Consider the following 57,671-nt stretch of genomic DNA (forward strand, 5'->3'; position numbering starts at 1 on the left):
ATGAACGTTCATCCGGGTGCTCCGGTTAGGGTTGGTGCTTCGCAACCCCAGCCTCACATCCCGGCCCCGGATGAACAACCTTCATAGCTTCGACACCTAGAGCAAGTCCGTCTTTTGCGGACTTGGCGTCGCTCAGAAGTTAACGAGCAAATTAACCGACTTAGATGGCACCAGACGATTCCATCTAAGTCGGATTTGCTCTAAGCATCGCGTGTCTTCATCCCGGCTGAGGGCCTCCGCCCCGGCGCCTTCCGGTATCCACAAATCCGATCGTCGCTGGCGGCAGTGTCGGCAGCGTGCTGCGCAGCGGCATGAATCCGGACCTCCCGGGCGCAGGGACATAGTCCCGCGGGAAACCCGGGCGGCCTCAAATATCGCGGCCGTTGACCTCGAGCTCGAGCTGCTCCGCCACCTTTTCGACATCGGGTAGATGCGGCGCAATCGCAAGCGCCTGCTGGAAGGCCGCGAGGGCACTCTTCTTGTCGCCGGCTTTACGGAACAGGACACCGAGACCCGTCCAGGCGGTGAAATGGCGGGGTTCCTGGGCAACGGCGCGACGCAGATCGAGAATCGCCCGGTCATCATCGCCGAGCGACGTGAAGACGATCGCCCGCTTGTTCCAGGCTTCCGCCCAATCCGGCTGGAGAACGACGACGCGGTCCAGGAGCTCGATCGCCAGTTCATCCTTGTCGGCACTGGCGGCCGCGATAGCCCGGCTCATCAGGAGATCCGCGGTGTCGCTGCCCGACTGCAACCAACGCCGCTCGATCAGGCGGGTAATACCCTTGGTTTCCTCTTCATCCTGCGATACCGCCAGGCGCGCGAACAGCTCATCGAGCATCGCCCGGCGCGAATCTGCTGGCGGAGGGGCCTCCGCCGCGGTCTCGGCGCGCTGCGGCGCCGCGGTGGCATTCCCACGCTGACCTGCTCCTGATTGGGCGAAGCCGCCCGCCGGCGCCAGGGCCGCGAGGAGGAGGAACGTGCCGAAAACCGTCGGGAGAGAAAGAGATGCGGTACGCATGCGCCTAATGTAGGCCCAAAGGCCGAGGCGGTCAAAGCCACGCCTGGAGCAAGTCCGTCTGTTGCGGACTTGGCGTCGTTCAAAAATTGACGAGAAAATTCATCAGTTTAAATGGTATCAGACGATTCCATCCAAGCCGGATTTGCCCTAGCCCCGACCCCGCACGAACGTGTGATCGCGCCTGCTGTCAACGCAAAAAGCCCGACCATAGGGGTCGGGCAACCGAAGCGTCGGAACAGCAACAAAAGCGAAGCGCGATTAGCCCTGACGAGCCTTGTAGCGCTTCTGGGTCTTGTTGATGACGTAGATGCGGCCCTTGCGGCGCACGAGCTGGTTGTCGCGATGACGGCCGCGGACCGATTTGAGCGAGTTGCGGATTTTCATGTCCGAGGTCTCCGACAAGCCAGTCCTGGAAGCGGGCTTCCCGAACATGGCCGATGAAAGTGATGGTGGGCGCGACAGGGATCGAACCTGTGACCCCTACGATGTCAACGTAGTGCTCTCCCGCTGAGCTACGCGCCCTACGCCAGCAGAAATCAGCCGATCGGCCAACTCAAACAGACGAATGACTGGTTCGCCACCTGTTCGCCCCTTTTATGCGGCGCCTTTGGAACGCGCAAGAGCGGAGAAACACGGACGAAGCCGGAAACGGATGGGCTTGGAGGCCCGGCCCGCTTGCCGGAGGATGTGTACGGGTCACATCCGAGGCCGCCGATATAGCTCGACATGATCGGAAGCGCAAGCCACCCAAACACGCCTGATGAAGCTTTTATGGCGAGCCTGTGAAACGCCCGTCAGGCGGCCAGAAGTTTTTCGACCTCATTGACGAGTTCACGAAGATGGAAGGGCTTGGAAAGCACCTTCGCTTCCTTGGGCGCCTGCGAATCCGCATTGAGGGCGACCGCCGCGAAACCGGTGATGAACATCACCTTGATATCCGGATCGAGTTCCGTCGCGCGACGCGCCAGCTCGATTCCATCCATCTCCGGCATGACGATGTCGGTGAGCAGGAGTTCGAACGGCTCCTCCCTCAGCCGATGATAGGCCGAGAGCCCGTTATCGAAGGAAGCCACGTCGTATCCGGCATTCTGGAGAGCCTTCACCAGAAAGCGCCGCATATCGTTATCGTCTTCCGCGAGAAGAATTTTGTTCATGGCGTTCAATACGCATTACCCCGAACCACGTTCCTTCCAATAAAGCCGCGCTGACGTAAACAGGCGGTGAAGGACATGGCCCTCAATGGACATGCGTGGCTAAAAAAGCCAAATTGACTGGGTTGCAATGCTATTCTGCCCTAACAATTGATTGCTGAAATGTCCTATCCCGTTGAACCGGAATTCGAATCGCCTTTCCAGGTCATGGATCCGGCACGGCAGACCGTGTCCGCGGTCTTCAATGCCCCCCATTCCGGCCGAATCTACCCCAAAGCCTTTCTCGCAACCGCCCGCCTCGACCCGTTCAGCCTGCGCCGGTCCGAAGACACCCATGTGGATGCCCTCTTCGGCTCCGTGGTCGGCCTGGGCGCCCCGCTGCTGAGGGCCAATTTCCCGCGCGCCTATCTCGACGTCAACCGCGAACCCTATGAACTCGATCCGCGCATGTTCGAGGGCCGGCTGCCGCCCTTCGCCAACACGCGATCTCTGCGTGTCGCCGGCGGCCTCGGCACGGTGCCGCGGATCGTCGGTGACGGCCAGGAGATCTATCGGGAGAAGCTTGCCGTCAGCGAGGCCTTGCGGCGGATCGAGTGGCTCTACAAGCCCTATCACCGCACGCTGCGGCAGCTGATATCGCGCACCATGCGGCAATTCGGCAGCGTCCTCCTCGTGGATTGCCACTCCATGCCCTCGGTCGGCGCTTCGCGCGAGGAGCCACTGCGGGCTGATTTCGTGCTTGGGGACCGCTATGGCACGAGCTGCGCAAGCTGCGTCACGCAACGTGTCGAACACGAATTGCGCGAATGCGGCTACCGGGTCGTCCGCAACAAGCCCTATGCGGGGGGGTTCATCACCGAGCACTACGGCGAGCCGAATGCCGGGCGCCATGCACTCCAGATCGAGACGAACCGGGCGCTCTACATGAACGAGCGGACATTGGAGCGCTCGGCGGATTTCGAGAAGGTGGCCGCAGACCTCGCGCTCGTCTTCACCAAGGTGCTGGCATCGTTGCCGGACGATCTGGCGCCACGCGCCATCGCCGCAGAGTAGCGGACCGCTTGGACTGCACGGTCCCGGGGGCCCCTTCCCTGCGGACAAGAAAAAAGGCCGCCCACTTTCGCGCGCGGCCCAAGTCTAGGGAGGAAACGCCCAAGGAGGGCAGCGGGACAGCAACCTCAGTTGCCGTACCGCACTGCAACAATATGCCACCGCACCGCACAAAAAACAAGTCCCTTGTCGAAACTTTCGCTGGCATCCTAAAAAAAAGAATTCACCGGCTTGGGCTTAGTTGGTTAAAGGCTTGGGACAATTCAACATCTGAGGAGCGCCCCGGGCACGTGACGGGACGCCGGCCCCATTCGATTCAGCCGACAGAGGCTCCGGAATGACAGTCGTCGACATCGCCCGTTTTACCGATGATCTCGCCACCCGCTCGGGCCAGGTGATCATGCCGTTCTTCCGCTCAGCACTTCGCGCGGAGGATAAATCCGGCGGGCACGACTTTGATCCCGTGACGGAGGCCGACCGGGCCGCTGAAGCCCTCATGCGGCAGCTGATCCGGGCGACCTTTCCCGCCCACGGCATTGCCGGAGAGGAATTCGGCGATGAGCAGACGGATGCCGATTACGTCTGGGTCCTTGACCCGATCGACGGGACGAAGGCTTTCATTGCCGGCCTGCCGCTGTGGGGCACGCTGATCGGGCTCAAACACAAGGGTCAGCCGGTCTATGGTCTCATGCACCAGCCCTTTACCGGGGAACGTTTCGTCGGCGACGGGCAAGGTGCCCGCTATCGCGGACCGGCGGGAGACCATGCGCTGAAAACGCGCGCCTGCGCGAGCCTCGCCGAGGCGACGATCTCCACGACGTCGCCCCACATGTTCAAGGGCGAGGCGCTGGCCGCCTACCGCCGCGTGGAAGAGGCCTGCCGCCTCCATCGCTACGGCTATGACTGCTATGCCTACTGCATGGTCGCCGCAGGCCATATCGATCTCGTCATCGAAGCCGGCCTGAAGCCCTGCGACATCCTCCCCCTCATCCCCATCATCACCGGCGCCGGCGGCATCGTCACCGACTGGCAGGGCAACCCCGTCACCGATGGCGGCAGCGTCGTCGTCGCCGGCGACGCAAGGGTTCACGCCGCCGCGCTGTCGCTGCTGTCGGCGTGAGGGCTCGGCGGCTCGGCTTCCTCCGTGCCCGGAATGAAGGCATCGAAAGCCGCCCACACGGTCTCGCGAATATCATCCCGCTCCATGAGAAGCTCGTGGCGGGCCCCGGGCAGCACGATCGCGTGACCCGACTTGAGATACAGGCTGAAGCGTTCGATCGCGGAGGTCGAAACCACCGGATCGGCACCGCCGGCGATCACCAGCACCTGGGCCGTGATCGCTTCAGCCTTTCGGCGCGTATTGAGCCGCGCCATGAAACGGAAGGCTGCGCGAACCCAGCCGATGGTGGGATCGCCGAGGCCGAGGCCCGGTGCGGCCGCGACGATGGCCGCATTACGGGTGTAGCGAACCGGATCGGACGTCAGGCGGTTGTCGAGAAAGGGCTTCGTACCAAGAGGCGTGGCGCCGCCGCCCGGGATGAACCGACGGGAAAGACCAAGAAGCCCGAGCGCTTCCGCAAGGCCACGCACAAGCCCCGGGTGTTTGATACGGGCAATCGCCAGCATGGGGGCGAGTGCCACCGTCCGCTCGAAGCGATTCTCGCCTGAACTCAGGGCATCGAACAGAATCGCGGCGCCCATCGAATGCGCAAGCGCGAAATAGGGCGCGGGACAGTGGACGGCCAGGACCTCGTTGATCACGGCATCAAGATCGCGCCGGTATCTTTTGAACGAGGACACATGGCCCTTGCGATGATTCGCAAGTTGATGGTCCGATCCGCCTTGCCCGCGCCAGTCGAAGGCCACGACGACAAATCCACGCCGGGTCAGATCACTGACGGTCTCGAAATACTTCTCGATGAACTCCGCCCGCCCCTGGAGAATGAGGACCGTGCCGCGCGGCCGCTTGCGCCCCCGCGGCGTCCAGCGGGCGACCCGCAGGTTGATACCGTCGCTCGTCGGCACCGTCGAAACGGCTGCGCCCGACGGGACGGCGTTGTCTGGCGTTGCGAAAAGCTCCAAAATAATCCTCGACCGCGACAACCGTTGAACCACACCGAAGAAGCCGTATCCCATTGATATATCGATTATACGCGCGGGCGTCCGGCTCCGCCACGGACGAGTGCGTCGCGGGTCTTGAAATGCCAGAATGTCCTTCCCAAATCCTTGTCATGCAGGCCGAGATCGGCTGCATAACGAGCGGCACCCGGCCATGACGGCGGGTGCTCCGCATGTCGCTTCTTAGGAGGATATGCTATGCGTCAGTTTGATTTTGCACCCCTCTACCGTTCCACCGTCGGCTTTGACCGGCTTTTCTCGCTGCTGGACCAAGCCTCTGGCGTCGACAGCGCCTCCACCTATCCGCCCTATAACATCGAGCGGACCGGTGAGAACGACTATCGCGTCTCTGTCGCGGTCGCGGGCTTCACCGATGACGATCTGAGCATCGAGGTGAAGGAAAACACGCTTTCAATCCGCGGAGAGAAGAAGGTCGCGGACGGTGAACAGAAGCCTGATGTCCTTTATCAGGGTATCGCTGCGCGCTCCTTCGAGCGCCGCTTCCAGCTTGCCGACCATGTGCTCGTCAAGGGCGCGGTCCTCGAGCACGGACTTCTTCACGTAGACCTGGTCCGTGAGATCCCGGAAGCGAAGAAGCCGCGTTTCATTCCGATCTCTTCGCAGACGGCAAAGGCCGTCGAGCCGAAAGTGATCGAGCAGGCGAAGGTGGCCGCGTAAAGGTCGTCACGGTGGAACGGAGATCTCCGTTCCACCTGCACAGCCGTGAACCGGAACTTGCATGAACAGAACTTGCGAAAGGCGCCTCAGCGAGGCGCCTTTTTTATCGGCTGAAGCCGAAGCCTGCGACAGAACGGAACCCCTATGGCGTTTCGTCAAGGCGGGGGATATTCGTCCCGAAAGCTGGCGTCTCTACGGGCTTATGCTCAGAACGACGGGGGCGGCACCTCGGGCAGATCCGGAGGCACGATGTCCACGACGGCCGGCCTTTCGGGTTGCACGGACTTTAGCGGCGGGGATCTAGCGGGATCCCCTGGCTGAGCCTGCGCGACCTCAGGAGGACTCGGCGTTCCCGAGCCCTCATCGCTGCCGAGGCTCTGCGGACGCGCCGGCGGGTGTGGAATGTTGGGCTGGGCCCGCGTTTCACCCGCCTTCGGCGCGATGGACCGCGGCATGGGAGGCGCCGGTATCACCCTCGGCTCAACGGGACGCGCCGGCTCACGGGCCGCATAGCGTTCGTCCACGCCACGGCTGCCATAGCGGCGTCCGGGCGCGGCGTCGCTTTCATCATCCCAGTCGGGCGCCCCCCAGCGCGAACCCGGCGATGGCGCATCACGCCAGTCCGGAACGACCTCCGCCACCACACGGCGGCTGAGAATGGTGCCGTCGAAGGCATCCACCGCCAGGCGCAGCAGCGTGCCCCGCCGATCCATGACCGTCGCCACATAGACATCGCCGCGGCGACGCAGCGGCCCCTCCACGGAATAGCCCCGTCGCGCCAGAAGCGATTCGACGGCGCCGCGGGGCATCGCGTCATCGGCATAGCTGCGCGGCGGAGGCGCCCAGGGGCGCCTGGCCCGAGGCGCCTCTGTTACCCAAGGCGCTTCCGGCACCGGCTCGGGCGGAAGCGGCACATATCCGGGCGGCCTGTCGTAAAAGTACTGCGCAGCGGCCGGAAGAGCTCCGGCTGTCAACGACAGACCAGCCGCGACGACCATTGAGGCGATAATGCCCGCACGCCGCCTTGCGGGTAAGACCGCAATCGGCATGAAGGGTAGGCTCGGCTGGACTATAGTTTGGCCGGGCATGTTTGGCCTCGCTCGATACTGACAATCGGCCTGGATTCTAGGGTCGATTGAGGCGCCTATACGGCATCTTCATAGTTTATTCACGATGATCGACGTGGCCTGCCGCCGCGAGGAAGAGGTCGACTTCATCGACGGTGGTCGCGAAGGAGGTCACCAGCCGCACAAGGCGTTCTTCGCCGCGGGGGGCATCGCCCGGGGGCACGCCTGTGCCCGCCCAGCGATAATAGACAGCCCCCTTGGCCTGCAGCGCATCATGCATCGCCCGCGGAAGGACCGCGAAGACCTCGTTGCCTTCCACGGGCACGGCGATTCGCACCCCCAGCGCGACGAGCCCGGCGGCCAGCCGATCCGCCATTGCATTGGCGTGCCGGGCGAGATCGAGCCAATGGTCATCGGCGAGATAGGCATCGAGCTGCGCCGCCAGAAAACGCCCCTTCGACAGGAGATGGCCGGAGCGCTTGCGGCGCTCGGCGAGGTGGCGCGCCCTGGCACGGTCGAAGACCACGATGGCCTCGACACCGAGACAACCGTTCTTCGTGGCGCCGAAGGACATGATGTCGACACCAGCCTTCCAGGTGATCGTCGCGGGTGTTGCGTCAAGCCGCAGCAAGGCATTGGCGAAACGTGCGCCGTCCATATGCACGCCGAGACCATGCGCATGGGCGATGCCGGCGATCTCGGCGATCTCGGCGGCCGTATAGGCCGTGCCCATTTCCGTCGCCTGGGTCAGGGACAGGGCCTGGGGCAGGACGGCATGGGGCGGCGGCGCGTGACCGCCGGTCAGGGCGGCCTCGACAGACATCGGCGTCATCTTGCCGCAGAACCCCGGCAGCCCGACGAGCTTCGCGCCGCCGGAAAAAAACTCCGGCGCGCCACACTCATCCGTGGCGACATGCGCCTCGGCGTGGCACAGCACGGCCCCCCACGGGTCGACCATCGCCGCCAGACAGAGCGCATTGGCGGCCGTGCCGGTGGTCACGAGGAAGACATCGACGTCGCGTTCGAAGATCGCGGACAGCCGTGCGGTGACCCGGCCGGTCAAGCCATCCGTGCCATAACCACTTGCTGTTCCTCGATTGGCCTCGACCAGCGCTTCGAGAACACGGGGGCTCGCCCCCGCGACATTGTCACTGCCAAAATTCACGATCTGTCTCTCCCCGAGCGCCCGGCTCGCACAGCATAGGCAAAGCGGCGCGGGAGGTAAAAGCCCCCCAAGAGGGCTCCAGAACGTGCTCGTTTGGAATGATCGCGAACGAATGATCATTCCGCAACACACTGGCCAGCGGTCACAAAATTTCGTTCCAAACGCCAATCAAAGAACTTTATGTGCAGACGCGCGCAATTGGGCGCTTGTGCGGCAAAAAAAAATCTGGCATGTTCCGACAAGTTAGGACAGCGATACTGTCCCATTGCGCCTCATTGCACGGGCGAGATACCACGGTTGACGGTTTGACGATGGCACGGTCGGTAAAAACGAAACGAGACCAGAAAGCGGCTACGCGCATCGCGCGGGGCTAGCGGGCTCTCGACATTTCGTCGCCGCCCGCCGAGGTGCGGACGCGGCGCGCAGCGCGACCGGACCTCCTGAAAAGTCGATGGCTTGCGTCCCTTTGGGCCTGAGTGGCCTATACTGGGGTTCAAGCTGTCTGCGCGTGAACGCAGCGTCGAGGGAGGGAGCCTTCCATGGTGAACGAATACAGACTTCGTGGGGGCGATACACCCAAGTGGCCACAGTCCCCGGCGCGGTCGGCCGCCGATCACGGCATGCCGGCGGCGCAGGGTCTTTATGATCCGCGTAACGAGCACGATGCCTGCGGCGTCGGCTTCGCAGTGGACATGAAGAACCGCAAGAGCCATGCGATCGTGCAGCACGGCTTGTCGATCCTGAGGAATCTCGACCATCGCGGCGCCGTCGGCGCAGATCCCAAGGCCGGCGACGGCTGCGGCATGCTGGTGCAGATCCCCCATCTGTTCTTCCAGGACGAATGCGCGCGCCTCGGCATCACGCTGCCGGAGCCTGGCGAATACGCTGTCGGCCATCTTTTCATGCCGCGCGACACGGAAGGCTTCCGCCTTGTCACGGAAATCGTCGAGCGTCTGATCATCGAAGAGGGGCTTTCCTTCCTCGGCTGGCGCACCGTGCCCGTTGACAATTCCGGCCTCGGCGAAACCGTCAAGCCGACCGAGCCGCTGCATCGCCAGATCATCGTCGGCCACGGGCCCGACATTGCCGATCAGGACGAGTTCGAACGGCGCCTGTTCATCGCCCGCAAGGTGATCTCCAACGCCATCTACGACATGAAGGACGCGAGCACGGCCGGCTACTACGTGGTCAGCCTGTCGTCGCGCACTCTTGTCTACAAGGGCATGCTGCTCGCCACCCAGCTCGGCGACTACTACGCGGACCTCAACGACCCGCGCTTCCAGTCGGCGATCGCGCTGGTGCATCAGCGCTTCGCGACGAACACCTTCCCCACCTGGTCGCTGGCCCATCCCTACCGCATGGTCGCGCATAACGGCGAGATCAACACGGTGCGCGGCAACGTCAACTGGATGGCGGCACGACAGGCTTCGGTCGACTCGGAGCTCTTCGGCAACGACATCGCCAAGCTCTGGCCCATTTCCTACGAGGGTCAGTCCGACACCGCCTGTTTCGACAACGCGCTCGAGTTCCTGGTGCAGGGCGGCTATTCGCTCGTCCACGCGATGATGATGCTCGTCCCCGAGGCTTGGGCCGGCAATCCGCTCATGAGCGAGGAGCGGCGGCATTTCTATGAGTATCACGCGGCCCTGATGGAGCCCTGGGATGGCCCCGCCGCCATCTGCTTCACCGATGGCCGTCAGCTCGGCGCGACCCTCGACCGGAACGGCCTGAGGCCGGCCCGCTATTTCGTGACCGACGACGACCTCGTGGTCGGCGCCTCCGAGATGGGGGTTCTCCCCATTCCCGAGGAGAAGATCGTCGAGAAGTGGCGTCTGCAGCCGGGCCGGATGCTGCTCATCGACCTGGAAAAGGGGCGCATCATCTCCGACGAGGAGATCAAGCAGGAACTCAGCACCCGCAACCCCTACGGCGAGTGGCTGGAGCGCACGCAGATCGTGCTGGAGGAACTCCCGCCCGTGCAGGCGCGCGAGTCCCGCACCGATGTCAGTCTCATCGATCGCCAGCAGGCCTTCGGCTATACGCAGGAGGACATCAAGCTGCTGCTGCCGCCCATGGCCGTCACCGGCCAGGAGGCGGTGGGCTCGATGGGCACCGACACGCCGATCTCGGCTTTGTCGGCCAGGTCCAAGCTGCTCTACACCTATTTCAAGCAGAACTTCGCCCAGGTGACGAACCCGCCGATCGATCCGATCCGCGAGGAGCTCGTCATGTCGCTCGTGTCCTTCATCGGACCGCGGCCGAACATCCTCGATCTCGAAGGGACATCGCGCCGCAAGCGGCTCGAAGTGCGCCAGCCGATCCTCACGAACGAAGACCTCGAGAAGATCCGCTGCATCGGCCACTACGAAGACCGCTTCGACACCAAGACGCTCGACATCACCTTCCCGGCCCTGCAAGGCGCGGCCGGCCTCGAAGGTGCGCTCGGGCGGCTGTGCGAGCGCGCGGAGGCGGCCGTCCACGGCGGCTACAACATCATCATCCTGTCCGACCGCATGGTCGGGCCGGACAAGATCGCCATCCCTGCCCTTCTCGCCACCGCGGCGGTGCACCACCACCTCATCCGCAAGGGCCTCAGGACCTCCGTCGGCCTCGTCCTGGAAACCGGCGAGCCGCGCGAAGTGCACCACTTCGCCTGCCTTGCCGGCTATGGCGCGGAGGCGATCAATCCCTATCTCGCCTTCGAGACGCTGCTGTCGATGCACGAGGCCCTCGACTTCCCCGAGGAGGTGGACGCCTATGAGATCGTCAAGCGCTACATCAAGTCGATCGACAAGGGCCTCCTCAAGGTCATGTCGAAGATGGGCATTTCGACCTATCAGTCCTATTGCGGCGCCCAGATTTTCGACGCGGTTGGGCTGAAGAGCGATTTCGTCGCGCAGTATTTCTTCGGTACCGCGACCAGCATCGAAGGCGTCGGCCTCACCGAGATCGCGGAGGAAACGGTGCTGCGGCACCGCGACGCCTTCGGCGACGCGCCGATCTATCGCACAGCTCTCGACGTGGGTGGCGAATATGCCTATCGCCTGCGTGGTGAAAGCCATGTCTGGACGCCGGACACGGTGGCGACGCTGCAGCATGCGGTGCGGCACAACGCCCGCGAACGCTACCAGGAATTCGCCAGGCTGATCGACGAACAGGGCAATCGCGCAACGAGCATTCGCGGCCTCTTCCGGATCAAGACGGCACGCGAGCTCGGCAACGAGCCTGTCCCGCTCGACGAGGTCGAGCCCGCATCCGAGATCGTCAAGCGCTTCACGACCGGGGCCATGTCCTTCGGCTCGATCTCGCGTGAGGCGCACGAGACGCTCGCCATCGCCATGAACTCCTTCGGCGGCAAGTCGAATACCGGCGAAGGCGGCGAAGAGGCGGAGCGCTTCCTGCCGATGCCGGACGGCCGCTCGCGGCGGTCGGCCATCAAGCAGGTGGCCTCGGGCCGGTTCGGCGTGACGGCGCATTATCTCGTCAATGCCGACGTGATGCAGATCAAGGTGGCGCAGGGTGCCAAGCCCGGCGAGGGCGGCCAGTTGCCCGGCCACAAGGTCGATGCGATCATCGCCAAGGTGCGCCATTCGACCCCGGGCGTCGGCCTGATCTCGCCGCCGCCGCACCATGACATCTATTCAATCGAGGATCTGGCGCAGCTGATCTTCGACCTGAAGAACGTCAATCCGGCGGCCGATGTCTCGGTCAAGCTCGTGTCGGAGGTCGGCGTCGGCACGGTTGCCGCCGGCGTCGCCAAGGCGCGCGCCGACCACATCACCATCTCCGGCTACGACGGCGGGACGGGGGCGAGCCCCCTCACCTCGCTGAAGCACGCCGGTTCGCCCTGGGAAATCGGCCTCGCCGAGACCCAGCAGACGCTGGTGCTCTCCAACCTGCGTGGCCGGGTGGTGCTGCAGGTCGACGGCGGCCTGCGCACCGGTCGCGACGTCATCATCGGCGCCCTGCTCGGCGCCGACGAGTTCGGCTTCTCGACAGCCCCGCTGATCGCGGCCGGCTGCATCATGATGCGCAAGTGCCACCTCAACACCTGCCCGGTCGGCGTGGCGACGCAGGACCCCGTGCTGCGCAAGCGCTTCAAGGGCCTGCCGGAGCACGTGATCAACTACTTCTTCTTCGTCGCCGAGGACGTGCGCGAGCGCATGGCCGAAATCGGCGTGCGCCGGATCGAGGATCTCGTCGGCCGTACCGACATCCTCGACAAGATGGAAGCCCTGAGCCACTGGAAGGCGAAGGGGCTCGATTTCGACAGGCTGTTCCACCAGCCCGCCGTCGGCGCCGACATCGCAACCCGGCACGCCGAGCGCCAGAAGCACCCGATCGACGACATCCTCGATCGCAAGCTCATCGCGGAAGCCGCGCCGGCGCTCACCGCCGGGCAAGCGGTGACGCTGACGCATAGCATCAGGAACGTGGACCGGACGACCGGCGCCATGCTCTCCGGTGAGATCGCCAAGCACCACGGCCACGAGGGGCTTCCCGACGACACGATTACGGTGAACCTGAAGGGCACGGCTGGCCAGAGCTTCGGCGCCTTCCTGGCACCGGGCGTGACGCTGAAGCTTGAGGGCGAGGCCAACGACTATGTCGGCAAGGGTCTGTCGGGTGGCAAGCTGATCATCCATCCGCCGGCGGAATCAAAGGTCGTCGCCGAGCGTTCGATCATCGTCGGCAACACGGTGCTTTACGGAGCAACCGCCGGCGAATGCTACTTCCGGGGCGTGGCCGGCGAGCGCTTCGCCGTCCGCAACTCGGGTGCCGTCGCCGTCGTCGAAGGCACCGGCGACCATGGCTGCGAATACATGACCGGCGGCGTTGTCGTGGTCATCGGCCAGACCGGCCGCAACTTCGCGGCCGGCATGTCCGGCGGCATCGCCTATGTGCTCGACGAAGACGGTTCCTTCGCCAAGCGCTGCAACCTCTCGATGGTCGATCTCGAACCGGTCGAAGAGGAAGAAGACCTGCTTGAGCGCCTCCACCATCACGGCGGCGATCTCGAAACCAAGGGCCGGATCGATATTCTGGGCGACCTGTCGCGCCATGACGAGGAGCGGCTGATGCAGCTCATCGTCAACCATCGCGACTACACCGGCTCGACCCGGGCGCAGACGATCCTCGACAACTGGGCCGACTACCGCACCCGCTTCGTCAAGGTGATGCCGGTCGAATACCGGCGCGCCATCCGCGAGATGGAGCGGGCGCGCACGCTGCAGGCTGCGGAGTAGTCGTTTTCTTCTCCACAACGTCATCCCCGGGCTTGTCCCGGGGATCCCGACACGAGAATTGCGCCTTCCGATCGAGATGGCCGGGTCAAGCCCGGCCATGACGGGGCAGAAGCTGGACAGGACGATGGGTAAGGTCACAGGTTTCCTTGAATACGACCGGCAGGAGCCGAAGTATCAGCTCGCTGGCGATCGCATTCGCCACTTCAGAGAATTCACGCTGCCGCTCGACGACAAGGATGTCACGCGGCAGGCGGCACGCTGCATGGATTGCGGCATCCCGTTCTGCCATGGGCCGACGGGCTGCCCGGTCCATAACCAGATCCCCGACTGGAACGACCTGGTCTTCGCCGGAGATTGGGAAGAAGCTGCGCGCAACCTGCATTCCACCAACAACTTCCCGGAATTCACCGGCCGCATCTGCCCCGCCCCCTGCGAGGAAGCCTGCACGCTGAACCTGGAGAACGTGCCGGTCACCATCAAGACCATCGAGCAGACCATCGCGGACAAGGCCTGGGATAACGGCTGGATCAAGCCGGAGGTCGCGGGCACCGTGACCGGCCGCCGCGTCGCCATTATCGGCTCGGGGCCGGCCGGCCTTGCCGCCGCCCAGCAACTCGCCCGTGTCGGCCACGCGGTCCATGTCTTTGAGCGCGAGCCCAAGGCCGGCGGCCTGCTGCGCTACGGCATCCCTGACTTCAAGATGGAGAAGCACCATATCGACCGCCGCGTGGTGCAGATGGAAGCCGAGGGCGTCGTCTTCCATTACGGCGTCAATATCGGCGTGAACAAGGATTTCGCCGAGCTCGAACAGGAGTTCGATGCCGTGTTGATGTCCGGTGGCGCGGAAGCGCCGCGCGATCCGAAATTGCCCGGCCAGGAGCTCGAGGGCGTCCACTATGCCATGCCCTATCTCGTGCAGCAGAACCGCCGCAACGGACAGGAAACCGTCCATGACGAGCCAATCCTTGCGGCCGGCAAGCATGTCGTCGTGATCGGCGGCGGCGACACCGCCTCCGACTGCGTGGGCACAGCCTTCCGCCAGGGCGCGCTCTCGGTGACCCAGCTCGACATCCGCCCGAAGCCCCCGATGATCGAGGACAAGCTGGCGATCTGGCCCTACTGGCCGACCAAGCTTCGCACCTCGTCGAGCCAGGCCGAAGGCGCCGAGCGTGAGTTCCAGGCGGCAACGCTTGGTCTCGCTGGCAAGAAGGGCAGGCTCACGGGCGTCAACTGCGTGCGCGTGGACGAACGCCGGCAGCCCATTGCCGGTGCGGAATTCGTGCTGAAGGCCGACCTTGTCTTCCTCGCCATCGGCTTCGCCGGACCCGTCACAGCCGGTCTCGTCGACCAGTCCGGCGTGTCCGTCGACAAGCGCGGCAACGTGCAGGCCGACACGGAGGCCTATCGCACGTCCCGGGACAAGGTATTCGCCGCCGGCGACATGCGGCGCGGCCAATCGCTCGTCGTCTGGGCCATTCGCGAAGGTCGCCAGGCTGCGCGTGCGATCGACGAATTCCTCATGGGCACGAGCATCCTGCCGCGCTGAAGAGACGATCGCGCCGTCATTCCGGGTTCGGGCCTGTCGGCCCGAACCCGGACTGACGCCGTGGCGCCCCTTGTGAAATCAGCTCGCCAAGGGGTCAATCAGGCCTGAAAGGCTCAGGCGCCTACCGCCCGTCGGACCAGTGGAAATCGTCGGAGCGGCCGGTGCGAGGCTCCGGCACGCGGCCCACCCCATAGACCCGTTCGACGAGCTGCCCGCCATAACCCGACAGGACCGGCCGGGCGCGCACGAGCTGGCCCCCCGCCGACATCTCGCGACGGTTCAGCGGCAGGATGGGGCCGGCGATGGGACGGGGTGGCTGCAGGGCAAGGCCGCCCGGCTGATCCGGCAATGCCGGAAAGGCCGAGGCCAGCGCATCGTCGCTTTTGACAGGCGGCGCGGTGGGTGCGACCTCGGCCGGGGTGTCGCCCCGCGGCGGCAAGGCAAGAACCGTCGCGCTGTTGCGCTCCGTGAGGAGCCGGCGGATCTCGAGCTCCACGAAATGCGCCGCTTTGCGCGCCCCGGCATCGGTGAAATTGATGCCGTTCGCATTCCTCAGCCGCACCTGCCTGCCCTGAATATCGGGCCCCGAGGCGGTGAAGCGGTTGTCGTCATTCGAGAACGCTTCCCAAATATCAACGTAGTGACTGCCGGCCTTGGCCGCCTGTTCGCGGATCAGCGCGTTGAGACTCAGCATGTCCGCGGAATATCGCGCCGCCTGCATCGGCGGCATCCCGACCCAGATCAAGGGAACCTGCTTTGCGGCGAAGGCGGCTTCCACGGCATCGATCCGCGCCCCATAGAGCTCGCGCCAGCGATCCGTCCCGAATTCGACGGACGTATCACCATCGCGCATGGCCTGGCGATCATTCGCACCAATCGCGATCACGCCGATTGTCAGGGGCGCAGCATCGGCGAGACGGTCGCGCGCGGCCTTTGGCCAGTCGAAGTGATCGTCACGCACCAGGCCGGAGTTGGGGCGAACGTTGCGCGACACCTCGATCGTCGGCATCTCCGCAAAAGCATCCTTCAACCCGTCCGCGAGGGATTCGGCGAAGAAATCACCCATGACGAGGATGAACGTGTCGGCCGCGGGCTTGGCCTCCTGCGGCTGGTCGCGCACGACGACCGGGGCAGGCGCAGGCGCCCGGCGCGGACGGGCCGCACGGGTCGGCGTCCGTTGTGGCTGCCGGCGCGGCACGACCTGCTGCGGCGGCAGGCGCTGCTGCTTGAAGAGGCCATCCAGAAAGCGGGTCAGCGGGTCCGTTTGCGCCACGACCGGTGTCGCCATCGACACCAAGGCGGATCCCGCCGCAACGACCCCGACGACGGCGACCAGGGCGAAAAAAGCAAGTAAGCTCACGCGACGTCGCAGTTTGAGGTGCATTGCGCAGTTCTTCCCTGAGTGAAGGTACTCGCGGGATCCTTCCGATTCGGCCGTGGCCACGCGTCCTGGCAGGCAAATGGCAAAACCGCATGCTGCGACCGCCCACAAGCGCCAGGGATACGGGCCTGATTGTTACAGTTTACGCCTGATACGCACGCCTGGCACGATCACATTTCGCGATCGACGCCGCATCTTCATTCAGGTCGCACGCCCGTTGCCGCTGCGGCGCAGACGCTCAAGCAACGTGACGCTCGGATAGCCGTCAGCCGGCAGCCCCACGCGCTCCTGATATGAGGCGATGGCTGCGCGGGTCTGCGAACCAAGCTTGCCGTCCGGCTCGCCGACATCGAAGCCGTGCGCGGCCAGGTGCTTTTGCAGCTCGACGCTCTGCATACGATCGAGCGGAAGATCGTCCGTCGGCCAGGGCGCCTGGATCGGCGCGCCGCCGTAGAGGCGGTCGCCGAGATGGGCGACACCAAGCGCATAGGCGTCGGAATTGTTGTAGCGCTTGATGACATCGAAATTCTTGGTCACGAGGAAGGCGGGCCCCCGGGCACCCGCGGGCATGAGGATGCGCGCCTCACCCCGGGCCGGCATCGCCCGGCCGTCCATGCGCCGCACCCCGGCCTGAGACCAGGCGGCGAAACTCTGTTGGCCCGCACCATAGGTCAGGCCCTTCGGCACCTTGACCTCGAAGCCCCAGGTCAGACCCGTCTCCCAGCCGTGCTTCTTCAGATAGTTCGCCGTGGAAGCGAGCGCATCCGGCGTCGATGTCCAGATGTCGCGCCGGCCATCCCCCGTGAAATCCACCGCATAGGCCATGAAGCTCGTCGGCATGAACTGCGTCTGGCCCATGGCGCCCGCCCAGGAGCCGACCATCCCGTCGCGATCGATATGGCCCTGCTCGAGGATGACGAGCGCCGTCACCAGCTCGCCGCGGAAGAAATCGCCGCGATATCCGGCGTGCGCCAGCGTGGCGAGTGAACGGATCACATCGCTTGATCCCATATAGGATCCGAAATTCGTCTCCATGCCCCATACGCCGGCCACGACGCGGCGATCGACCCCATAGGCCGCCTCGACCTTGGTGAGGGTGGCGGCGGACTCCGTCACGGCGCGGCCGCCACGCTCCAGCCGCTGCTCCGATACGGCCGAACCGAGATACTCCCACACCGGCTTCACGAATTCGGACTGCTTCTTCGTCAGCGCGATCACCTTGGGATCCGGCGTCAGGCCGGCGAAGGCACGGTCGAAGGTGCGGCGGGACACGCCCTGCGCCTTCGCGCTGTCCCAGATTCCATTGGTGAAGGCGCCGAAGGACGCGGATGGCACCGCGGTTGCCTCCTGAGTGGGCACCGTCGGCCGCGAAAGACGCGTCGTGGTCGCGGATGCGCTGGCGGTCGGGCTGATGGACGCGGTCGTCAAATAGCTGTCGGAGGAGCAGGATACCTGGGCAAGGCCGACGAGAACAGCCGCCGCGACGTGCCGCCCAGGCCAGGCAGCCATTTGCCCCGCCGAACGCCGGCTCCTGCCCGCACGAAACGCCATCGCGATGCTCCACCTGGAGGGTAAACCAACCCTTGTTCCATTAGGCGTCCAGTGGTCGCCTGAGATCCTTTCAAATCCGTTGACATCGGTCGATTTGTCGCGAGTCGCCGTTTCAGCCGTCAGCGTTGCAGCCTCAGGCCCACGAGGAAAATATTGGCGGTGTAATCGGAATTGGCCGATGTGCTATCCAGGCGTTCGTGGGTAAAACTCGCGCGGAAGGCCAATGTGCGGGTCATCTTCCAGTCGAGCCGCACCGAGCCCGTGATGCCATGCTCCTTCAGGTAGACGTCCTGATAGTTGTTGTTGGAGAAGGCCAGCGCTCCCGTCACAGTCAGATTGCGCCGCAGCGCGTGCTCCACCTCGGCCCCGGCCTGCATGACAACCACGCCGCTCGATCCGACCACCGTCGTCTCGCCGATCGTGCTGCTCGCCCGCAGTCGCAATTTTGTGAGCGGCGTCGCCGTCCAGACGAGCGACGCCTCACCGATCGGGCCGTTGAGGTCCGCAAGTCGGGGATCGTCGTAGACGCGATGCTCGAGGCCTGCGGCGATCTCCCCCGTCAGGGACCCGGGAAGATTGAAGGCGGTGCCGACACGCATGCCGACGCCGTTTGAATTGCGCGCATAGCCGGAGCTGTCGAAGTGCTCGTCGTAACGACGCTTGTCGAGGCGGCCCTCGATGAAGGGCGTGAGGTAGGCGCTGAGCTCATATCCGGTCCGCAAGCGAACGGCATATTGCGTGTAGTTGCGGTCGTCCTGGCTCACGGAAGTCCCATCGGCCAGTTTCGCATTGCCGTAGGTGCTGCGGTCGATATCGCCATAGACCCCGACAGACAGGCGATTGAAGGCGTGGACAAGACCGAGCGTGCCACCGAAGCTTGCGGTGATGGGCTGATTCACGACGCCGTTGGGCAGGTTGGGGTTGCCCGGCTGTTGGGTGGTGACGATATAGCGCCCTTCGGATTCGATCTGCGTCCCGCGCAGCACGTCCAGCCGCAGATTGACACGTCCCTCGCCGGCTGGACGATTGACGTCGGTCATCCCGGGGAATGCATCATAAGAGCCACGCAGGGACCCGGTCAGGGAATGGCGCTGCCAGTCCGATTGCAGCTTGAGCTCCGCCATGGTCCGCAGCATGGTGGAGCCCTTGACCCCTGTATCCGTTCGCCGGGGGTTGCTGTCATAGCCGACATCAGCCTCGATCGCCGGCAACAACTTGAGGCCACCGAGCGTCAGACCGAGTTGCTCATAGGGATCGACGGGCTGCGGACGCCGGCGGCGGGGCTCTGTTGAGGAACTGGGCGCCGGAGCGCTGAGATCCGCGTAGACACGATCACGCACCGCGGGATTGACGAGCGTCACCCGGCTCTGGGTGTTGGTGAAGCTCGACGCGGGCAAAGGGCCGGCACCGAGATCCCGGCTGTTCATCAACATGGGCGATGGGTCGAAAAACGGGGCGATCTTCTCCGACGGCTGGGGCGTCAGAACGAGCGGGCCGGAACTGCCGCGCAGAAGCTGGAAGGGCGCGTCATTGGCATCGACAGCCTGCGCCCGCGCAACCGCCGGCAGGCCGGCAAACACGACGCCCGCCGCTATCATGGGCTGTGCGATCGAGATCACTCGACGAAATCGGAGCCAATCGCACACCAAGATCAAACGCTCATCGCTTCATGAGACGGGACATGCGCGCGCCGACATGAGACGAAGACAACAAATGCCCGCGCCGCCTTCGCATGGTTAATGAAGGCTAGTTGATCAGGGTTAATGCTTGGTAAGCGGCCGGATTGGCGCCTGCGATGACCAGGATGAGGTAGAGCGGGAGGCCCTGTGGGGCGAGCCCGCAAAGGAGTGGCCTTCCGCGACGCCGCGCCGCAACGGAAAAGAACAGATGGCCAGTGCCAGCGCGTGCGTTGGCCTTGCCGAAGGTCGCGGTCATTCCGGGGCTTCGCGCCAGCGAAGAGCCCGGAATCCATGAACACGGCATCGGACGAGACGACGCCGCGGATGCGGCACTCTCTTTGTCGGCCGTGGTGGTCATGGGTTCGGGGCTAGAGCATTTTCGAGCGAAGTGGACACCGGTTCGCGTGAAGAAAATGCGCTAAAACAAAGACATGGATCATTTTCGCGATTCGGAGAAACGCGAAAATGCTCTAGGACCGTTCGACCCGCCCCGGAATGACGACGGGGGTGCTGGTGGCTTCACCCCGGCACCTGTCCACACGCGTCAAGGAGCGATGGGTGCTGACCTCGCCCGGCCGCTAGCGCGGAGCTGTCGGCACGCCATTGGCAGGAGCCAGCGGCGCATTCAGAGACGCAGGCTGGCCGATGGTGCGCCGCGCCGCCGCCGTGCCCGAGCCGCCTTCCGCGAAGACGCTCTTGGTGATCTCGGCGAGGCCCGCAACCGTGCCGACAAGACCGGCCGCCTCGATCGGCACCACCAGAACCTTCTGGTTGGGCGCCGCAGCCAGCGCCTTCAGCACGTCGACATATTTCTCCGCGACCAGAAAATTTGCCGCCGCGAGATCACCGCGGCCGATCGCCTCGCTGATCATCGTGGTCGCGCGCGCCTCCGCCTCCGCCTGCCGCTCCCGCCCCTCGGCATCGCGGAAGGCCGATTCGCGCCGGCCCTCCGCCGCCAGGATCTGCGCCTGTTTCTGACCCTCGGCACGCAGGATCTCGGCCTGCCGCAGCCCTTCCGCCTCCAGCACGACGGCCCGTTTCTCGCGCTCGGCCTTCATCTGTCGCGCCATCGCGTCGGCCAGATCGACGGGCGGCTCGATGTCCTTGATCTCGATGCGCGTGACCTTCACACCCCAGGGTGAGGCCGCCGCGTCGATCACCCGGAGAAGCCTGTCGTTGATCTCGTCGCGATGGGACAGAAGCATGTCGAGATCCATGGAGCCGACGACGGTGCGGATATTGGTCATCGTCAGGGTGAGGATGGCCTGCGAGAGGTTGGAAACCTCGTAGGACGCGCGCGCCGCATCCAACACCTGATAGAAGGCGACGGCGTCGATGGTGACGCCCGCGTTGTCCCGCGTGATGCCTTCCTGGCTCGGAATATCCAGCACCTGCTCCATCGTGTTCACGCGGTGACCGATGGATTCGACGTAAGGGATGATGAGGCCGAGCCCCGGATTCAGGGAGCGCGAATAGCGCCCGAAGCGCACGACGGTATAGTTATATCCCTGCGGCACCGTCCGCACGCCGAGTGCAACGGTGAGGACGATCAAAGCGATCAAGGCAATGACAAAAATATCGTAGCCGAGCAACGGCATGGCGATCCCCCTTCGAGGCTATCCCGAGGAGTGTCGATCAAACGTTTTTCGCGCACAAGGCAAGATATGCCCGCATAGGTAGTAGCCAACAGCCATGCTGAGCAAATTGTTGCGGGCTATCGTGCGTTTTCAGGGCGATCATCGCCAGCCGCGAGCGCGGCTGATGGCTCCCTGTCGGCCGCGCATCAGCGCTGACGGTCGTCAGCCGGCCGCCGGGCTGATCCAGCCCTGCAGTTCGCGAATCGCCAGGTGACTGATGACGCGCATGCCCTCGGGCGAATCGTTGAGGCAGGGAATGGCCGCAAATTTCTCCCCACCGTGGTGGTGGAAGATCTCGCCGTTCTCGCCGGCGATCTCCTCAAGCGTCTCGAGGCAATCGACGGAGAAGCCAGGCATGACGACCGCCAGCCGCTTGACGCCGCGCTCTGCGAGCGCCTTGACCGTGGCGTCGGTGTAGGGTTGGAGCCACTCCGCACGGCCGAAGCGCGACTGAAAGCTCATCATGAACTGATCCGGCGTGAGGCCCATCGCTTCGCGCATCAGGCGCCAGGTCTTCACGCACTGGCAGTGATAGGGATCGCCCTTCATCAGATACTCTTTGGGAATGCCGTGAAAGGACGCGAGGATGACCTCCGGCTCGAAGTCCAGCGCCGCGATACTCTGCCTGAGCCCGGTGACGACAGCGTCGATATAGACCGGATCATCATAATAGGGCGGAGCGACGCGAAGGGTGGGCTGCCAGCGCATCTGCATCAAGGCCTCGAAGGCCTTGTCGCAGGCGGTCGCGGTCGTCGCGGCCGCATATTGCGGGTAGAGCGGCACCAGAAGGATGCGGTCGCAGCCTTTCTCCTGCAGGGATGTCAGCGCGGCCTTCATCGAGGGGTGGCCATAGCGCATCCCCCATTCCACCACGATACGATCATCGAGCGCCGTCAGCGTCTCCTGCAGCTTCTCAGCCTGTGACCGCGTCACGGTCTTGAGCGGGGACTCGTTCAGCGCCTTGTTCCAGATCGTCTCGTAATCCTTGCCCTTGCGGCCGGGACGCGTCGTCAGAATGATGCCGTTGAGGATGAACCACCACAGAAGACGCGGCGTCTCGATGACGCGGCGATCCGAGAGGAACTCCTTGAGGTAGCGGCGCATCGACCAATAGTCGGTCCCTTCCGGCGTGCCGAGATTGGCAATGAGCACACCGATGCGACGCGGATTGATCGCCGGATGGTCCAGGGGGCGGGCAGGTGCCATGGCAACCGGTTTGTCCAAACGATCCTCCGTCGATCACGATAGTTCTGCATTGCACCAATCAAAAACCATGAACCTGATCGATCAGCGCAAGTCAAAGCACGAAACTCAAAGCACGAAGCCGGTCGAGCCGTCGGCTCTGGCCGTCCATGCTCAGGTCAGACGTCGCGGGGCGCAGAACAACGGGACAAACTGCCACAGCCGCACGAAGCTTTCGGCTTCGCGGGGCGAAGCGGCATGTCAAAGGGGGTGGCTTCGGAAGGGCGCGGTTGCCGCTCGTGTGGTGGATTTGAAATTCGTTACAGAATGGATCGAGGGTGATGGACGAATTTCAAATCCGAAAACCACACGAGAATCGTTAGCTAGCTAGTGTCCTGATCTCATCCGAAATTCGAACGACACCTTCCGGAAATGATACGAATTTCGGATTCGGGACACTAGAACACGATGCCGCGCCGCTTGGCGACCGGATCGGTTTCCGTCAGCATCAACGACGTGCGCAGTTCGTTGACCAAGGTCACGAGCGACACGCCGGAGCTGTGCCGCCAGCGGGCCGCGCCGGCAGTCAGCGCCGGATATTGGAGCGGCGGCGGATTGAGCGAGTTGTAGCTCAGGGGAATGTCTGGCGTCATGAGCCCCGAGAAATGAAGCGGAATATCCACGAGCCCACTTAGCAGGCTACTCGATATGCCCAGCGAGAAGCCCGTTCCCGCCGCCATCTGGCAGAAGCGATGGTTGCCAACGAATCCGCGGCCTTCCTTGGAATCGTCATCGAAATGGAGCCCCCCGACATCAGCGCCGAACGCGCTGGCAAGCACCTGTGCCTTGGAGACCTGCAGGCTCTCCCGCCCGAAGACGAAAAAGCGCGAGCCGTGAAAATCGGCGATCAACTTCTCCCCGCCGGGAAGCGCCTTGAGACTGAAAAAGATCGTCGACGCATACTGGCGCGAGTTGATGCATACGGCGAGACCCTGCCCGCAGAGGGCGTTGATCAACCTGATCAAAAGAGATCCATCCTGAAACGTGATCAGGCCGAGGCGGGCGTCGCCCTCTGCCAGCGGCGTATGGATGCCGCAATCGATCCACGTGTGCTGCCGCGTTACGGTGAGATCGAAATCAAATGAAACAAACCCGAATCCAACCGGCATTGCGTATTCATCTCCATCCTAACGCCCAAGCCTTTCGAATTCGCGCCATTTCAGCAACGCATGTGACGCATATTTATTTGAATTATCCCACCACAGTAGAGCCGCGCGGGAAAAATACCAATGCGTTCAGTTCCATAAGCATATGCTTTATTTGTGTAAATTCCTCCACCACGCGATATCGCACCTCCCCTATTCCGCAGCCACGGCGAACGGCGGAACGCCCGTGCGGAACCGTTCCAGCAACTCCGTCTCCTCCCGCTTGGCGGCCTCGAGGTGCCGCTGCTTGATATGCCCGAAGCCGCGAATCTTCTCCGGAATGGAGGCGAGCCCCACCGCAAGGGCATGATTGCCGGCATCGAGCTTCTCGATGAGCTCGGCAAGCAACGTCTCGTAGTCTTGGATCAGCTGGCGCTCCATGCGCCGCTCCTCGGTCCGCCCGAAAGGATCGAGAGCCGTTCCGCGCAGGCCCTTGAAGGCGGCGAGCACCCGGAACAGCGGCAGCATCCACGGCCCGAAGGTCATCTTGCGGGGATGACCATGCGCATCCTGCGGGCTCAGAAGGGGCGGCGCCAGGTGGAACTCCAGCCTGATCCGGTCACCCGAGAAGGTGGAGGCAAGCTGGCGGGCGAAATTGCCGTCCGTATAGAGCCGCGCCACCTCATACTCGTCCTTGTAGGCCATGAGCTTGAACAGGTAGCGGGCCACGGCCTCCGTAAGCGCGGTGGAGGAGCCCACGGCGGCTTCACGCGCCCGCACCCGCGCCACCCACTGCCTGTAGCGTTCGGCATAGGCGTTGTTCTGGTAGCCGGTGAGGAATTGGGCCCGCCGTTCGATGATCTCGTCGAGTGTCTGGGAGAGATGCCGCACCGGTGTCGGCTCATGCGCCGCATCGACGAGCGCCCCCACCGCCTCGGTCTCGCAGACCGCACGCCGTCCCCAGCGGAAAGCGGCGAGATTCATATCCACAGCCTCGCCATTGAGCGTGATGGCCTTCTCCAGGGCCGCGGCGGACACCGGCACCTTGCCGTGCTGATAGGCGAAGCCGAGCATGAACATGTTGGCGGCGATCGAATTGCCGAGTACGGCCATCGCCACGGCATTGGCATCGATGAAAAAGGTGCCGCTCCCGCCCGTCGCCTCGGCGATGGCGCGCTTGATGCGCGCGACCGGCAGGACATAGTCCGCATTGCGGGTGAAGTCGCCGGGATGCACCTCCGCCGTGTTCACCATCAGCGCGGTCTTTCCCTTGGCGACCGCGGCCAGCACCTTCTTGGAGCCGGTCACCACGAGATCGCAGCCGAGCACGAGGTCCGCCTCGCCCGCAAAGACGCGGATGGCATGGATATCCTCCGGCGCGGCGGCGAGCCTGACATGGCTGTAGACCGCTCCACCCTTCTGGGCGAGGCCGGCCATATCGATCATGCCGCAGCCCCGGCCCTCGAGATGCGCGGCCATGCCGAGCAGGGCGCCGATGGTGACGACACCGGAGCCACCGACCCCGGTGATGATGATGTTATAGGGCTTGTTGCCAAGGGTCGGGCGGGATGGCTCCGGCAGCCGCGCCTCCCAGCCGTCCGCCATCGCCGCATGGGCCGGGCGCGGCTTGGCCTCCACCTTGCGCAGGCTCGCCCCGTGCACCGAGACGAAGGACGGGCAGAAGCCCTTGACGCAGGAAAAGTCCTTGTTGCAGTTGGACTGGTCGATGACGCGCTTGCGCCCGAACTCGGTCATCTGCGGCTGCACCGAGACGCAGTTGGAGGTGACGCTGCAATCACCGCAGCCTTCGCACACCAGCTCATTGATGATGACGCGCCGATCCGGGTCCGGATACGTGCCTTTCTTCCGGCGCCGGCGCTTTTCGGCGGCGCAGGTCTGGTCGTAGATCATCACCGAGACCCCCGGCACCTCTGCCAGTTCCCGCTGCACCGCATCCAGATCGTCGCGATGATGGCGGGTCATGCCAGCCGGCCAATGCGTGCCGGGCGGATATTTGTCGGGCTCATCGGACACGAGCGCGATGCGGCTCACCCCTTCGGCCCGCACCTGGGCGGCCACCTTCTCGACGGTGAGGTCGCCCTCGACATGCTGGCCGCCGGTCATGGCGACCGCGTCGTTATAGAGGATCTTGTAGGTGACGTTGGTCTTGGCCGCGAGCGCGAAGCGCAGCGCCAGAATGCCGGAGTGCTGATACGTGCCGTCGCCGAGGTTCTGGAAGACGTGATTGCGGGTGGAGAACGGCGCCTCGCCGATCCAGTTGGCGCCCTCCCCGCCCATCTGGGTGAAGCCGTCGGTCGAGCGATCCATCCACTGCACCATGTAGTGGCAGCCGATGCCGGCATAGGCGCGCATCCCCTCCGGCACCACGGTGGACGAGTTATGCGGGCAGCCCGAGCAGAAATGCGGGATGCGCGTGCCGGCATCCGCCGTCTCGGCAAGGATGCGCTGCGCTGCGCGGATGCGGGCGACGCGGGCCGCGAGCTCCTCGCCCGGGTGGTAGCGCAGGACGCGCTCCCCGATGGCGATGGCGATATCGTTGGGGTCGAGCGCACCCTTCACCGGGAACAGCCAGCGGCCTTCCTCGTCCTTCTTGCCGACGCAGGTCGGCTGGTTGGCGGAGCCGTAGAGTTCCTCCCGCACCTGCACTTCGATCAGAGAGCGCTTCTCCTCGACGACGATGACGAGATCGAGCCCACGGGCGAAATCCATCAGCTCCTGGCGCCCGATCGGCCATGGACAGGCGATCTTGTAGAGGCGGATGCCGAGATCATTGGCGCGCACCTCGTCGATGCCGAGGTCGTCGAAAGCCTGGCGGACGTCGAGATAGCTCTTGCCGACGGTGACGATGCCGATCTTCGGATGGCGACCGCCCGAGGTGATGATGCGGTTGAGCCCGTTGGCCCTGAGGAAGGCGAGCGCGGCGTCCCGCTTGTACTCATGCAGGCGCGCTTCCTGTTCAAGGATCTTGTCGAAGGGGCGGATATTCAGTCCGCCCGGCGGCATGGGGAAATCCTCCGGGATGACGATGCCGAGCCGCTCCAGCGAGCCATCCACGATGGCGGTCGACTCCACCGTATCCTTGACGCCCTTCAGGGCAACCCAGGTCCCCGCGAAGCGGCTCATGGCGAAGCCGTAGAGCCCGTAGTCGAGGATTTCCTGGACACCGGCGGGATTGAGGATCGGGATCATCGTGTCGACGAACAGGAATTCCGTCTGATGCGCCACCGTCGAGCTTTCGGCCGTGTGGTCGTCGCCCATCAGGGCGATCGCACCGCCATGGCGCGACGTGCCGGCCATATTGGCGTGGCGGAAAACGTCTCCCGAACGGTCGACGCCGGGGCCCTTGCCGTACCACAGCGTGAACACGCCATCGAACCGGCCCTCGCCGCGCATCTCGGCCTGCTGGGTGCCCCAGCAGGCGGTGGCCGCCAGGTCCTCGTTCAGGCCCGGCTGGAAGACGACATCAGATGCCTTGAGTTGGCGTGCCGCCCGTGCAAACTGCAGATCAAGGCCCCCGAGCGGCGACCCGCGATAGCCGGAGACGAAACCGGCCGTGTTCAGGCCGGCCCTCCGGTCGCGCTCCTTCTGCATCAGCATGAGACGCACGATCGCCTGGGTACCGGTGATGAACACACGGTCCTTGGTCAGATCGTATTTGTCGTCGAGATGGACGTCCTTGAGGGGCGCGGCCCCACCCTTCGCAGGATCACGGGGCGGCTCTGCCCCCCTCTGCGACCCGGTACCATGAGACATGGAATCATGCGTCATGCGTTCCCCTCCTGCGTCTCATAAGACGCCGACGGTGCCGGATGGGTTCCGATCTCGCGTCGGATTTATGTCAGGAACGCTGACATAAGTTGTCCGGCTCGTCAATGATAAGAGATGAGGGTTCTCCGGTGGCGAAACAAGGCGCAGGCGGCTTTCCGCACTCCGGTCTTGCTTTTGCCGCACTGAAAGGCAAAGCCTTGGGAAATCTTCCGCTATCGGCCGGACCGGACAGATGATGCCCCGTTTATCACATGCGCTCGCTTTGGCGGGCGCGATGGCACTGTGGACGACCACCGCTCACGCTCATCCTCACGTTTGGGTGACGGCCAAGAGCGAGCTCGTCTATGACGACAAGGCGGATATCACGGCCGTCCGCCATAGCTGGACCTTTGACGAGGCTTATTCAAGCTATGCCACGCAGGGGCTGGACACCGATGGCGACGGCAAGCTCTCGGCCTCCGAACTCGCCGATCTCGCCAAGGTCAATGTCGATTCGCTCAGTGATTTCGGCTATTTCACGAAAGGCAAGGCCAATGGAAAGGCCCTCGCCTTCGCGAACCCGACGGACTACAGCCTCGACTTCCAGAATGGGCGCCTGACACTCAATTTCACATTGCCCATAAAGACGCCGATGCCCGCAAACCGCATGCTGACGGTCGAGATTTACGACGGCACCTATTTCGTCGCCTTTGCGCTGGCCGATGGGGATGATGCGGCCGCGACCCGCGGCGCGCCGCACGGCTGCACCACCCGCATCATCCGGCCGAAGAAGCCGGACGAGGCGCAGCAGCAGCAACTCACGGAAGCCTTCTTCGAGGCACTGACGGCCAACGCGAATTTCGGCATGCAGTTCTCCAACCGCATTCTGGTCGCCTGCCCGTGAGCGGGGGTGAGACGCTGGACCACGGCGCGGGCCCAATGACGGCCAGGCGCAGCGGGCGCGTCATGCTCGCGCGGCTCGCGGTCGCCATTGCCGGCCTCGCCGTTGTGGGCGCCGTTCTGATTTGTCTCGGTTTGACCCTCGAGGCCTGGTTCGCTCCCCCTCCCGCCCCGCGCAATCCCTTCGGGACGGGCCTCAGGGAAGCGGCTCCCGCCGCGACCGGCATTGGCGGCTTCATCCTCGCGGTCCAGGGCGAATTCTATCAACTCCTGATTCGCGCGATGCGCGCAATGAAGGACAACGGCGCGGCGTTCTGGTCGCTGATGGCGATCGGTTTCGCCTATGGTATCTTTCACGCGGCCGGGCCAGGCCATGGCAAGAGCGTGATCGCCGGCTATATCGTCGCGAGCCGCCAGTCCTTGCGGCGGGGGCTTGGACTGAGCGCCGCCGCCGCGCTGCTGCAGGCGGGGGTCGCGATCGCCATCGTGGCGATCCTGGCACGCGTGATCCGCGCCACGGCCGCAACCGTGAGTGCCACCGCCAATGCCATCGAGGTCTCGAGTTTCGGCGCTGTCATGCTGCTCGGCCTTGTTGTCCTCTGGCGCAAGGCCGGCAATGTCGTTGCGATCGCCGGGCTCGGCGCGCCGCCGCGGGATTGCGGGGAGGATTGCGGCCAGGACTGCGGTCACGTGCATATTCCGCCTCCAGCCGAACTCGATCGCCTTCGCGACTGGCGAGACAGGGCGGGCGTCGTGCTCGCGGCCGGCATCCGCCCCTGCGCGGGAGCCATCATCATTCTGGTCTTTGCGCTCGGTCAGGGCCTTTTTGCAGCCGGGGTCGCGGCAACGCTCGCCATGGCGCTGGGAACCGCCATCACCACCGGCGCGCTGGCGGCGCTTGCCGTCTTCATGAAGAGGCTGGCCCTCGGGATCGCAGGCGGCCGCGGGCGCGGCCCGCTGGTCATCGCTGCGCTGGAGGTGCTGGCCGCGGCCTTCGTTGCGCTGACCGGCGTCGCCCTGCTGTCCGGTCTCTGGGCGTCCGGCGGAGGCTGATCAGCCCCCGGCGAAGGCGTGCCGGGCGATGATGCGGAAGCGCGGCGCCTCCTCGGCATCCGGCTTCCCCGGCGGCTGGCGGCAGAGCGCCAACTGGTCAACCACCACCGGGCCGGCCGAAACCATCTCCTCATGGAGCCGCGTGAGGCCGCCCAGCACCTGCTCCACCTCCCCCTCCGGCACGCGGCTGGTGAGTGTCATGTGGAAGCGGAACTCTTCGAACACATACGGATAGCCGTAGCGATCGAGATAGGCGCGCTGCTGGCTGGACAGCTTGTTGGGCTGGCGGCGCGCGTAGTCCGCCGACGACAGATTCGCACGAAAGGGCTCGAAGGCCTCGACGGTCGCCCGCTCCAGAGCCGCCAGCGCCGGCGTCGGCTGCGCCTCGACAAGCGCGATGAAAGCCCCCGCGCCGGACCTGCCACCGATCGCCCGCGGCACGAGCCGGGGCAGCTGGAACGGCCGCCGGCTCGCGGCAAAGCGGCTGAAAGCCTCCCGCAATCGCTCCTCAGTCTCGCCCGGCGCGAGGCGGAAGGGTGCCTTGATCGTTGCATGGAAGCCATAGACACGTGGATCTGCCGTCAGTTCATGGAAGCGCTCCGGGCTCGTCCCGGCCGGCACGAGTTGCTCCACGTCCTCCCCGCTCTCGGCGTCATAGCCGAGAACAGCCGAGCCGAAACGCCAGAGAATGCTGTCGGCGGCGGGAGCGACATAGACGGCGTAGCGATCAGGTGGAGTCACGTCGAAAAAGCTCCTCTCAGGCGAGGCGCAGCGCCGCTGCGCGATGGAAACGGTGCGCCAGCGCCACAAGGGCACGGTCGGAGCCGGCGGGTCCGAGCAGGGAAAGGCCAATCGGCGCCCCGTCCTTCTGGGCAACCGGGATCGTCACCTGGGGGAAGCCCGTCAGAGACGCAAACACCGCGAGCCGCTGGGCCCGGGTGCGAAAATCATCGAGTTCGACATCGCCGTCGGCCAAGAGCGGGGCAACATCCGGCGCAGACGGCAAGAGGAGGACCCGGTCTGATCCGAGGATACGCGCAAGACGCGCCCGGAATTCATCCCGCACGATGGAAGCGCTCTCCACCTCGGCATCGGTGACGGCGCGCGCGAAAGCGATGCGCTCGGCCACGCCCGGCCCGAGCGGGGGGCGATAGCGCTCAATCAGTGCCCCGAGGCTTGTCCAGGCTTCTCGCCCCTGCAATCGGCGAAAGGCCACGACCAGATCGCCGATGTCCGAAACATCGAAATCCTGTCCGCGGATATCACCGATCCGCAGCGTTGCGCGCTGGATCGCCGCTCGGAGCGCCGCGGCCGCCGTCGGATCGGCGAACGCGAACACATCGTCCGCGAGATGAAGCTCCGGCTCGTCGCCGAGCGGCGACGTATCTTCGCCGAGCAGCACGTCGGCCACAGTCTCGAACAGGACGGCATCGCGGGTGAACCAGCCCGCGGTGTCGAAACTCGGCGCCATCGGTGCAGCCCCCTCGAGGGAAAGCCTGCCGTGGGTCGGGCGGATGGAGAACAGCCCGCAGAAACTGCCGGGAAAGCGTGTCGATCCGCCCGTATCGCTGCCGAGCCCGATATCCGCGAGACCGCCCGCGACCGCTGATGCCGAGCCGGAGGACGAACCGCCCGGCACCCGGTCCGGCGCGGCTGCATTCACCGGCGTCCCGAAATGGGCGTTCTTGCCGATCATCGAATAGGCGAACTCATCGCAGATGGTCTTACCGACGAATTGGGCTCCCGCTTCGAGAAGCTGCCGAACCACCGGGGCCGTCGTCGCGCTCACGCCAGAGGCGGCGAGGAACACCGGGCTTCCCATGCTGGTCGGATAACCCGTCACATCGAAGAGATCCTTCACGGCCAGCCGTTGCCCCGCCAACGGCCCGCTGGCCGCCGATGCAACGGGCACGTCGGGATACGGCATGAAGGCACGCAGCGAATCGTCGGCAACTGGCATCTGCTCGTTCCTCTCTAGCGATCGTGTCCCTCCGATAGAAGCAGAACTGGCTCCATCCCGCCATGGCTGGGGAGGCACGTCGGGGATGCGCCACCAGCGACGCAACCCGATTTCCGGAGCAAGGCCGGCCGGTCGCATCGTCGCAAAGCAACCCCTAGACGCATCGCGCCGCCTATTCAATTAAAAATTGTACACAGTGCCATACGACGATCGCCAGGCCATCCCTTTCGCATTCATAAGGCTCCGATGCGCATCACGCTCATGGCCATCATGACATCACCAAGCATGACATCACGATGTCACCAGCCGACGTCCGCGCATGTTGCCGCTGCCGCCCCTTTGCGGTAGTGGAGAGACGGCCTTGTCCAAGCTCTGATACTTTCGATCGATCGTCCGTCGCGAGGAACGTCCGTGCCGAACACCAACCGCCTCAGCCTGAAAAGCCTCCTCACCGTGGGAAGCGCGATCGTTCTCGTCGCGGTTGAGCTCTTGTGCGTCGCGCTTGCCGGCGGATGGGCCCTTGCCGGGCTGTTCCAGCTCGGCACCACGGTCGAGTATATCTTCATGGGCCTATTCACCCTGCTCGCCCTGTGGGCGATCGTCGCCTTCGCGCGCAATGCCCTGAAGGTCGAACCGATTTTCGGATCGGATTCCCGCGGGTAATCGGCGTCCGTCACGGGTCCGGCAACGTGCGACCATGCTCGCGCCACGATTGCAGGCAAAAGGGCTACTATAACCCCGCGTTGTTCCCCAGCCCTGTTGAAACGGCTCCATGGATCCAAGCAAAGCGCTCTTCAACCGCCGCACCTTCCTCGCCTCGGCGACCGGCGCTGCCCTCGTGGCAGCCACGGGCCTCCCGTCCAGGGCCGCCGCGAATGGCCTGAAGCTCGGCACAGCCGCTCCGTTCTCCTATGAAGCCCTGATCGCCCGGGCAAAGGACATGGCCGGCCAGCCCTATGTGGCGCCCAGGCGCCCGCCCGGGGATGTCCTCGACAAGCTCACCTATGAGGAACACGGCAAGATCCACTTCAATACGGATCACGCGCTGTTCGGCGAAGGGCCAGGCCGCTATCCCGTCACCTTCTTCCATCTTGGCAAGTTCTTTCAGACCCCGGTCGCGATGCATGTGGTGTCGAAGGACGAGGCCCGGGAAATCATCTACGACGATTCCTATTTCAACATGCCGCCGGACAGCCCGGCGCATGCCCTGCCCCCCGGCAGTGGGTTCTCCGGCTTCCGCTTCCAGGAAAGCCGCTTCGACGACAAGTTGGACTGGCGACGCAACGACTGGGTGGCCTTCCTCGGCGCCTCCTATTTCCGCGCGATCGGCGAATTGTTCCAATACGGCCTCTCCGCCCGCGGCATCGCCATCGATGTAGCCGTTGCGGGGAAGCCGGAGGAATTTCCCGACTTCACCCATTTCTATTTCGACACCCCGGCCGAGAACGGCGATACTGTCACCGTCTACGCGCTCCTCGATGGCCCGAGCGTGGCCGGCGCCTACCGTTTCGTGATGAACCGCACGTCCGGCGTCATCATGGATATCGACACCCACATCTTCCTGCGCAAGGACGTAGCGCGCCTTGGCATCGCGCCGCTCACCTCGATGTTCTGGTACGGCGAAGCGAAAAAGCCCACTGCCGTGGACTGGCGCCCCGAAGTCCATGATTCCGACGGCCTGGCCCTCTGGACAGGCAGCGGCGAGCGCATCTGGCGGCCCCTGAACAACCCGGGCCGCACCGGCGTCTCCGCCTTCGGCGATGACGACCCGCGCGGCTTCGGGCTTTTGCAGCGCGACCGAGCCTTCGAACACTATCTCGACGGTGTCCACTACGAGCGGCGACCGAGCCTCTGGGTGGAACCGCTCGGCGAGTGGGGCAAAGGCGCGATTGAACTCGTCGAGATCCCGACCGACGACGAGATCCACGACAATATCGTCGCCATGTGGGTCCCCGAGGGCGACGCCAAGGCCGGTGCCAGCTACCACTACGCCTATCGCCTGCATTGGCGCGCCGATGAGCCGTTCCCGACACCGCTCGGACGCAGCATAGCGACGCGGCTCGGCAATGGCGGCCAGCCCGGGCAGCCCCGTCCGAAGGGCGTGCGCAAATTCATGGTGGAGTTCATCGGTGGGCCGCTCGCCAACCTCCCCTACGGCGTCAAGCCGGAGGCGGTGCTCTGGGCTTCGCGCGGCACGTTTTCCTACATCTTCACGGAAGCCGTGCCCGATGACGTGCCGGGTCACTGGCGCGCCCAGTTCGACCTGACGGTCGAAGGCAGCGATCCCGTCGACATGCGCCTGTTCCTGAAAGCAGGCGACAAGGTTCTGACGGAAACCTGGCTTTACCAGTACAATCCCTTCGGTAATGTCTGATTTCGAGACGCGTTCCTTCGGGCGCATCCGCCGAGAGTAAGTATCGTGTCCCTACTGAACCGACGTATGCTTGGCCAGATCATGGTCGCGGGCCTCGCGGCCCAAGCGCTTGGAACAGCCGGCCTGAGCACTGCTGCCATCGCGCAGCAGGCCGGTGGGCTGAAGTTCGGCCGTTCCCGGCCCTTCTCCTATGACTGGCTGCGCAAATATGCGGCCGACCTCGCCGCCAAGCCCTACCAGTCGCCCCCGCGGCCTGACCCCGCGATCGTGTCCAGGATCGACTACGACGCCCACGGCAAGCTGAAATTCAAGACGGACTACGCCCTCTTTGCCGATGGCAAGTCGCCCTTCCCCATCACCTTCATGCATGTGGGGCAGTTCTTCCCGAAGACCGTGCAGATGTTCGCGGTCGCCGGCGGCAAGGCGCGGGAGATCCTCTACCAGCCCGACTATTTCACCATGAACGAAGACCATGTCGCCCAGAAACTGCCCGCCCAGCCCTCGGCTTTCGCCGGCTTCTGGGTGCGCGAGCCGGGCAAGGACTGGGCAGACAAGGAGCCTTGGGTCACCTTTCTCGGCGCGTCCTATTTCCGCGGGGTGGGCGAACTCGGCCAGGTCGGGCTGTCGGCGCGCGGCATCGCGGTCACGCCCGGCGCAGGCGTGCCGGAGGAGTTTCCGGATTTCACCGCCTTCTGGTTCGTGCCCTCCCCGGCCGACAGCGATTCCGTGACGGTCTACGCCCTCCTCGACGGGCCGAGCCTCGCCGGCGCCTATCGCTTCGTCATGCACCGCACGCGCGGCGTCGTGATGGACATCGATGCTCGGCTTTTCCTGCGGCAACCGATCGCGCGGATCGGCATCGCGCCCTTGACGTCGATGTATTGGTTTTCCGAGACGGCGAAGGCGGCGGCGGTGGACTGGCGGCCCGAGGTGCATGATTCCGATGGCCTCGCGATCTGGACAGGCTCCGGCGAGCGGATCTGGCGCCCCCTGAACAACCCGACCTCGATCGTCATATCGAGCTTCCTCGACAACAACCCGCGCGGCTTCGGCCTGATGCAGCGCGATCGCGACTTCGACAATTACCAGGACGGCGTACGCTACCAATTGCGCCCCTCCGCCTGGGTGGAACCCAAGGGGAGCTGGGGCAAAGGCTCCGTACAGCTCATCGAACTGCCGACCGACGACGAGATTCACGACAATATCGTCGCCTATTGGAACCCGGCCGAGCCGACCAAGGCCGGCGACGCGCTCGATTTCGCCTACCGTCTGCACTGGCTGGCCGACGAGCCCCATCCCTCGCCGCTCGCCCGCTGCATCGCGACGCGGCTCAGCGGCGCCAATACGCCGGGGCAGCAGCGTCCGGAGGGCGTGCGCCGCTTCATGGTGGAATTCGCGGGCGAGCCCCTCGCGGCACTGCCGCCGAATGTCGCACCGGAGCCTGTTCTGTGGGCTTCACGCGGGGAGTTCAGCCGCGCCTTCACCCAGCCGGTACCCGGCAACAATCCCGGACGCTGGCGGGCGCAGTTCGACCTTGCCGTCAACGGCACCGACCCCGTCGACATGCGCCTGTTCCTGCGGTCCGGTGACGCCGTCCTCAGCGAGACCTGGCTTTACCAGTACCGCCCGTTCTCATGACGGTCGCGATGGGCCGCGCAGGTCGCGGCCGATCGCCGAATGCGCGTGGCCGTCCCTCCCAGCGGCAGGACGCGCATTGACTCTGCCTTCGTCTCGTGATGAGTTTTGTTACGTTAGAACATTTCCCCGTTGATCGCATGGTTCCGCACCACCATCACCACCACCCCGTCGCTCTCACGCCAACGGCCTCGCTTCTGCGCATTTCGGCCTGGCAGCGCCTTGCCATGTGCGCCGTGCTGATCGCGGTCTTGTGGGCGGCGGTGGCACTGGTGTTGGGATGAGCGCCCTGTCCGCCAACGCGCCCTCATCGACGACCGCGAAACCCGTCATTGGCTTCGACGATGTCACGTTGGGCTACGACCGCCATCCGGCCGTCCATCATCTCAATGGGGGGATTGCGGCAGGAAGCCTTACGGCTATTGTCGGTCCGAACGGCGCCGGCAAATCCACGCTGCTCAAGGGTATCATGGGCGCGCTGCGGCCGCTCGACGGCGGCATCCGGCTGGGCTGCCGGCGCGCCAATATCGCCTATCTTCCGCAGGCGATGGACATTGACCGCAGCTTCCCGATAACCGTCTTTGACCTCGTGGCCATGGGGCTGTGGCGGCAGGCCGGCCTCTTCGGCGGGATCGGCCGCGCCCAGCGTCGGGCGATCGAGGAGGCTTTGGCCGCGGTCGGACTGTCCGGGTTCGAACGGCGCACCATAGGCACACTCTCCGGCGGACAGATGCAGCGTGCGCTTTTCGCGCGCCTCTTGCTCCAGGATGCCGAGCTCATCCTGCTCGATGAGCCTTTCACCGCCATCGATGCGAAGACCACGCTCGACCTCATCGATCTCGTGCATCGCTGGCACCGTGAAAAGCGCACGGTGGTCGCAGTGCTGCATGACCTCGACCTCGTGCGCCGCGCTTTTCCGGAGACGCTCCTTCTGGCGCGCGAACCCGTCGCCTGGGGCGCGACCCAGGACGTGCTCATCGCGGATAATCTGCTGCGCGCCCGCAGGATGATCGAATCGCATGATCCGGATGCGGCCTACTGCGAACGGACCGCTGCCTGACATGCTGTACGATCTTGTCCTGGCGCCCTTTGTCGAATTCGACTTCATGCGGCGCGCCCTCGTCGGCACGCTGGCCCTTGCCCTGGGCGCTGGCCCCGTCGGCGTCTTCCTGATGCTGCGCCGCATGAGCCTGACCGGCGACGCCATGGCCCATGCCGTGCTGCCCGGCGCCGCCGTCGGCTACCTTCTCTACGGGCTCTGGCTGCCGGCCATGACGCTCGGCGGTCTCATCGTTGGCTTCGCAGTCGCGCTGCTGTCGGGCCTCGTCGCCCGTGTCACGGCGCTCCGGGAAGATGCCTCCCTCGCCGGCTTCTACCTGATATCGCTGGCCCTCGGCGTCACGCTCGTCTCGCTGCGCGGCTCGAATGTCGACCTGCTCCATGTCTTGTTCGGCTCAGTGCTTGCCCTTGATGATGCCGCGCTCATCCTGATCGCCGGCATCACCACCGTCACGCTCGTCGCGCTCGCGCTGATCTATCGCCCGCTGGTGCTGGAATGCGTCGACCCCACCTTCCTCGCCTCGGTGAGCCGGGCCGGTGGGCCGAGCCACCTCATTTTTCTGGCCTTGGTCGTGCTCAATCTGGTGGGCGGCTTCCAGGCCCTCGGCACCCTTCTCGCCGTCGGGCTGATGATGCTCCCGGCGACCAGCGCCCGCCTGTGGACCTCGGAGATAACGGGCCTGATCGTGCTGGCGACACTGATAGGGATGCTGTCCGGCCTCGTCGGAATCATCATCTCCTATCACACCAGCCTGCCGACCGGTCCCTGTATCATCCTGGTCGCCGGCGGCGTGCACATTGCCTCGCTCGTCTTCGGCCGAGCAGGCGGACTCATCTGGCGCCTCATACCGCAGCGCCACCTCACGGCCTGACCGTTCGCGGCGCCCGCGATCGTCGAAGGCATTCGATCTCCCACAAGGCCAACCCTCGCTGGCCTGATGGTTTTGAAGGACAAACCATGCCCACGAAGCGCAATGTTATATCATTTGGAATGGCTGCCCTCGTCATGGGCGGCCTGTCCCTCGCTCCATCTCCGTCATGGGCGGCCGACACCCCTTTGCCGGTGGTGGCGAGCTTCTCCATCCTGGGTGATTTCGTGCGCAACGTCGGTGGCGACCGGGTTGCCGTCGAGGTGCTGGTCGGGCCGGACGGCGACGCCCATGTGTTTTCACCCTCGCCGGCCGACGCGCGCAAGGTTGCCGCGGCCAAGCTTGTGGTGGTCAACGGCCTCGGCTTCGAGGGATGGATGCCGCGCCTCGTCAAGTCCGCGGGCTCGAAAGCGCCGCAGATCGTCGCGACCAAGGGCATCACGCCCCTGAGCGGCGAGGATGATGATGATGACGGCCATGATCACGGCAAGGGCGGCCATAAGGCCGGGGCCAAGGAGGCCCATGGACATGCCCATAAGAACGATCATGGGCACGACCATGGCCCGGATGATCCGCACGCCTGGCAGTCGGTTGCCAATGCCGCAATTTATATCCGCAACATCCGTGACGGGCTGATCGCCGCCGACCCTGCCGGCAAGGCGGTCTACGAGGCGAATGCCGCGCAATATCTCGACAAGCTCTCCGCGCTCGACGCGAAAGTGAAGGCGGCGATCGCCTCCATTCCGGAGGACCGCCGCCGCATCGTCACCTCGCATGACGCCTTCGCCTATTTCGCCAACGCCTATGGGCTGAAGGTGCTGCCGCCGCAGGGGGTTTCATCGGAGACGGAGGCATCCGCGAAGGATGTCGCGGCGATCATCCGGCAGATCAAGGCGGAGAAGATTCCGGCGGTCTTCCTGGAGAACATCAGCGATCCTCGCCTGATGAACCAAATCGCCAAGGAAACCGGCGCCCGGATCGGCGGCACCGTCTATTCCGATGCCCTGTCGGGACCGAGCGAACCGGCGCCGACCTATATCGATATGATGGAACATAACGTCAAAGCTTTCACCGACGCGCTCAAGCCATAAGAGCCCATCCGTCGGCCGCGTATGGAGCCTCGGTGTCCGGCCGGCGACGGGGCTTGAGCCGGCCGCCTCGGGTGAATATGTAAGCGCCAGCAGTTGTCCCGACGGGCCGGCGCCTGGCCGACCCCCGACGCTGGCGCGGACCGCGCCCAGCGTCTCCATTTTAGCGGAGCCACCATGTCGGATAAGATCCCCGTTACCGTCCTCACCGGCTATCTCGGGGCGGGCAAGACGACGCTTTTGAACCGCATCCTCTCCGAACCGCACGGCAAGAAATTTGCCGTCGTGGTCAACGAGTTCGGCGAGGTCGGCATCGACAACGACCTCGTCGTCGGTGCCGACGAGGAAGTCTTCGAGATGAACAACGGCTGCATCTGCTGCACCGTGCGCGGCGACCTCATCCGCATCATCGACGGGCTGATGAAGCGCAAGGGCCAGTTCGACGCGATCATCGTCGAGACGACGGGCCTCGCCGATCCCGCGCCCGTCGCGCAGACCTTCTTCATGGACGAGGACGTCTCATCGAAGACGCGGCTTGATGCCGTCGTCACCGTGGTCGATGCAAAATGGCTGACCGAGCGTTTGAAGGACGCGCCCGAGGCGAAGAACCAGGTGGCCTTCGCCGATGTCATCATCCTGAACAAGACCGACCTCGTGACGCCTGAGGAATTGTCGGCGGTCGAGGCGCAGATCCGCGCCATCAATCCCTATGCGAAGCTGCATCGCACCCAGCGCGCAAGCATCGACATCGCCGAAGTGCTCGGCCGCAACGCCTTCGATCTCGATCGGGTGCTGGAGCTGGAGCCGGACTTCCTGGAGGAAGGCCATCACCATCACCATGATGAGGATGTGAAGTCCGTATCCTTCACGATCCCTGGCGATGTCGACCCGGCCAAGTTCATGCCCTGGGTCAACGATCTCGTCCAGCAGGAGGGCGCGAACATCCTGCGCTCCAAGGGTATCCTCGCCTTCCAGGGCGAGCCCAAGCGCTTCGTCTTTCAGGGCGTGCACATGATCCTCGACGGGGATCTGACCCAGGATTGGAAACCCGGCGAGAAACGGCAATCGAAGATCGTCTTCATCGGCCGCAATCTCGATCGGGAGGCGCTGAACAAGGGCTTCCTTGCCTGCGCGGCCTGATCGGTCTAGCTCTGCTCCAGCGCCCGCGATCGGGCCGGCCACAAGAGCCGTCCCGCTACCCGGGCCGACGTTGTAGCCGCCGGAACTGAAGAGACACTATGACCCTTGCCCCCGCTCCGTCCCAATCCCTCGCCGAGCATGTCGTGGCCGTGGAGGCCGGCGCCCATGTCATCGGTCTGGCCTGGCTCGGACCGAAGGCGGCTTTCGCCCTGGCCGACGGCCGGGTGCTCCTGACCGACGGGCGTGAGGCGGCGCGTGTGGCCCCCCACCCCGGTGGCGGCATCCTCGTTGCCGCTCGGGCGGGCGACACGCTGATCACCGGCGGGGACGACGGGCGTGTCGTCGCCACCGCCCCTGATGGCACAAGCGCCGAGCGCGGCAAGGAGCAAGGCCGCTGGATCGACGCGGTCACCGGCGGCCGCGACGGGGCCATCGCCTGGAGCGCGGGCAAGACGGTGCGCACGCGCGACGGCAAGGGCCAGTTGCGCTCCTTCACCGCGCCGACCACGGCGCAGGGCCTGGCCTTCATGCCCAAGGGCTATCGCCTTGCAATCGCCCACTACAATGGCGTGACGCTCTGGTTTCCCAATACCGATGCGACGCCCGATGTGCTGGCCTGGAAGGGATCGCATCTCGGCGTAACGGTCTCCCCGGACGGCCAGTATGTCGTCACCGCCATGCAGGAGAATTCCCTGCATGGCTGGCGGCTCTCCGACCGGAAGGATATGCGGATGAGCGGCTATCCCAGCAAGACGCGCTCCCTGTCCTGGTCGCATGACGGCAACTGGCTGGCGACGTCGGGCGCGGAGGCGGCCATCATCTGGCCCTTCGACAAACAGGGCCCGATGGGGCGCGCTCCGCGTGAATGCGGCGTCCGGCCGGTGCGCGTGGCTCGTGTCGCCTTCCATCCCAGAGCGCTGGTGCTGGCCAGCGCCTATGAGGATGGCACCGTTCTCCTCATCCGCCTGACGGATGCTTCGGAGCTTCTGGTGCAGAACGCCACCGGCGCGTCGATCACCGCGCTCGCCTGGGATGACAGCGGCCGCAGCCTTGCCTTCGGCGATGAAGCCGGCAACGGCGGGCTGTTCACCCTTCCGAGCTGACGCGCGATGCGGTTCGGCCTGTTCGGACGCAAGGACAAGCGCGGCGAAAACCCGGCTCTGGTCGCGATCAAGCTTTTGGTGCGTGAGATCGCGGGCCTGTCCGAGGACACGGTGATCGCGGCCAATGAAATCATCTGTGCCGACCCTTCCTGCCCCGGCACCGAGACTGTCGTGCTGATCATGGAGCCGGGCCAGGAAACGCGCGCCATCAAGATTTCGCTGGCCGCCGACGAGATCACCCGCGCCGACGTGGAAGCGGCGCTGTCTGAAGCACGGGACGCATCCTAGAGGCTGTCAGGCTCCATACCCCTAGCCCTTCTCATGGACGCCAGGGTGATCCCTCCCCTTCAGGGGAGGGTGGCCTCGCGTCAGCGAGGTCGGGTGGGGTCACGAGGCCGGGGGCGATGTCCCGCTGGCCACGTAGCTGTTGCCATCTTCCGGCGGGTCGGCAACAGGTCGACCCCACCCTGCGCCTTCGGCGCCACCCTCCCCTTCAGGGGAGGGATCAGCGCGGCGGATGAGAGCCGTAGCTTGGCGACTGCCACTGACTTGATGACGTGCGGGTATTCCGACCGATACCATTCCTTAACCCTGTGCTTTAAAAGATCAGGGCATGATCTCCAGAACGCCATGATCTCCAGAACGCTTGGCCTCGCAACCGGTCTCCTTGCTGCCGTCGCCGGCACGCAGGCGCCTGAATTCGCGCAGCAATATCGCCAGCGTCTCGGCGGAGCGATCGACGAGCTGAAGGGGGTGGTGCAGCGATTCGATACGGACGCGAGCGCGGCGGGCATCGACCGCGGCGAGGCCCTGAAGCGTCTCGCCCAGAGCGGCGACGGCTTCACGGCCCGCCATGGTGCCAGCATGGCTCAGGTCACGGGGCGTCTCGCGCGGCTGGAGGATCAGCAGCAGGCCTTTCGCGAAGCAGGGCCCCTGTGGCGCCTCGTGGTCTTCGCGCAATCCGCGGATCCCGACATCACGCGCAACACCTGGCAGGATTTCGAGCCCGCGACACCGGTGACCGCGGAGAGCTTCACCATCGGTGGGCTCGCGTTCTTCGCCGGCTATGGCTTTATCCGCGCCTTCGCGAAGCCGTTCCATCGCCGCCGACGGCGCCCGGCCGCAACGCGCGCTTGAGAGGGGCCCTCAGCGCTGCGCCGGGAACACCACGAAGAAGCCAAGGCCATCACGCGCCGGCAGCGGCAAAAGCCGTTCCACGACGCCGCGGCGCTTGCCGTCCAGCAACAGCCGGCCGACCGGCTGGAAGAGCGTCTCGCCGCTGGTCGGCGTCGCGGGATCGATCAGGATGGCGACGCTGCGGACGGGGCGGCCGCCACGGCCTTCAAGCAGCGCGAGGAGATGAGCCTCGGCATCCAATCGGACCTTGCCCCTGAGATCGATGACCGCCTCCGCGTCGTCGCGGCCCAGCCCTCCCCGCAGCTTGTCGGCGTAGAAGTCGTCAAAAAACGGCATCAGTCCACTCAGTCCTTGCGGGCGACGAAACGGCACCGGGTCACCCCGTGCGGCCGTTCCGGCAGGCCCTGTTTGCGCCATCAGGATGGCTGGGAAAAGTTGCGGATTGTCCAAAGGGACGCCCGCCTTTTCCGGCAAAGCGACAATTCACCCTGCCACTATGCGTCGCTTTTTTCAGCGCACAATAACGTTCTTGAACTGCCAGGGGTCGTCGAGGTCGAGATCCTCCGGAAACAGGACGCCCCGATCCTTGAGCGGCGTCCAGTCGGTATAGGTGCCGATGACGGATCCGAGATACGGCCGCTGCACCTCAAGACACCGGCGATAATCCATCTCATCGGCCTCCACGATGCCGCGATCGGGATTCTCGAGCATCCAGACGATACCCGCCAGAACCGCCGATGTGACCTGCAGGCCCGTGGCGTTCTGGTAGGGCGCAAGCGTCCGCGCCTCCTGGATGGAGAGCTGCGAGCCATACCAATAGGCGTTCTTGCCGTGGCCGTAGATGAGGACGCCCAGTTCGTCGATGCCGTCCAGAATCTCGTTCTCGTCGAGGATGCGCCACTCCGGCTGAGGCTGCCACTGCGCACCGGCCATCTCGTCGAGCGACAGCACAGCGTCGTCGCAGGGATGGTAGGCGTAGTGGCATGTGGGGCGATAGGCGACCTTATCTCCATCACGCACCGTGAAGTAGTCAGAGATCGAGATCGCCTCATTGTGTGTGATGAGAAAGCCGTACTGCGCCTGCGGCGTCGGCGTCCAGGAACGCACGCGCGTCCCGGCGCCGGGACGCATCAGATAGATCGCGGCGCCGCAACCCGTCTCATGACGGCGCCCTTCCGGCGGCAGGTCTTTCTCGTGGCTGCCCCAGCCGAGTTCCGCGGGCTGCAGTCCCTCGCCGACGAAGCCCTCGACGGACCAGGTGTTCACGAAGATCCCGCGCGGGCGCGGCGACTTGGCGCGCTGCGTATCGCGCTCGGCGATATGGATGCCCTTGACCCCGACACGCTGCATCAGCCGCGCCCACTCCTCGCGGCCAGCCGGTGCACCCGCATCGATGCCAAGATCCGCGGCCACATTGACGAGGGCCTGCTTCACAAGCCAGGAGACCATGCCGGGGTTGGCCCCGCAGCAGTTCACGGCCGTGACCCCACCGGGCCGGCGGCGACGCAGGTCGAGCAGGCTCTCCCGCAGGGCATAGTTCGAGCGCTCGGCCACGCTGGCGTGCGGGTTGGCGTAAAACCCGGCCCAGGGCTCCACCACCGTGTCGATATAGAAGGCATCGACATCCCGGGCGAAGTCCATCATGGCGACCGACGAGACATCGACCGACAGGTTCACGATCAGCCCGCGGCCGGGACCCTGCGTGAGCAGTGGCGTCAGGATTTCGCGAAAATTGTCGGGCGTGAGAGCACGCGCGATGAAGTTGAGTCCACGCTCCTTCGCCAGGCCACGGATGTCCCCCTCAGGGGCGATGATCGTGAACTTGGCCTTGTCATGCGCGAGATGCCGCTCGAGCAGCGGCAGGACACCCCGACCGATGGAGCCGAAGCCCACCAGCACGATAGGGCCGTCGAAACGGGCGTGAACAGGCCAGTCTGTCATTCTTTCTCTCCTCGGCGCTGGCGCGCCGTTACATGGGGCGGACGGAAGGAAGTCCAAATCCTCCGGTTGGATAGCGTATAGCCACACTCATCGAGATCACGCAGCCTGCGCAACCTCAATGTCGACGGGTACCGATAGCAGCTTGCCGGTAGCAAAGACCAGACCACATGCGTTTTCGAGCGCGCCGGCCCTGAGTTCGCAGGCGAGAAAGCGCTCGGGCTCGTAAGGACCAGGCAGGCTGAGCGCCGTCGTCCGTCCGGCGGAGAAGCCAAAGCGCCGGTAATAGGGGGCATCGCCCACCAGGACAACCGCACCATGGCCGAGCGCCGCGGCCCGCCCGAGCGCCTCATGCATGAGCGCGGAGCCAAGCCCGCTGCCCTGCCGCTCTGCGCTCACGGCCAGCGGCCCGAGCAGCAGCGCCTCATGGGCGGACGTCGTGGCGATGGACCACAGGCGCAGCGTGCCGACAAGCGCGCCGTCGGCATCGATGGCGCTGAGCGCGAGGCCCTGCGCCGGCCGGCGACCTTCCCGCAAACGCTCGCAGGTCTTCATGAAGCGGCCGGGCCCGAACGCCCGGTCGAGCAGACCCTCGCGCGCCGGAATGTCGGCGGTGATTTCATCGCGGATCATGATCATGGTCGTGGCTCCTTCGCGCACGCCGTGGGAGCGCCATCGGCCGCACGTCACCCCGCTGGGCCGCATACCGGCCATCAGGATGTCGTGGAGCCAATGCGATCTGATAACATCAGATCGCCGCTCGTCGTTCTTGTTTGCCTTTATGGAAATCGGGCCGCCGGCGCCTGCCGGCAGCTAGAGCAATTCCCGCGGAAGTGTGTAGCGGTTCCGCGTCCGGAATTGCGTAAAGCCAAGGAGACAGAGCCTTTCCGGCGAACCGGATTTCGCCGGAAATGCTCTAGCGGCGCCGGAATCCAGCTCGCTGCGTCCTGGACACCGCGCGCGCGGCCGGGCGATGCCGGCCGCGCCTGAAGCGCTCTCAGATATGGTAGGATCGCAACGGCGGGAAGCCGTTGAAGGCCACCGCCGAGTAGGTCGTGGTGTAGGCACCAGTCCCTTCGATCAAGACCTTGTCGCCGATGGCGAGACTGACCGGCAGGGCGTAAGGCGTACGCTCATAGAGAACGTCCGCCGAATCGCAGGTCGGACCGGCAATGATGCAATCGCTCATCTCGTCGCCGTCGTGCGGCGTACGGATCGGGTAGCGGATCGCCTCATCCATGGTCTCCGCCAGGCCACCGAACTTGCCGATGTCGAGGTAGACCCAGCGGATATCCTCCTCGGCGCTCTTCGTGGAGACGAGGACGACCTCGGCCTCGATGATGCCGGCATTGCCCACCATGCCACGGCCCGGCTCGATGATCGTCTCCGGGATGGCATTGCCGAAATGGCGCATCAGGCCTTCGAAGATCGACGAACCATAGGTCTCCACCGCGGGAACGTCGCGGAGATACTTAGCCGGAAAACCGCCGCCGAGATTGACCATCGACAGATGGATGCCGCGCTCGGCACAGGCACGGAACACACCCGCCGCCGAGGCGAGCGCCTGGTCCCAGGCTTGCGGATTGCCCTGCTGCGAGCCGACATGGAAGGAGACGCCGTAAGCCTCGAGGCCGAGACGATGGGCATGCTCCAGCACCTCGACCGCGAGCGAGGGCTCGCAACCGAACTTGCGCGACAGGGGCCATTCGGCGCCGGCACCGTCGCAGAGGATGCGGCAGAACACCCGCGATCCAGGTGCCGCACGCGCAACCTTCTCCACTTCGGCCGCGCAATCGACGGCGAAGAGGCGCACGCCCAGCTCGAAGGCACGCGCGACATCGCGCTCCTTCTTGATGGTATTGCCGAAGGAGATGCGGTCGGGCGTCGCGCCGGCAGCCAGCGCCATCTCGATCTCCACGACCGAAGCCGTATCGAAGGACGAGCCCAGCGAGGCGAGCAGCGACAGCACTTCCGGTGAAGGATTGGCCTTCACCGCGTAGAACACGCGGCTGTCAGGCAGCGACCTGGCAAAGGCCATGTAGTTGTCGCGGACGACCTCAAGATCGACCACCAGGCAGGGGCCGTCTTCGCGTCGGTTACGCAGGAATTCGCGAATGCGCTCTGTCATGGCACTCTCCCAAAAAATCACAAGGGGCGCGTCTTGCGCCCGGCATGATGCGGAGACAGCTATCCACGCCGACGCGCTGTGGAGACGCGACGACGGTGACGGCTGTTAACCGACCGTGCTGCCTTGGATTGGATGGGAAAACTCCCTCCGCACGCCCGGCAATGAAGGACAAGCCTCTTCGGTAGCCCGGGCCGGCCTGTGGAAAGCCGGCAGAGACCAAAAAAGCCCGTTCCGTCGTTGCTTTAAGCCGCGTCCCCCGCTTGAGAACGGGGTGCGCCGGTTTCGCCTCCGGCTGCCAGTCAAGTGTTCGGAACGAAGACCTGATGGGGTCTGGCGTTCCGGGCGGCTGTCCGGCCTCTTGTCCGGATGCCCACCGACTAGCACACGGCCACAGGCACGTGCGAAATAGGGCAGAGCGGTACATAGTGCGGTTCGCCGCCGAGCTCAAGGGGAGAATGAGGAAAAGCGAAAGAATTTTGCAGCGCGGCGTCCTGCCCTACCGAGGCCTCACGGGGCCTTCACTATCCTGCGAAATCTGATGGAATGCGCCTCTGATTGTCATTAGATGTGCGATCATCGCAACGGTCGCCTTCCAACGTTTGAGCCTGATGAAAAAGCTGTCGCGCCGCCGCCTTCTCGAACTGATGTCCGCCACCGCCCTGCTCTCCCCCACGATGGCGCTGGCCCAGACGTCTCCTGCGCAAACCGACACGTCCTCCGGCGGTGCGCCGCCGCAAGCGACCCCGCAATTCGTCTATGACGACGTGGTGCGGCGGGCCCGCGAGCTCGGCGCCGTGCCGTTCGAGCCCAACCCACCCCCCCTGCCGGAACCGCTCGCGCGTCTGGACTACGACAGCTATCGCGACATTCGCTTCCGCCCGGAGCGCTCCCTGCTCGCCCAGGGCGGTGGCCAGTTCCGCATGCAGATGTTCCACCCCGGCTTCCTGTTCAAGCGGCCGGTGACCGTGAACATCATCCGCGAGGGTGTGCCGACGCCGGTTCCTTATTCGGCTCAGCTCTTCGACTATGGGCGCAACAAGTTCGACAAGCCGCTGCCGGTTAATACGGGCTTTGCCGGCTTCCGGCTTCATTACCCGCTCAACGATCCGCGCGTCCATGATGAGCTCATCGCCTTCCTCGGCGCGAGCTATTTCCGGTTCCTCGGCCGCGACCAGCGCTATGGCCTGTCCGCGCGCGGCCTCGCCATCAACGCGGGTGGGGAGGAGGAATTCCCGTTCTTTCGCGAATTCTGGATCGAGAATCCGACCCCCGATGCAGAGCGGGTCGTGATCTATGCGCTGCTCGACAGTGCTTCCATCACCGGCGCCTTCCAGTTTCTTGTCTATCCCTCGAAGGAAACGGTCGTCGACGTCACCGCGACGCTTTTTCCGCGCAAGACGATCACCAGGCTCGGCATCGCGCCGCTCACGTCCATGTATTACGTGGGCGAGAACGACCGGCGCTTCCTCGACGAATATCGCCCCGAGCTGCATGATTCGGACGGGCTTCTCATCCATTCCGGCACCGGGGAATGGATCTGGCGCCCGCTGCGCAACCCGCGCGAGCTGGCGACCTCCGCCTTCGTGGAAAACAATCTGCGCGGCTTCGGTCTTCTGCAGCGGGACCGCATCTTCGAGCACTATCAGGACCTTGATCTCCACTACGAGCTCAGGCCGGGCTACTGGGTGGAGCCACGCGGCAACTGGGGCGAAGGCCATGTCGAGCTGGTCGAGATTCCGACCAATGAGGAGACGAACGACAACATCGTCGCGAGCTGGGTGCCGCGGACACCGGCCGAGCCGGGCCAGACGCTCGTCTACCGCTATCGAATCACGTCGCTTGGCAATGCCGACCAGCTCCATCCCGGCGGTCGGGCCTTGAATACCTATCAGACGAAACCGAAGGCCGCCGGGTCACCGGAAGAGGTGAAGCCCGGCACCCGACGCTTCCTGATTGATTTTGCGGGCGATGACCTCGCCTATTTCGCGCGCGATCCCAATCTCGTCGAGATCGACGCTTCCCTGTCAGCGGGACGCGTGGTGCGCAGCTATCTCGTGCCCAACCCGAAGGTGCGGGGCCTGCGCGCCGCCATCGACATCGAGGTGGAGCCCGGCCAGCAGGTCGATATCCGCGCCTTCCTTCGCTCCGGCAACCGTGCGCTCACCGAGACCTGGATCTTCCCCTGGAAGGCCGAGTGAACCGAGCGCTGCAATCACGCCCCGCGGCGTTCAATCACGGCGCCCGGGGACAAGGCGGCCTTCGCGCTGGAACGGCAGGGCATCCGCCTTACCCTCGGGCTCGCCGCGGCGGGGAGAGGTCGCGCCCGCCGTGGCCTATAGTGAAAAGCACTGCACCTCGCGCAAGAGCGCGATGAAGGCAGCGACCCCATGGGCGGCCGCGGCCTCCCCTTTGGCGGCTGTCGCTGCTGCCGCGTCGCCGACGACACCCGCCGGATTGAGATCCTGGGCCATCCAGGAAAATCCGGCCGGCCTGGGATGGCGCAGCCAGGTGTAGTCCCGCTCCATCTCTGCCGTGAGCGAGGGGAACGCCTCCGCCTCTTCCATGCGCACCTTGTCGGGATGGAAGGCGAGCATCAGCGACGTTTCTATGTCGCCGCCGTGAATGCCGTGGCGGATTTCCTCCGCGTCAAACAGGCCGGCGGGATAGCCGAACCGCTGCCAGGATACGGTGACGACCGTCAGTCCCCAGTTCGCACGCAGGCTCTGCGCGACGATGTCGACCACCGCGGAATTGCCGCCATGGGAGGAAACAATCACGAGCTTGCGGCAGCCCGCCCGGTAGACACTCTCGCCGATACCGCGCCAGGCAGCGATGGCGGCCTCCGCGGACAAGGTGAGCGTGCCTGAGAAGGCGAGATGTTCCGGCGAATGTCCGATGGACTGGATCGGCAAGAAGGAGACGGAGAGATCAGCCGGCAAACCGGCCGCAATCCGCGTGACATAGCCTTCCATGATCATCGCATCGGTGCCAAGCGGCAGATGCGGGCCATGCTGCTCCACCGCCGCGACAGGCAGGACGGCGATGACGTCTTCCATAGCCGCGCGATCGAAATCCGTTGTCGTCAGGTCCGCCCAGAAGGGAGATGGAAGCATGGCGCGATCCTTTTCCTCGAGCCCCTGCAATAGCGACCATTCCGAAAGCCCACAAGGATGGCGCTGCAAATGGCGCGCCCTGGCCCACGCGGCGTGGGCCGCACAGGTTCCTCCGCCGCTGATTGTCATTGCAACGTCATCACAAGGCACCCATTATTTCGGTGGCAATCTTTACGCGGCACGATCAACCGACCTTGTAAGTCCACACGCCGAGGAGAGTGCAGGCCCATGAAGCATCCCGTCGCCAAGAGCATCGGCTGGGCCCTCGTCTACGCCGCGCGCCTCCACCGCAGCCGGATCGGCGAGCGGCTCGCCTCCATGGGGCTGTTTCCCGGCCAGGAACAGGTGCTGCAGGCGCTGGCCTCCGGTGAGCCCACCACAATGGGCGAACTGGCCGACCTCCTCCGCGTCAAGCCGCCCACGGCATCGAAGACCGTCGCACGCCTCGCCGCGCAGGGACTTGTCGAGCGGCGGTCGGAGCCGGGCGATGCGCGCATCATCGTCGTCAGCCTGACGAAGGAGGGCGCCGAGAAGGTCGCTGCCATCGACGCCCTCTGGCGTGAGACCGAAGCCCAGTTGCTCGACGACCTCGATAGCAAGGACCGCAAGCGCCTTCGCAAACATCTCCGCAAGATGGCGAAGAACCTCTCCGGCAAAGGCCCGAATGGACGATCATTGCCCGGCGACGAGGATGACGACGCTGAACTGGATGAGCCGGTCGCCGCCTGAACGCGAGCAGGCGTCTTCGCCTGTGCAATCGCCCAGTGGCGGCTGCGTGTTATGCAGACGAGCCTTGCAGCCCGCGAAGTCGCGCAAGGTCTCGCGATAGCTTATCGTGGCGGGGAGTTGGACATTCGCTGATCTGGATGGCAGGCTTTATTGTTGTAGAGCCGCGATCATGGCTGCGAGCCTTGTGTTGAGAGTTCGCATCGCCGTGACCGGATTAATGAACGTGCAACGCGCAAAGGACGGCGAGGACGTCGTTGCCGAGGAATTCGTTGCCAAGGACTTGGTTGCCGAGGACTTGGTTGCTGAGGACATGGTTGCCATGGCCGAGCCTAGCCCGGGCGCCGGCCCATCGGCCTCGGCGCCGAAAGCGGTGTCACCCCCCGTCACCGGCAGCACACTGGTCGCCATCGGCCTTGGCCTGACGGCGGTCCTCGGCTTTGCCTGTATCGACACCTCGGCCAAATGGCTGAACCAGTATTTCGATCCGCTGCAGACGGCCTGGGTCCGCTATTTCGGCAGCGTGGTCTTCGTTCTGGCGCTGTTGAACCCTTTCACGCGGCCGGGAGTGTTCCGGACGAAGGCGCCGGGCTTGCAGGCTCTGCGCTCCGCCCTGCTGCTGGCTTCCACGGCGCTGAATTTTTTCGCCCTCGCCTATCTCGGCTTGCCGGAGGTGGCGGCGATCGCCTTCTCCAGTCCCCTGATGGTTGCGCTCCTTGCCGGCCCGGTGCTTGGCGAATGGGCCGGGCCACGCCGGCTCGCCGCCATCCTCGTCGGCTTCATCGGCGTGCTCATCGTCACCCGCCCGGGATTGGGCGGCTTCCAGCCCGCGGCACTTCTGGCCATAGCGAGCGCCTTCTGCGGCGCCTGGTACACCCTGAGCACGCGCATGCTCGCCTCCCGGGATTCTCCCGAGACCACGATGGTCTATTCCGGCGTCGCCGGCATCGTCGTCCTGACGCCGATCATGCCCTTCATCTGGGTCACGCCACCATCCGCCTTGGTCTGGCTGGTGATGGCGATCTGCGGCCTGGCCGGCGCGCTTGGGCACTGGTTCCTCATCCTGGCCTTCCGGCATGCGCCCGCGCCGGTTATCGCGCCCTTCAGCTACACCCATCTCCTGTGGGTTACGCTGTTCAGCTATCTCATCTTCAACGCCGTGCCGGACAGCTACACGATCGCGGGTGCCACGATCGTCGTCGCCTCTGGCCTTTACCTCATCCATCGCGAGCGCGTGGTCGCGCAACGCAAGCGCCGTGCCGCCACGCCGCCGGAGATCATTCCTTGACCGCACCGGTCATCGACGAGACATAGTGCTCGACGAAGAAGGAATAGAGGATCACCACCGGGAGCGAGCCAAGCAGCGCACCGGCCATCAGCGAGCCCCATTCATAGACGTCGCTCCGTACGAGCTCCGTCAGGACGCCGACCGGGACGGTCTTGTTCTCCGATGACTGGATGAAGGTGAGCGCGTAGATAAATTCGTTCCACGACAGGGTGAATGCAAAGATTCCGGCCGAGATGAGCCCCGGGATCGACAAGGGCAGCAGGATACGCGTCAGGATCTGCCAGCGTGATGCCCCGTCGATCAGGGCACATTCCTCCAATTCATAGGGAATGGAGCGGAAATAGCCCATCAGGAGCCATGTGCAGAACGGCACGAGGAAGGTGGGATAGGTGAAGATCAGGGCGAGCTTGGTATCGTAGATGCCGAATCCGAAGACCATCAGCGCGAGCGGGATGAACAGGATCGACGGCGGCACGAGATAGGCGAGGAAGATGGCAAGGCCGACGACCTTCGCACCCGTGAAGCGCAGCCGCTCGATGGCATAGGCCGCGAAAACCGAGGTCACCAGCGAGACGAAGGTCGCGACGACGGATATGACGATCGTGTTCCACAGCCAGCCCGGATAGGACGTCTCGAACAGGAGGTAACGGATGTGATCGAGCGTCGGCCCGACCACCCAGAAGGGGCTGTAGTTGTTATAGTCCGTCAGCTGGTAGTTGGGCTTTATCGCCGTGATCGCCATCCAATAGAATGGAAAGAGCAGAACGATCATGAAGACGAGAAGCGGCAGATAAACGAGCACAACGCGGCGTGGCAACCGGTCGAGGTAGCGCATTCCGCCTTCATCGCCGGTTTCCGGTACTGATGAAATCTTGGCGGCTGATGCAACTGACATCGGCTTCACCTTTCCTTATTTTGAGCATCTGCGCTTCACGCAAGTCGCGAAAGCGCTCAATCGCATTGCCTTCACACGATTCACGAAAGCCGTTTCACATTGTTCCGGAACAGCTTCCGAACGCCGGTTACGCCGTCAGTCCGCCCCACCCTGCTGCCAGCGGCGACGTTGCAGGCCGAAATAGCTGAACAGGATGGCCGCCAGGAGGAACGGGATCATGGCGACCGCGATCGCCGCGCCCTCGCCGAGGTGGCCGCCGGGGATCGCGCGCTGAAAGCTCAAGGTTGCCATGAGATGCGTGGCGTTCAGCGGTCCGCCGCGTGTCAGCACATAGATCAGCTGGAAATCCGTGAAGGTGAACAGCACGGAGAAGGTCATCACCACCGCGATGATGGGCGTCAGCATCGGCAAGGTGATGTGGTGGAAGCGCTGCCAGCCCGATGCGCCATCGAGCGTCGCGGCCTCATGCAAAGACTGCGGAATGGTCTGCAGGCCGGCGAGCAGCGAGATCGCCACGAAGGGGATGCCGCGCCAGACATTGGCGGCGATCACCGAGGCGCGCGCATTGGTGGAATCGCCGAGGAAGTTGATGGGCGTCTCGATCAGCCCGATCTTGATCAGGAGCCAGGAGATAATCGAGAACTGCGCGTCGAAGATCCACCAGAACGCGATCGCCGACAGCACGGTCGGCACCACCCAGGGCAGGAGGACGATGGCCCGGAAGAACGCCTTGAAGGGCAGATGCTCATTCAGAATCAGCGCGAGCCACAGGCCCAGCGCGAATTTCAGGATCGATGCCGCGACCGTGTAAAGGACCGTGTTGAACACCGATAGCCAGAACACGTGATCGCCCCAGAGCGACACATAGTTGTCCAGGCCGATGAACACGCCGGCACGGCCGATCCGCGCGTCGGTGAAGGCCAGCCAGACGCCGAGCCCCAGCGGATAGGTGAGGAACACCAGCAAGAAGACTGCAGCCGGCAGCAAGAACAGGACACCGAGGAGATTGCGCCCCTGGCTAAGGTCAAACAGCCGTGCGGGCCTCCCCGCCTCGCTTCTCGTCATGGCGATACTCATGTGTCGCTCCTTGAATTCGTCATGCCGGCTGAAACAATTCTTGAGCAATTCTTGCCGACTGGCAGTGCCATGCGTGCTGCAACGGCGCACAAAGCGCCGTTCGGTCAGCAGCCTGAGCGCCCACCTGTCGGCGATCCGCGCAACTGCGCCGCAGGGCGCGGCTATTCGCTCGCATGCCGGATCCGGGCATACGCGTGTGTTCGGGCGAAGCTACGGGGCCGGCCCACGATGCACCTGCAACAAGTCAGAAACTGAGCATAGTTCGCGGGGGCCCTCGAAGGCGGCCCCCGCTCCTGTTCGTTGGCCAGCGAAATTCCGCCTCAGACCTTGTAATAGCGGTTGGCGCGCGTCTCGGCGCGCTTCGCCGCTTCTTCGGGCGTCCGCTGGCCGGTGGCGGCTTCCGCCACCATGTCGACCACCACATAATCCGCCATGACGGCCGCCGAGGCGTAGCCGAGCGGGCCGGCATAGCCGTTTGGCCGCAGCGTTTCCGAGGCCAGCGCATAGGGCGCGTGGATCGGGGTGGAGGTCCAGACCGGATTGGAGGCGAAAGCCTTCAAGGGCTGGCAGCAATAGGCGCTGGCCCCCGTCAGCCAGGCATCGAACTGCGGCTTGTCATACATGAACTGCAGATAGGCGAGCGCCGCCTTCGGGAACTTCGAATATTTGAAGATCACCGCGGATGTCGTCTGGTGCAGTTCGACCTTCTTGCCGACCGGCCCCACAGGGAAGTTGGTCGTGCGGATGTCAGCGGCGATCTCGGCGAGTTTGGGGTCGTTCTTCGCGGCGTAATACAGCGACACGCCGTTGGCCGTCACCGAAACCTCGCCCGCGAGGAAGGCACGGTTGTTGTTGACATCGAGCCAGCTCTCGGTGCCGGGAATGAAGGTCTGGTAGAGCTCGCGGACATATTTGAGCGCCGCGATCGTCTCGGGACTGTTGACGGCGACCTTGCCGTTCTCGTCCACCATCTTGCCGCCATGGCTCCACAAAACCCAATGGCAGAAATTGTTGCCGTCGCCGACCCCGTGACCCAGCGTAAAGCCGGTCGGATGGCCCTTGGCCTTCAGAGCCTTGCACATTTCGAGGAAGGCGTCGGTCTTGTCGGGGAAGGTCGAGAAGCCCGCGTCCTTCACCCAGCTGTCGCGATAGCAGACTGCGTTGCCGATCGCCGCCAGCGGCACCGCGATGAAGCGCCCGTCACGCTTGGCATAGCCTTCGAGGCCCTCATACCAGCCACCATATTTGGCACCGAGCGCGGTGGCGAAGTCGGTCACGTCGAGCAGCTTATCGGGATATTGCTGGGCATCGTCGAACCACACCCAGATGATATCCGGGCCGGACCCGACATTGGCCGCCACGGCCGCTTTGGGGCGGATATCCTCCCAGCTTTCCTTGTCGATACGGACCTCGACCCCGGTCGCCTCGGTAAATTTCTTGGTATTGGCGAGCCAGGCGTCTTCCTCGCCCTTCACGAAGGGGGACCAGCGCAGAACCCGCAGGGACGCTCCCTTTTCCGGCTCGTAAGTAGGGCTTTGTGCAAATGCTTGGGCACCGAGCAACGGCAACCCCGCGGCGCTCGCGGCCAGGCCGCCACCTGCAATCATGAGATCGCGCCTTGAAATCGTCATTAGCGTTCCTCCACGGAAAGCAGCCGTTCAAGCCGGCATCGCCTGCCCTCCCCGATTTTTGAAAATCAACGCGCCGGCAATCCCTTTCACCGTTTGATGGGCACCCCAGAAGCCGGCTCGCACACTGCATCGCCTGGTGTTCCAGGTTCAGACGCGGGACAAGCCTTCGCGCTTACGCGCCCATGCCCTCCTATGATGTCTGACAGGTGCAGCCACCCGCAGACGCTCTGCTGTCAAGAAAAGGGGGCATCACCGCATGGCGACGCCCCCTTGTCGTTTCAGATCCGGTTGCCCGTTTCCTGATCGAACAGGTGAACCAGGGCAGGATCAGGTGATAGAGGCAGCTTGTCGCCGGGGCCTACCGTGACACGCTCACGGAACACACCGACGATGTCCTGACCGGCGAGCTTGGCAAAAACCTGGGTCTCCGAACCCGTGGGCTCCACCACCGCGACATCGACAGGAATGCCCTTCTCGGCGTCGATGATGAAATGCTCGGGACGGATGCCATAGACCACCGGCCGACCGTCCGATCCCTGGGGGACCTCCTTCACGGGAAGCGCCACACCACTCTCGGTGACGACACGCGGGCTCCCGTCGGAAACGATCTTGCCCTTGATGAAGTTCATCGACGGCGAGCCGATGAAGCCGGCGACGAAGAGGTTCGCCGGACGATCATAAAGATCAAGCGGCGCACCCATCTGCTCGACGATCCCGTCGTGCATCACGACGATCTTGTCGGCCATGGTCATGGCTTCGATCTGGTCGTGGGTCACGTAGACCGTCGTCGTCTTCAGCCGCTGGTGCAGTTCCTTGATCTCGGTACGCATCTGGACGCGCAGCTTGGCGTCGAGGTTCGACAAAGGCTCGTCGAAGAGGAACACCTGCGGATCGCGCACGATCGCGCGGCCCATGGCGACGCGCTGGCGCTGGCCGCCCGAGAGCTGACGCGGATAGCGGTCGAGCAGCTTGGTCAGGCCAAGGATTTCCGCCGCGCGGTTCACGCGCTGCTGGATCTCGGCCTTGGGGGCGTTCTTGAGCTTCAGCGAAAAGCCCATGTTGTCGGCGACCGTCATATGCGGATAGAGCGCATAGTTCTGGAAGACCATGGCAATGTCGCGCTCTTTCGGCGGGACATTGTTGACCACGCGCTCACCGATGCGGATTTCACCGCCCGTGACACTTTCAAGGCCGGCCACCATGCGCAGGAGGGTCGACTTCCCGCAGCCGGACGGCCCGACCAAAATGACGAACTCGCCGTCGGTGATATCAATCGATACCCCGTGGATAACCGGCGTCGCGCCAAAAGCCTTACGGACCTCTCTGATTTCTACGGATGCCATCTTTGACTGCTGCCTCCACTTGCCGCTGTTACGGCCGCGCTTCCCCGCATGGCCTTCTTGAAAAGGGACCATACATGCACCACGCATGCCCATGCTAGGGATCATGCAATGCCTAGGCTAGCTATCACAACGACGAATTTCAATAATCTGACAAATCTGCCTAGGCCGCTTTGCGGGAGGCAGGAATCAGCCAAACCATAAGGGCTGGCACCCGGTCCGAAGTTTGGGCATGGTGCGGGCGAAAATGCCGGATATATCTGTCCGGCGCCTGTCCGGGAGAGCGGTGGGGCAAGGCCCCTGGCCGTCAATGAGGAGACGATCAGTGAGTGAGGTAACGACGAGCGATGGAGCGGGCGCCGTGGAGCTTTTGATGACCGCGCCGCTGCAATCCATCGTGGCGAAAAGCCTGACCGGGCGCTTCACGGTCCATAACCTGTGGGAAGCCGCCGACAAAGACGCCCTGCTCGCCGACATCGGCGGCCGTGTGCGCGGCATCGCCGCCGGCAGCGCTGTCGATGCAGCGCTCATCGACCGGCTGCCGGCGCTCGAGATCATCGCGAGCTTCGGCGTCGGCTACGACAAGATCGACGCCGCCCATGCCGCGAAAAAGGGGGTTCTCGTCACGAATACCCCGGATGTGCTGAGCGACGAAGTGGCTGATTTGACCCTCGGCCTCCTCTTATCCACCGTCCGCCAGCTTCCCCAGGCCGATCGCTATCTGCGTGCCGGCCATTGGCTGGAAAAGCCCTATCCGCTCACGGCGACGCTCGCCGGCCGCAAAGTCGGCATCCTCGGCCTTGGCCGCATTGGCAAGGCCATTGCCAGGCGCTGCGAGGCTTTCAACCTGCCGGTCGCCTACCACGGCCGCCGGCCGCAGGCGGATGTGACTTATCAATATTTCGATAGCCTGGTCGGCCTCGCCAAGGCCGTCGACGTCCTGATCGTCGTCATTCCCGGCGGCAATGAGACGGATAAGATCGTCAATGCCGAGGTTCTCGCGGCGCTCGGATCGAACGGCATTCTCATCAATGTCGCGCGCGGCAGCGTGGTCGACGAGAAGGCGCTTATCAAGGCCCTCGCTGACGGCACCATCCTGTCGGCCGGCCTCGACGTCTTCGAGAAGGAGCCGCAGGTCCCGGCGGAACTCGTCGCCATGGACCATATTGTATTGCTGCCGCATGTGGGCTCGGCGACCCATCACACGCGCGACGCCATGGGCCAGCTCGTCGTCGACAACCTCGTCTCGTGGTTCGACGGCAAGGGGCCGGTGACGCCGGTCGTCGAGACGCCCTGGCCGCGCAAGGGCTGAAGGCGACGCAACGACCGGACGGGAGGGCCGCCCGGTCTATCCGGGCCGCCCGCCGGCATGGCCGCCGGAATGCTCAGAGCGCGAAACCGCCATCGGCCAGATGCACCTGCCCGGTCGTGTAGCTCGCCTCATCCGAAGCGAGATAGACGGCAAGCCAGCCGATCTCGTCGGCCGTGCCGAGCCGTGCCATCGGCTGGCGATCGATGAAGGCCTGCCGCACCGCATCGATCGACTGGTTGGTCTGTGCAGCCAGGGTCGCGATGCGGTCGTCCAGCGAAGGCGATTCAATGGTGCCCGGGCAGATCGCATTGGCGCGGATGCCGCGCTTGATGAAATCCGCCGCAACCGCCTTGGTCAGGCCGACGACCGCCGCCTTCGAGGCCCCGTAGACGTAGCGGTTGGGGATGCCGCGCACGGATGAAGCGCCGGACGCGATATTGATGATCGAGCCCTTGCCCTTCTCCAGCATGCCGGGGATGAAGGCGCGGATGGTCCGGTGCATCGACTTGACGTTCAGGTC

48 protein-coding genes and 1 tRNA gene (1 of these 49 running past the window's edge) are annotated in these 57,671 nt (G+C 64.6%); 22 read left to right on the forward strand and 27 right to left on the reverse strand.

What is annotated here, in order from left to right:
• Nucleotides 1–367: 367 nt before the first annotated feature.
• The 4 genes from C7450_RS23710 to cpdR all read right to left on the reverse strand — a co-directional run bounded on the left by C7450_RS23710 (nucleotide 368) and on the right by cpdR (nucleotide 2,175).
• Nucleotides 368–1,021 (reverse strand): tetratricopeptide repeat protein, encoded by a 654-nt coding sequence (locus C7450_RS23710; RefSeq protein ID WP_110376953.1) that lies wholly within the window; start codon nucleotides 1,019–1,021, stop codon nucleotides 368–370.
• A 258-nt stretch (nucleotides 1,022–1,279) separates the two neighbouring features.
• Nucleotides 1,280–1,405, reverse strand: coding sequence for a type B 50S ribosomal protein L36 (gene ykgO, locus C7450_RS23715; protein ID WP_110376954.1), 126 nt, complete (start codon nucleotides 1,403–1,405; stop codon nucleotides 1,280–1,282).
• Nucleotides 1,406–1,468: 63 nt separating this feature from the next.
• Nucleotides 1,469–1,543: transfer RNA gene (locus C7450_RS23720), tRNA-Val, on the reverse strand.
• Nucleotides 1,544–1,815: 272 nt separating this feature from the next.
• Nucleotides 1,816–2,175: a cell cycle two-component system response regulator CpdR gene (gene cpdR / locus C7450_RS23725; protein ID WP_110376955.1), complete on the reverse strand. Its 360-nt coding sequence runs from the start codon at nucleotides 2,173–2,175 to the stop codon at nucleotides 1,816–1,818.
• Nucleotides 2,176–2,334: 159 nt separating this feature from the next.
• On the opposite strand from cpdR, the gene C7450_RS23730 reads away from it, so the two are divergent.
• Together C7450_RS23730 and hisN are read left to right on the forward strand one after the other, a co-directional pair.
• Complete coding sequence (locus tag C7450_RS23730) at nucleotides 2,335–3,225, forward strand: N-formylglutamate amidohydrolase (protein ID WP_110376956.1); 891 nt, start codon at nucleotides 2,335–2,337, stop codon at nucleotides 3,223–3,225.
• 334 nt (nucleotides 3,226–3,559) lie between these two features.
• A complete protein-coding gene (gene hisN, locus C7450_RS23735; RefSeq protein ID WP_110376957.1) occupies nucleotides 3,560–4,342 on the forward strand; it encodes a histidinol-phosphatase in 783 nt (260 codons plus the stop codon).
• On the opposite strand, the gene C7450_RS23740 is transcribed toward hisN, so the two are convergent.
• Nucleotides 4,309–5,304, reverse strand: coding sequence for an alpha/beta fold hydrolase (locus C7450_RS23740; RefSeq protein WP_246573284.1), 996 nt, complete (start codon nucleotides 5,302–5,304; stop codon nucleotides 4,309–4,311). The genes hisN and C7450_RS23740 overlap by 34 nt on opposite strands.
• Nucleotides 5,305–5,538: 234 nt before the next feature.
• Between C7450_RS23740 and C7450_RS23745 the strand changes: the two genes are divergently transcribed.
• Nucleotides 5,539–6,018: an Hsp20 family protein gene (locus C7450_RS23745; RefSeq protein WP_110376958.1), complete on the forward strand. Its 480-nt coding sequence runs from the start codon at nucleotides 5,539–5,541 to the stop codon at nucleotides 6,016–6,018.
• Between the two features lie 206 nt (nucleotides 6,019–6,224).
• On the opposite strand, the gene C7450_RS23750 is transcribed toward C7450_RS23745, so the two are convergent.
• Both C7450_RS23750 and C7450_RS23755 read right to left on the reverse strand, forming a co-directional pair.
• Nucleotides 6,225–6,827: a hypothetical protein gene (locus C7450_RS23750; protein ID WP_146227479.1), complete on the reverse strand. Its 603-nt coding sequence runs from the start codon at nucleotides 6,825–6,827 to the stop codon at nucleotides 6,225–6,227.
• A gap of 355 nt (nucleotides 6,828–7,182) precedes the next feature.
• On the reverse strand, nucleotides 7,183–8,250 hold the full coding sequence (locus tag C7450_RS23755; RefSeq protein WP_110376960.1) for a threonine aldolase family protein: 1,068 nt from the start codon (nucleotides 8,248–8,250) through the stop codon (nucleotides 7,183–7,185).
• A 620-nt stretch (nucleotides 8,251–8,870) separates the two neighbouring features.
• Between C7450_RS23755 and gltB the strand changes: the two genes are divergently transcribed.
• Nucleotides 8,871–13,496 carry a glutamate synthase large subunit gene (gene gltB, locus C7450_RS23760; RefSeq protein ID WP_245450104.1) on the forward strand — a complete coding sequence of 1,542 codons (4,626 nt, stop codon included), beginning with the start codon at nucleotides 8,871–8,873 and terminating at the stop codon, nucleotides 13,494–13,496.
• Nucleotides 13,497–13,620: 124 nt separating this feature from the next.
• The gene (locus C7450_RS23765) at nucleotides 13,621–15,042 is read left to right on the forward strand and encodes a glutamate synthase subunit beta (protein ID WP_110377196.1); all 1,422 of its coding nucleotides are present in this window, start codon (nucleotides 13,621–13,623) and stop codon (nucleotides 15,040–15,042) included.
• Nucleotides 15,043–15,163: 121 nt separating this feature from the next.
• On the opposite strand, the gene C7450_RS23770 is transcribed toward C7450_RS23765, so the two are convergent.
• The 8 genes from C7450_RS23770 to C7450_RS23805 form a co-directional block, all read right to left on the reverse strand.
• Nucleotides 15,164–16,402 (reverse strand): SGNH/GDSL hydrolase family protein, encoded by a 1,239-nt coding sequence (locus C7450_RS23770; RefSeq protein WP_170147397.1) that lies wholly within the window; start codon nucleotides 16,400–16,402, stop codon nucleotides 15,164–15,166.
• Nucleotides 16,403–16,624: 222 nt separating this feature from the next.
• The gene (locus tag C7450_RS23775) at nucleotides 16,625–17,932 is read right to left on the reverse strand and encodes a lytic murein transglycosylase (RefSeq protein WP_110376963.1); all 1,308 of its coding nucleotides are present in this window, start codon (nucleotides 17,930–17,932) and stop codon (nucleotides 16,625–16,627) included.
• A gap of 161 nt (nucleotides 17,933–18,093) precedes the next feature.
• Nucleotides 18,094–19,593: an outer membrane beta-barrel protein gene (locus tag C7450_RS23780; protein WP_110376964.1), complete on the reverse strand. Its 1,500-nt coding sequence runs from the start codon at nucleotides 19,591–19,593 to the stop codon at nucleotides 18,094–18,096.
• Between the two features lie 127 nt (nucleotides 19,594–19,720).
• Nucleotides 19,721–19,909: a hypothetical protein gene (locus C7450_RS23785; protein ID WP_110376965.1), complete on the reverse strand. Its 189-nt coding sequence runs from the start codon at nucleotides 19,907–19,909 to the stop codon at nucleotides 19,721–19,723.
• Between the two features lie 322 nt (nucleotides 19,910–20,231).
• Nucleotides 20,232–21,251, reverse strand: coding sequence for an SPFH domain-containing protein (locus C7450_RS23790; RefSeq protein WP_210206522.1), 1,020 nt, complete (start codon nucleotides 21,249–21,251; stop codon nucleotides 20,232–20,234).
• A 201-nt stretch (nucleotides 21,252–21,452) separates the two neighbouring features.
• Nucleotides 21,453–22,496: a ferrochelatase gene (hemH, locus tag C7450_RS23795; RefSeq protein ID WP_110377197.1), complete on the reverse strand. Its 1,044-nt coding sequence runs from the start codon at nucleotides 22,494–22,496 to the stop codon at nucleotides 21,453–21,455.
• Nucleotides 22,497–22,930: 434 nt separating this feature from the next.
• Nucleotides 22,931–23,641, reverse strand: coding sequence for a hypothetical protein (locus tag C7450_RS23800; RefSeq protein ID WP_110376967.1), 711 nt, complete (start codon nucleotides 23,639–23,641; stop codon nucleotides 22,931–22,933).
• Between the two features lie 189 nt (nucleotides 23,642–23,830).
• Nucleotides 23,831–27,406, reverse strand: a complete 3,576-nt coding sequence (locus C7450_RS23805) for an indolepyruvate ferredoxin oxidoreductase family protein (RefSeq protein WP_245450080.1) — start codon at nucleotides 27,404–27,406, stop codon at nucleotides 23,831–23,833.
• A 235-nt stretch (nucleotides 27,407–27,641) separates the two neighbouring features.
• Between C7450_RS23805 and C7450_RS23810 the strand changes: the two genes are divergently transcribed.
• Entirely contained in the window at nucleotides 27,642–28,289 is a 648-nt protein-coding gene (locus C7450_RS23810) for a DUF1007 family protein (RefSeq protein WP_245450081.1), read from the forward strand.
• 35 nt (nucleotides 28,290–28,324) lie between these two features.
• Nucleotides 28,325–29,338 carry a nickel/cobalt transporter gene (locus tag C7450_RS23815; protein ID WP_110376969.1) on the forward strand — a complete coding sequence of 338 codons (1,014 nt, stop codon included), beginning with the start codon at nucleotides 28,325–28,327 and terminating at the stop codon, nucleotides 29,336–29,338.
• Here the strand turns inward: C7450_RS23815 and C7450_RS23820 are convergent, their stop codons facing one another.
• On the reverse strand, nucleotides 29,339–30,079 hold the full coding sequence (locus C7450_RS23820) for a DUF1045 domain-containing protein (protein WP_170147398.1): 741 nt from the start codon (nucleotides 30,077–30,079) through the stop codon (nucleotides 29,339–29,341). It abuts the gene before it with no gap.
• Between the two features lie 16 nt (nucleotides 30,080–30,095).
• Nucleotides 30,096–31,298: an amidase gene (locus tag C7450_RS23825; RefSeq protein WP_110376971.1), complete on the reverse strand. Its 1,203-nt coding sequence runs from the start codon at nucleotides 31,296–31,298 to the stop codon at nucleotides 30,096–30,098.
• A gap of 411 nt (nucleotides 31,299–31,709) precedes the next feature.
• Between C7450_RS23825 and C7450_RS23830 the strand changes: the two genes are divergently transcribed.
• From C7450_RS23830 to C7450_RS34095, 11 genes are all read left to right on the forward strand, one after another.
• Nucleotides 31,710–31,961 carry a hypothetical protein gene (locus C7450_RS23830; protein ID WP_110376972.1) on the forward strand — a complete coding sequence of 84 codons (252 nt, stop codon included), beginning with the start codon at nucleotides 31,710–31,712 and terminating at the stop codon, nucleotides 31,959–31,961.
• A 109-nt stretch (nucleotides 31,962–32,070) separates the two neighbouring features.
• Nucleotides 32,071–33,672, forward strand: coding sequence for an OpgD/OpgG family glucan biosynthesis protein (locus C7450_RS23835; protein WP_110376973.1), 1,602 nt, complete (start codon nucleotides 32,071–32,073; stop codon nucleotides 33,670–33,672).
• Nucleotides 33,673–33,738: 66 nt separating this feature from the next.
• The gene (locus C7450_RS23840) at nucleotides 33,739–35,310 is read left to right on the forward strand and encodes an OpgD/OpgG family glucan biosynthesis protein (RefSeq protein WP_110376974.1); all 1,572 of its coding nucleotides are present in this window, start codon (nucleotides 33,739–33,741) and stop codon (nucleotides 35,308–35,310) included.
• A 137-nt stretch (nucleotides 35,311–35,447) separates the two neighbouring features.
• Nucleotides 35,448–35,591, forward strand: a complete 144-nt coding sequence (locus C7450_RS34330; RefSeq protein ID WP_210206523.1) for a hypothetical protein — start codon at nucleotides 35,448–35,450, stop codon at nucleotides 35,589–35,591.
• Entirely contained in the window at nucleotides 35,588–36,367 is a 780-nt protein-coding gene (gene aztA / locus C7450_RS23845) for a zinc ABC transporter ATP-binding protein AztA (RefSeq protein WP_110376975.1), read from the forward strand. The genes C7450_RS34330 and aztA overlap by 4 nt, the downstream gene beginning before the upstream one ends.
• A 1-nt stretch (nucleotide 36,368) precedes the next feature.
• A complete protein-coding gene (locus C7450_RS23850) occupies nucleotides 36,369–37,238 on the forward strand; it encodes a metal ABC transporter permease (RefSeq protein ID WP_210206524.1) in 870 nt (289 codons plus the stop codon).
• 86 nt (nucleotides 37,239–37,324) lie between these two features.
• Nucleotides 37,325–38,326: a metal ABC transporter substrate-binding protein gene (locus tag C7450_RS23855; protein ID WP_110376976.1), complete on the forward strand. Its 1,002-nt coding sequence runs from the start codon at nucleotides 37,325–37,327 to the stop codon at nucleotides 38,324–38,326.
• 174 nt (nucleotides 38,327–38,500) lie between these two features.
• Nucleotides 38,501–39,463: a CobW family GTP-binding protein gene (locus tag C7450_RS23860; protein WP_110376977.1), complete on the forward strand. Its 963-nt coding sequence runs from the start codon at nucleotides 38,501–38,503 to the stop codon at nucleotides 39,461–39,463.
• Between the two features lie 98 nt (nucleotides 39,464–39,561).
• Nucleotides 39,562–40,566: a WD40 repeat domain-containing protein gene (locus tag C7450_RS23865; protein ID WP_110376978.1), complete on the forward strand. Its 1,005-nt coding sequence runs from the start codon at nucleotides 39,562–39,564 to the stop codon at nucleotides 40,564–40,566.
• Between the two features lie 6 nt (nucleotides 40,567–40,572).
• A complete protein-coding gene (locus tag C7450_RS23870) occupies nucleotides 40,573–40,854 on the forward strand; it encodes a hypothetical protein (RefSeq protein WP_110376979.1) in 282 nt (93 codons plus the stop codon).
• Nucleotides 40,855–41,196: 342 nt separating this feature from the next.
• Nucleotides 41,197–41,703 (forward strand): DUF2937 family protein, encoded by a 507-nt coding sequence (locus C7450_RS34095; protein ID WP_170147399.1) that lies wholly within the window; start codon nucleotides 41,197–41,199, stop codon nucleotides 41,701–41,703.
• A 9-nt stretch (nucleotides 41,704–41,712) separates the two neighbouring features.
• Here the strand turns inward: C7450_RS34095 and C7450_RS23880 are convergent, their stop codons facing one another.
• The 4 genes from C7450_RS23880 to C7450_RS23895 form a co-directional block, all read right to left on the reverse strand.
• Nucleotides 41,713–42,039 carry a hypothetical protein gene (locus C7450_RS23880; RefSeq protein WP_110376981.1) on the reverse strand — a complete coding sequence of 109 codons (327 nt, stop codon included), beginning with the start codon at nucleotides 42,037–42,039 and terminating at the stop codon, nucleotides 41,713–41,715.
• A gap of 174 nt (nucleotides 42,040–42,213) precedes the next feature.
• Complete coding sequence (locus C7450_RS23885; RefSeq protein WP_110376982.1) at nucleotides 42,214–43,644, reverse strand: homospermidine synthase; 1,431 nt, start codon at nucleotides 43,642–43,644, stop codon at nucleotides 42,214–42,216.
• A gap of 96 nt (nucleotides 43,645–43,740) precedes the next feature.
• Nucleotides 43,741–44,280: a GNAT family N-acetyltransferase gene (locus tag C7450_RS23890; protein ID WP_110376983.1), complete on the reverse strand. Its 540-nt coding sequence runs from the start codon at nucleotides 44,278–44,280 to the stop codon at nucleotides 43,741–43,743.
• A 358-nt stretch (nucleotides 44,281–44,638) separates the two neighbouring features.
• Entirely contained in the window at nucleotides 44,639–45,769 is a 1,131-nt protein-coding gene (locus C7450_RS23895) for a type III PLP-dependent enzyme (RefSeq protein WP_110376984.1), read from the reverse strand.
• Nucleotides 45,770–46,377: 608 nt separating this feature from the next.
• Between C7450_RS23895 and C7450_RS23905 the strand changes: the two genes are divergently transcribed.
• Entirely contained in the window at nucleotides 46,378–47,967 is a 1,590-nt protein-coding gene (locus C7450_RS23905) for an OpgD/OpgG family glucan biosynthesis protein (RefSeq protein WP_110376985.1), read from the forward strand.
• Nucleotides 47,968–48,102: 135 nt separating this feature from the next.
• Here C7450_RS23905 and C7450_RS23910 read toward each other — a convergent pair whose 3' ends face one another.
• Complete coding sequence (locus tag C7450_RS23910; RefSeq protein WP_110377200.1) at nucleotides 48,103–48,882, reverse strand: creatininase family protein; 780 nt, start codon at nucleotides 48,880–48,882, stop codon at nucleotides 48,103–48,105.
• 228 nt (nucleotides 48,883–49,110) lie between these two features.
• Here C7450_RS23910 and C7450_RS23915 point away from each other — a divergent pair, with 228 nt between their 5' ends.
• Nucleotides 49,111–49,611, forward strand: coding sequence for a MarR family winged helix-turn-helix transcriptional regulator (locus tag C7450_RS23915; protein ID WP_110376986.1), 501 nt, complete (start codon nucleotides 49,111–49,113; stop codon nucleotides 49,609–49,611).
• Between the two features lie 169 nt (nucleotides 49,612–49,780).
• Entirely contained in the window at nucleotides 49,781–50,896 is a 1,116-nt protein-coding gene (locus C7450_RS23920) for a DMT family transporter (protein ID WP_245450083.1), read from the forward strand.
• Here the strand turns inward: C7450_RS23920 and C7450_RS23925 are convergent.
• The 4 genes from C7450_RS23925 to C7450_RS23940 all read right to left on the reverse strand — a co-directional run bounded on the left by C7450_RS23925 (nucleotide 50,886) and on the right by C7450_RS23940 (nucleotide 55,842).
• A complete protein-coding gene (locus tag C7450_RS23925; protein WP_110376987.1) occupies nucleotides 50,886–51,791 on the reverse strand; it encodes a carbohydrate ABC transporter permease in 906 nt (301 codons plus the stop codon). The two genes, C7450_RS23920 and C7450_RS23925, sit on opposite strands and share 11 nt — an antisense overlap.
• A 135-nt stretch (nucleotides 51,792–51,926) precedes the next feature.
• Nucleotides 51,927–52,856: a carbohydrate ABC transporter permease gene (locus tag C7450_RS23930; protein WP_110377202.1), complete on the reverse strand. Its 930-nt coding sequence runs from the start codon at nucleotides 52,854–52,856 to the stop codon at nucleotides 51,927–51,929.
• 332 nt (nucleotides 52,857–53,188) lie between these two features.
• A complete protein-coding gene (locus C7450_RS23935) occupies nucleotides 53,189–54,499 on the reverse strand; it encodes an ABC transporter substrate-binding protein (RefSeq protein ID WP_170147400.1) in 1,311 nt (436 codons plus the stop codon).
• A 278-nt stretch (nucleotides 54,500–54,777) separates the two neighbouring features.
• Nucleotides 54,778–55,842 carry an ABC transporter ATP-binding protein gene (locus tag C7450_RS23940; protein WP_110376988.1) on the reverse strand — a complete coding sequence of 355 codons (1,065 nt, stop codon included), beginning with the start codon at nucleotides 55,840–55,842 and terminating at the stop codon, nucleotides 54,778–54,780.
• A 370-nt stretch (nucleotides 55,843–56,212) separates the two neighbouring features.
• Between C7450_RS23940 and C7450_RS23945 the strand changes: the two genes are divergently transcribed.
• Nucleotides 56,213–57,151: a 2-hydroxyacid dehydrogenase gene (locus C7450_RS23945; RefSeq protein ID WP_110376989.1), complete on the forward strand. Its 939-nt coding sequence runs from the start codon at nucleotides 56,213–56,215 to the stop codon at nucleotides 57,149–57,151.
• Nucleotides 57,152–57,224: 73 nt separating this feature from the next.
• On the opposite strand, the gene C7450_RS23950 is transcribed toward C7450_RS23945, so the two are convergent.
• On the reverse strand, nucleotides 57,225–57,671 hold the 3' portion of the coding sequence (locus C7450_RS23950; RefSeq protein WP_110376990.1) for an SDR family oxidoreductase. Its footprint extends 300 nt past the window's final position; the window shows 447 of its 747 coding nt (coding positions 301–747); its start codon lies beyond the right edge, outside the window; the stop codon is at nucleotides 57,225–57,227.

Source organism: Chelatococcus asaccharovorans, assembly GCF_003201475.1.
Taxonomy (GTDB): domain Bacteria; phylum Pseudomonadota; class Alphaproteobacteria; order Rhizobiales; family Beijerinckiaceae; genus Chelatococcus; species Chelatococcus asaccharovorans.

Coding starts and splice junctions, on each gene's coding strand:
- ykgO (WP_110376954.1), bottom strand. CDS start 1,405: ATGAAAATCCGCAACTCGCTCAAATCGGTCCGCGGCCGTCATCGCGAC.
- C7450_RS23835 (WP_110376973.1), top strand. CDS start 32,071: ATGGATCCAAGCAAAGCGCTCTTCAACCGCCGCACCTTCCTCGCCTCG.
- C7450_RS23810 (WP_245450081.1), top strand. CDS start 27,642: ATGCCCCGTTTATCACATGCGCTCGCTTTGGCGGGCGCGATGGCACTG.
- C7450_RS23880 (WP_110376981.1), bottom strand. CDS start 42,039: ATGCCGTTTTTTGACGACTTCTACGCCGACAAGCTGCGGGGAGGGCTG.
- hemH (WP_110377197.1), bottom strand. CDS start 22,496: ATGGCACCTGCCCGCCCCCTGGACCATCCGGCGATCAATCCGCGTCGC.
- hisN (WP_110376957.1), top strand. CDS start 3,560: ATGACAGTCGTCGACATCGCCCGTTTTACCGATGATCTCGCCACCCGC.
- C7450_RS23945 (WP_110376989.1), top strand. CDS start 56,213: ATGACCGCGCCGCTGCAATCCATCGTGGCGAAAAGCCTGACCGGGCGC.
- C7450_RS23815 (WP_110376969.1), top strand. CDS start 28,325: ATGACGGCCAGGCGCAGCGGGCGCGTCATGCTCGCGCGGCTCGCGGTC.
- C7450_RS23850 (WP_210206524.1), top strand. CDS start 36,369: ATGCTGTACGATCTTGTCCTGGCGCCCTTTGTCGAATTCGACTTCATG.
- C7450_RS23860 (WP_110376977.1), top strand. CDS start 38,501: ATGTCGGATAAGATCCCCGTTACCGTCCTCACCGGCTATCTCGGGGCG.
- C7450_RS23745 (WP_110376958.1), top strand. CDS start 5,539: ATGCGTCAGTTTGATTTTGCACCCCTCTACCGTTCCACCGTCGGCTTT.
- C7450_RS23775 (WP_110376963.1), bottom strand. CDS start 17,932: ATGGCTGCCTGGCCTGGGCGGCACGTCGCGGCGGCTGTTCTCGTCGGC.
- C7450_RS23925 (WP_110376987.1), bottom strand. CDS start 51,791: ATGTCAGTTGCATCAGCCGCCAAGATTTCATCAGTACCGGAAACCGGC.
- C7450_RS23825 (WP_110376971.1), bottom strand. CDS start 31,298: ATGCCAGTTGCCGACGATTCGCTGCGTGCCTTCATGCCGTATCCCGAC.
- C7450_RS34330 (WP_210206523.1), top strand. CDS start 35,448: ATGGTTCCGCACCACCATCACCACCACCCCGTCGCTCTCACGCCAACG.
- C7450_RS23915 (WP_110376986.1), top strand. CDS start 49,111: ATGAAGCATCCCGTCGCCAAGAGCATCGGCTGGGCCCTCGTCTACGCC.
- C7450_RS23905 (WP_110376985.1), top strand. CDS start 46,378: ATGAAAAAGCTGTCGCGCCGCCGCCTTCTCGAACTGATGTCCGCCACC.
- C7450_RS23730 (WP_110376956.1), top strand. CDS start 2,335: ATGTCCTATCCCGTTGAACCGGAATTCGAATCGCCTTTCCAGGTCATG.
- C7450_RS23765 (WP_110377196.1), top strand. CDS start 13,621: ATGGGTAAGGTCACAGGTTTCCTTGAATACGACCGGCAGGAGCCGAAG.
- C7450_RS23910 (WP_110377200.1), bottom strand. CDS start 48,882: ATGCTTCCATCTCCCTTCTGGGCGGACCTGACGACAACGGATTTCGAT.
- C7450_RS23865 (WP_110376978.1), top strand. CDS start 39,562: ATGACCCTTGCCCCCGCTCCGTCCCAATCCCTCGCCGAGCATGTCGTG.
- C7450_RS23930 (WP_110377202.1), bottom strand. CDS start 52,856: ATGACGAGAAGCGAGGCGGGGAGGCCCGCACGGCTGTTTGACCTTAGC.
- C7450_RS23890 (WP_110376983.1), bottom strand. CDS start 44,280: ATGATCATGATCCGCGATGAAATCACCGCCGACATTCCGGCGCGCGAG.
- C7450_RS23870 (WP_110376979.1), top strand. CDS start 40,573: ATGCGGTTCGGCCTGTTCGGACGCAAGGACAAGCGCGGCGAAAACCCG.
- C7450_RS23840 (WP_110376974.1), top strand. CDS start 33,739: ATGCTTGGCCAGATCATGGTCGCGGGCCTCGCGGCCCAAGCGCTTGGA.
- C7450_RS23855 (WP_110376976.1), top strand. CDS start 37,325: ATGCCCACGAAGCGCAATGTTATATCATTTGGAATGGCTGCCCTCGTC.
- C7450_RS23790 (WP_210206522.1), bottom strand. CDS start 21,251: ATGCCGTTGCTCGGCTACGATATTTTTGTCATTGCCTTGATCGCTTTG.
- C7450_RS34095 (WP_170147399.1), top strand. CDS start 41,197: ATGATCTCCAGAACGCTTGGCCTCGCAACCGGTCTCCTTGCTGCCGTC.
- C7450_RS23920 (WP_245450083.1), top strand. CDS start 49,781: ATGGCTGCGAGCCTTGTGTTGAGAGTTCGCATCGCCGTGACCGGATTA.
- C7450_RS23750 (WP_146227479.1), bottom strand. CDS start 6,827: ATGCCCCGCGGCGCCGTCGAATCGCTTCTGGCGCGACGGGGCTATTCC.
- aztA (WP_110376975.1), top strand. CDS start 35,588: ATGAGCGCCCTGTCCGCCAACGCGCCCTCATCGACGACCGCGAAACCC.
- C7450_RS23800 (WP_110376967.1), bottom strand. CDS start 23,641: ATGCCGGTTGGATTCGGGTTTGTTTCATTTGATTTCGATCTCACCGTA.
- C7450_RS23895 (WP_110376984.1), bottom strand. CDS start 45,769: ATGACAGAGCGCATTCGCGAATTCCTGCGTAACCGACGCGAAGACGGC.
- C7450_RS23805 (WP_245450080.1), bottom strand. CDS start 27,406: ATGACGCATGATTCCATGTCTCATGGTACCGGGTCGCAGAGGGGGGCA.
- C7450_RS23935 (WP_170147400.1), bottom strand. CDS start 54,499: ATGACGATTTCAAGGCGCGATCTCATGATTGCAGGTGGCGGCCTGGCC.
- C7450_RS23710 (WP_110376953.1), bottom strand. CDS start 1,021: ATGCGTACCGCATCTCTTTCTCTCCCGACGGTTTTCGGCACGTTCCTC.
- C7450_RS23885 (WP_110376982.1), bottom strand. CDS start 43,644: ATGACAGACTGGCCTGTTCACGCCCGTTTCGACGGCCCTATCGTGCTG.
- gltB (WP_245450104.1), top strand. CDS start 8,871: ATGCCGGCGGCGCAGGGTCTTTATGATCCGCGTAACGAGCACGATGCC.
- C7450_RS23785 (WP_110376965.1), bottom strand. CDS start 19,909: ATGACCGCGACCTTCGGCAAGGCCAACGCACGCGCTGGCACTGGCCAT.
- cpdR (WP_110376955.1), bottom strand. CDS start 2,175: ATGAACAAAATTCTTCTCGCGGAAGACGATAACGATATGCGGCGCTTT.
- C7450_RS23940 (WP_110376988.1), bottom strand. CDS start 55,842: ATGGCATCCGTAGAAATCAGAGAGGTCCGTAAGGCTTTTGGCGCGACG.